Below are 57,671 nucleotides of genomic sequence, written 5' to 3' on the forward strand. Positions count from 1 at the left end.
GGGCTGTTCCCCGGCGCGCCGCCGCGCCTCGCCGCTTCGGCTGCTTCGGCCGCTTCGGCCGCTTCGGCCGCTTCCCTGGTCCGCCTGCGGTGGCTCCTCCTGTCGCCGCCCGTCGGTCTGCCGCTGCCCGCCGCCCGTCACGTCCCGTCCCTGTCCGCCCGTCATGTCCCGTCCCTGCTCGCCGCTCACACGGGGTCGGCCTCGCGGACCGGCTCGCGCGCGGTGTCGGTGGGTGCGGCCTGCGCCGTCCACCGCTGTTCCTGGCGTGTGAAGAGGTATCCGGCCGACATGAGGACGACCGCCGCCATCGCCACGAGCAGCACCTTGAAGTTGACCACAGCGATGAGTCCGGCGCCGCAGGCCATGGCCAGCATCTGCGGCAGGGTCATCATGAGGTTGAACCCGGAGTAGACCCGGCCGACGAGTTCGGGCGCGGTGTGGCGCAGGCCGACCGTGGTCAGGCCGACCGCGATCCAGGGCATGCTCGCGCCGCACAGCACCATCCCGGCGGCCACGGCGGCGACCGCCGGAACGGTCTGCAGCAGCGCACCGGCGGCGAAGGCCGCCATGCCGAGGGCGACCAGCATGCCCTCGCCGATGCGCCGCCCGATGCGGGCCGCCGTGAGCCCGGCCGCGATGGCGCCCGCGCCCTGCCCGGCGAGCAGCACGCCGAGGAAGGACGGGGCCCGTCCGAGGCCGTCGTCGACGACGGCGAGTCCGACCGTCTCGGCCAGGCCCATGGCGACCATCGTGAGCGCGCACGCGATGGTGAGCTGGCGCAGGACGACCGTCCGCGCGAGGTGTCGTACGCCTTCGCTGATCTCCCGGAGCCAGCTGTCGCCGCTGCGCTCCGGTGCGCTCTCCCGGTGCCGGACCGCCGTCAGGAAGCCGACGGCGGCCAGCATCAGCGCGATGTTGACGGCCACCACGGCGTGCGCGCCGAGTGCCGCGTACAGCCCGGCCCCCGCGATCGGGGAGATCAGGCGCAGGCCCTGCTTGACCGTCTGCGTCAGCGCGTTGGCGTCGGCGAGCTGGTCCTCCGGCACGAGCACGCGCAGGAAGGCCGCCTGTGCCGGGTCCACGAAGCTGAACGAGAGGCCGTAGAGCAGCATCACCACGTAGATGAGCCAGATCTGCCCGCTGTCCTGGACCAGGAGCAGCGACGCCACCACGGCGGCCGTACCGAGGTACAGGCCCATGAGGAGCGGGCGCCTGCGGTGCCGGTCGGCGGTCATGCCGCCGACCGGTGCGCAGAGCGTCCCCACGATCACCAGGAAGAAGGTGAACGCGGCGGCGGAGTTGCTGCCGGTCAGCTCCTTGACCCAGATGCCCGCCACGAGCCAGAGCATCGTGTCGCCGAGGATCGCGCAGAGCTGTCCCAGGATGAACCATCGGACAGTGCGGTCGGCCAGGAGCCGTCCCATGCGGTGTGCTTCCTTTCTGAAGGGTTACGCGGCTGAGGGGTCACGCGCCGCCGTCGAGGGCCTGGGCGAGGCCCTCGGTGAGGCCTTCTGCGAGGACCGGGCCGAGCGCGGCGGCCCCCTCGGGTCCGAGCAGGTCGGCGTGGCGGCAGTCGACGCGGTGCTCCGCGATCGCGCCCGCCACGTACGGCTGCCAGGCCTCCCGTGCCGTGACCGCGTCGGTCGGACGCCCGCGCGTGGCGGTGACGAACAGGACGTCGCAGTCGACGCTGCCGGGCGTGTGGTCGCGGATCAGACGGCTGCTGTGCACGGCCGTGTCGAGGACGGCCGCCACGGTGCCCTCGTCCAGGTGGAGCCGCTCGGCCTGCTCGGCGCGCAGCAGCGCGAGGACGTCGCCGCGGTCCGCGCCGCGCTCGACGAGCTCACGCACCGCGCTCCCGGCACCCGGAAGGAGGGCGGCGAGCACTTCCTCCTCGGCCTCCGCGTCGAGGACGGCCGGGTCCTTGACCGCGTCGTCGGCCGGATAGGAGTCGAGCAGCGCGAGGAATGCGACCCGCTCGCCGTCCTTCTCCAGGAGCCGCGCCATGGCGTGCGCGACGGTGCCGCCCAGCGACCAGCCGAGCAGGTGGTACGGGCCTTCCGGCTGCACGGCCCGTACGCGGGCGACATAGTCCTCGGCCATCTCCTCGATGGAGGCGGGCCGCGCGCCCGGCTCCGTGATGCCGCGCGCCTGCAGGCCGTACACCGGACGCTCCGCGCCCACGTGCCCGAGCAGAGCCGCGTAGTTCCAGCTCAGACCGAGGACGGGGTGCACGCAGAAGAGCGGTGCCGCGCTGCCGGTGGTGCGCAGGGGCAGGAGCACGTCGAGCGCGTTGTCGGCGGCTCCTTCGCCGAGCCGCGCGCCGATCCCGGCGGCGGTCGGGGTCTCGAACAGCGCCCGCAGGCCGAGTTCGGTGCCGAACGTCTCCCGGACCGCGCCCATCAGGCGTACGGCGAGCAGCGAGTGCCCGCCGAGCGCGAAGAAGTCGTCGTCGGGACCGACGTCCGGCACGCCGAGCGCGTCGGCGAACAGCGAGCAGAGCACCAGCTCCTGCGGAGTGCCCGGGGCGCGCCCCGCCCCCGCACGCCCGGCCGGCAGCACGGGCGCGGGCAGGGCCCGCTTGTCCAGCTTCCCGTTGGATGTGGTCGGCAGGGCGTCGAGGGCCACGAAGGCCGAGGGCACCATGTAGTCGGGCAGCAGCCCCAGGGCGTACGCGCGCAGCCCGGCCGCGTCCGCCGTGTCCGCCGCGTCGGGCGTCGCCGGTACGACGTACGCCACCAGTCGCTTGTCCCCCGGCCGGTCCTCACGGACGACGACGGCCGCCTGCCGCACGGTCTCGTGCCGCAGCAGTACGGCTTCGATCTCGCCGGGTTCGATGCGGAAGCCGCGCAGCTTGACCTGGTCGTCGGCGCGGCCCACGAACACCAGCTGGCCGTCGGCGCCCCAACGCACCAAGTCGCCGGTGCGGTACATGCGCTCGCCTGAGGCGTACGGGTCGGCCACGAAACGCTCCGCCGTCAGACCAGGCCGCTTGAGATAGCCGCGCGCCAACGCCTCACCCGAGACATACAGCTCACCCACAACACCTTGCGGGACCACACGCAGGTGCGCGTCCAGGACATACAGGCGCGTGTTCCACACCGGACGGCCGATCGGAACCGTGCCACCCGTGACCCCGGTACCAGGACCGAAGGTGACCTGGATAGTGGTCTCCGTCGGCCCGTACAAGTTGACCGGCTGCACACCCCACACATCCACGGCGGACGCGGCCAGCGAGGACCGCAACGGCTCACCACCGGCGAACACCCGCCGCAACGACATGACTTCAGCCGCCTGCGGCACCTCAAGGACGGCCGCGAGCAGGGTGGGCACGAACTGCGCCACCGTCACCGCCCGCTCCCGCATGAAAGCGACCAGCCGCTCCGGCTCCTTGGCCACACCGTCAGAGGCCACGACTACCGCAGCCCCCGACACCAGCGGCAGCCACGACTCCCACACCGCCGCGTCAAACCCCGGCGACGTACGAGCCAGCACCCGATCCCCAGACCTGACCCCGAACTCGGCCCGCATCCACACCATGTGATTCACCGCGCCACGCTGGGTCACCACCACACCCTTGGGCCGACCCGTCGACCCAGACGTGTAGATGACATACGCGCCGTCCTCACCCGAAACCGCAGGCAAATCCGTAGGCGCGGGCTCTCCGGAGCCCAGGGCAACGCGAGGGTGGACCGACGGGACAACACCCGCCGACTCCTCCACCACAACCACCGCGACCGGCCGCGCCTCATCAAGCACCGCAGCAATGCGCTCCGCAGGCAGACCCACGTCCAACGGCAACCACGCCGCACCCGACAGCGCCACACCCACCTGCGCCACCACCCAGCCCACCGAGCGCGGCACCACCACACCCACAACCGAGCCAGCGCCAGCACCACACGTCACAAGCCGCGAAGCCAAAGCACCCGCCTCGGCCCACAACTCGGCGTACGACAACGTGGACTCACCATCCACCACAGCCACCGCATCCGGCCGCGCCGCAACCCGCTCCCGCAGCAGCGACACCAGCGTCGCCTCCTCCGGGACCTCGGTCGCGTTCCCCGCGCCCCACGCGGCCAGTTGGCCGCGCTCGTGCTCCGTGAGCAGGTCCACGGCGCTCATACGGGCCTCGGGGTCCGCCACGGCGACGGCCAGGAAGCGGCCGAACGAGGCCGCGAGGAACCGCGCCGTGTCGGCGTCGAAGAGGTCGGCGGAGTATTCGAGCTCGCCGTCCAGGTCCTGCCCCAGCGTGAGGGACAGGTCGAACTTAGCGGCCGTGGCGGCGACGGGTTCGGGGCGGGCGGTGAGGCCGTCGAGTTCGGTGTCCGGCACCTCCGTGTTCTGGAGGGTGAGCATGACCTGGAAGAGCGGGTGCCGGGCCATGGACCGTACCGGGTTGAGAGCCTCCACGAGGCGCTCGAAGGGCAGGTCCTGGTGGGCGTACGCGCTCAGGTCGCTGTCCCTGACCCGCTCAAGCAAGGTGTGGAACGTGGGGTCGCCCGACACGTCGGTGCGCAGCACCAGCGTGTTCACGAAGAAGCCCACCAGGTCGTGGGTTGCTTCGTCGGTGCGCCCGGCGACGGGCGTGCCGATCGGGATGTCGTCGCCGCCGCCGAGGGCCGTCAGCCAGCCGGCGAGGGCGGCCTGGAGCACCATGAAGACGCTGGTGTGCGTCTGCCGGGCCAGGTCGGTCACGCGCTCGCGCACGTCGGCGTCGACGTGCAGCGGCACGCTGCCGCCCCGGCCCGTGGACTGCGCGGGCCGCGGCCGGTCGGCCGGCAGGGTGAGCTCTTCCGGCAGGCCGGCCAGTGCCTCGGTCCAGTAGGCGAGTTGGCGGGCGGCCAGGCTGTCGGGGTCGTGCTCGTCGCCGAGCAGCTCGCGCTGCCACAGGGTGTAGTCGGCGTACTGCACGGGCAGTTCGGCCCACTCGGGGGCCGCGCCCGCACGACGGGCCGCGTACGCCGTGGTGAGGTCGCGGACGAGCGGGGCCGTGGACCAGCCGTCGGTGACGATGTGGTGCAGGACGAGGAGCAGGACGTGCTCGTCGTCCGCCAGCCGGAACACGGTGGCGCGCAGCGGCGGCCGCTCGGTGATGTCGAAGGTGTCCGCGGCCGCACGGGCCAGCTCCGCACGCAGCGCGTCCTCGTCGGGTACGCCCGCGAGATCGCGTACGTCCATGAGGTGGCGTACGTCCGTGAGGTGCACCTCGAGCTCGATCGCGTCCGCCGCCCGCACGACCTGGTGCGGCTCGCCCCCGGACTCGGGGAAGACGGTGCGCAGGCTCTCGTGCCGGGCCACGACGTCGGCGAGCGCCGTGCGGAGCGCGTCGACGTCGAGGGCGCCGGTCAGGCGCAGCGCCATCGGCACGTTGTAGGTGGGCGTGGGTCCGGTGAAGGCCTCCAGGAACCACAGGCGCTGCTGGGCGAAGGAGAGCGGGAGGCGCTCGGGGCGTGCGGCGGGGAGCAGGGCGGGGCGCCCCGTCTCGTGCCGCTCGTCCAGGGCCGTGGCGAGCGCGGCGACGGTGGGCGCTTCGAAGAGCGTCCGCAGCGGCATCTCCGTACCGAGGACGGTGCGGATCCGGCTCGCGAGGCGCGTGGCGAGCAGCGAGTGGCCGCCGAGCGCGAAGAAGCTGTCGTCGATGCCGACGCCCGGTACGCCGAGGACCTCGGCGAACAGGCCGCACAGGATCTCCTCGCGGGGGGTGCGCGGGGCGCGCCCGGCCTCGGTGGGCGCGAACTCCGGCTCGGGCAGGGCCTTGCGGTTGACCTTGCCGTTGGGCATCAGCGGCAGGGCGTCGAGCGCCATGAACGCGGACGGCACCATGTAGTCGGGCAGGCTCGCGGCGAGGCGTTCGCGCAGGGCGGCGACGCGGTCGCGGGTGCCGACGGCGTAGGCGACGAGGCGCTTGTCGCCCGCTTCGTCCTGGTGCAGGCGTACGACGGCCTTGCCGATGCCGGGCTCCGCCTCGATGGCGGCCTCGATCTCGCCGAGTTCGATGCGGAAGCCGCGCAGCTTGACCTGGTCGTCGGCGCGCCCGAGGAAGACGAGCTGCCCGTCGGCGCCCCAGCGCACCAGGTCGCCGGTGCGGTACATCCGCTCGCCCGTCGCGAACGGGTCGGCCACGAAGCGCTCGGCCGTCAGACCCGGGCGCTTGAGGTAGCCGCGCGCCAACCCCGTCCCCGATACGTAGAGTTCGCCGACGACGCCCGGCGGGACCAGGCGCAGGCCGTGGTCGAGGACGTAGACGCGCTTGTTCCAGATGGGGCGGCCGATGGGCGGGATCGTGGGGTCGGCGATCGGGTCGCTCATCGACGCGCACACCGTGGCCTCGGTCGGGCCGTACGAGTTGATCATGCGGCGGTCGCGGTACCAGCGCCGCACCAGTGCGGGCGAGCTGGCCTCGCCGCCGACGATCAGGGTGCCGCCTTCGGGCAGTGATCCGTCGGGCATGACGGCGAGTCCGGCGGGCGGCAGGTCGATGTGGGTGATGCCCTGCTCCGCGACGAGCTCGACGAGCGGGTCGCCCGGCATCATGCGCTCTAGCGGGGCGATGACCACGCGGGCGCCGCTGAGCAGCGCGGACCACACCTCGGAGACATGACTGTCGAAGCTGAGCGAGGAGAACTGCAGGACACGGCTCTCCGGCTTGGTCGCGTACCACTCGACCTTGGACCAGCCGAGGCTGGGCAGGCCCGCGTGCGGCACGACGACGCCCTTGGGGCGGCCCGTGGAGCCCGAGGTGTAGATCAGGTACGCCGGGTGGTGGGCGCGCAGCGGCGCGGTCCGTTCGGTGTCGTCCGGGTCCGTGCCGGCGTACTCGGCGAGTTCCGCGCGCAGGGCGGGCTCGTCGAGGACGACCGTGGTCCGCCCGTCGAGCGGCAGCCGTCCGGCCACCTCGGACACGGTGACGACGAGCGCCGGGTCGGCGTCGTCGAGCATGTACGCGATGCGGTCGGCCGGGTACTCGGGGTCGACCGGCAGATAGGCGGCGCCGGACTTCAGGACGGCGAGCAGCGTCACGAGCATCCGCTCGCTGCGCGGCATCGCCATGGCCACGAAGCGCTCCGGGCCCGCGCCGCGCGCCACGAGGAGCCGGGCGAGCCGGTTCACTTCGGCGTTCAGCGTCGCGTACGACAGCTCCGTGCCCTCGTAGGCCACGGCCACGGAGTCCGGGGAGCGGCGCACCTGCTCCTGGAAGAGCTCGTGGATGAGCCCGTCGGGGATGTCCCTGCGGGTGTCGTTCCACTGGTTCAGGAGCAGGTCGCGCTCCGCGGCAGTGGTGAGGTCGTGGTGCGCGACGCGCTCGTCGGGTGCGGCGCACACGGCCGTCAGAAAGGCGGCGAGCCGGTCCGCGAACGCCTGGGCCGTCGCGCGGTCGTACAGGTCGGCGGAGTAGTCGACACAGCCGGTGATGCCGCCGGGCGCGCCGTCGGCGAAGGTCTCCCCCACGTCCACGGAGAGGTCGAACTTGGCGCCGCCGCGCGGCAGTTGCTCGGGCGCGACGCGCAGGCCCGGCAGGTCCACCGTCGGCAGGTCGGTGTTCTGGAAGGCGAGCATGACCTGGAACAGCGGGTGGCGGCCCAGGGAGCGGACGGGGTTGAGGACCTCCACCAGGCGCTCGAACGGCACGTCCTGGTGCGCGAACGCGGCCAGGTCCGACTCCCGCACACGACCGATCAGTTCACGGAAGGTGGGGTCGCCGGACACGTCGGTGCGCAGCACCAGCGTGTTCACGAAGAACCCGACCGCGTCCTCCAACGCCTCGTCCGTGCGGCCCGCCACCGGGGAGCCGATCGGCACGTCGTCCCCCGCCCCGAGGCGGGCGAGGAGCGCGGCGAGCGCCGCCTGCAGAATCATGAAGACGCTGGCGCCGCTGTCCTGGGCGAGCTCCGCGAGGCGGGCGTGCACGTCGGCGGGGAGCGCGAAGGGCACGCTGCCGCCCCGGTCGCTGCCCACGACCGGGCGCACGCGGTCGCCAGGCAGGGTCACTTCCTCCGGGAGGCCCGCGAGGGCGGCTTCCCAGTACGCGATCTGCCGCGCGAGGACGCTCTCGGCGTCGCTCTCGTCGCCGAGCAGCTCGCGCTGCCACAGCGCGTAGTCCACGTACTGCACCGGCAGCGGCTGCCACGCCGGAACCTGACCCTCGGCACGCGCCGCGTACGCCACCGACACATCCCGCGCCAGCGGCGCGAGCGACCAGCCGTCGCCCGCCACATGGTGCAGCACCAGGAGCAGCACATGGCTGTCCTCCGCGAGCGAGAACAGCACGACCCGCAGCGGCAGCTCCGCCGCGAGGTCGAAGCCTTCCTGGACGGCGGCGCGCAGCGCGTCCGCGAGGCGGTCCTCGGCGAGGTCCGTGAGGGTGAGCGGCACGGTCGCGGCCGTGGTGGCGCGCACCACCTGCTCCGGTTCGCCGTCCCGCTCGGGGAAGACGGTGCGCAGGCTCTCGTGCCGTGCCAGGACGTCGGCGAGCGCGGCGCGCAGGGCCTCGCGGTCGAGGCGGCCGGTCAGGCGCAGGGCGAGGGGCATGTTGTACGCGCCGCTGCCCGGCTCCAGACGGTTGAGGAACCACAGGCGGCGCTGGGCGTACGAGAGCGGGAGCCGCTCGGGCCGTGCGGCCGGGAGCAGGGCGGGGCGCCCCGTCTCGGGCCGCTCGTCCAGGGCCGTGGCGAGCGCGGCCACGGTCGGGGCCTCGAAGAGCGCCCGCAGCGGCATCTCGACGCCGACGGCGGTACGGACGCGGCTGGCGAGCCGGGTCGCGAGCAGCGAGTGCCCGCCCAGGGCGAAGAAGTTGTTGTCCACGCCGACGCGCCGCTCGTCCAGGCCGAGTACGTCCGCGAACAGGGCGCGCAGCACTTCCTCGCGCGGCGTCGCGGGCGCGCGGCCCGCCTCGGTAGGCGCGAACTCGGGTGCGGGGAGGGCCTTGCGGTCGACCTTGCCGTTGGACAGCAGGGGGAAGGCGTCGAGGGCCACGAAGAGCGACGGCAGCATGTACTCGGGCAGCGTCCGGGCCAGGGCCGCGCGTAGGTCGGCCGTGGGGTCCGTCGCGCCGACGACGTAGGCGACGAGGTGCTGCTCGCCCGCGGGTGTCGCCTGCGGAGCCACGACGGCGCGGGACACGCCGTCCAGGGCTTCGATGGCGGCTTCGATCTCGCCGGGTTCGATGCGGAAGCCGCGCAGCTTGACCTGGTCGTCGGCGCGGCCGACGAACACCAGCTGACCGTCGGCACCCCAACGCACCAGGTCACCGGTGCGGTACATCCGCTCACCCATCGCGAACGGGTCGGCCACGAAGCGCTCCGCCGTCAGACCCGGGCGCTGGAGGTAGCCGCGCGCCAACGCCTCACCGGAGACATACAGTTCGCCCACAACGCCCTGCGGGACCAGACGCAGGTGCGCGTCCAGGACGTACAGACGCGTGTTCCACACCGGACGGCCGATCGGAACCGTGCCGCCGTCCACGCCCGTGCCGGTGCCGAAGGTGACCTGAATGGTCGTCTCCGTCGGCCCGTACAAGTTGACCGGCTGCACACCCCACACGTCCACGGTGGACCCGGCCAGCGAGGACCGCAACGGCTCACCACCGGCGAACACCCGCCGCAGCGAAGTGACTTCACGAGCCTGCGGCACCTCAAGAACAGCAGCCAGCAGCGTCGGTACGAACTGCGCCACCGTCACCGCCCGCTCCCGCATGAAAGCGACCAGCCGCTCCGGCTCCTTGGCCACCTCGTCAGAGGCCACGCACACCGTGGCACCCGACACCAGCGGCAGCCACGACTCCCACACCGCCGCGTCAAAGCCCGGCGACGTACGAGCCAGCACACGGTCCCCGGCCCCGACCCCGAACTCGGCCCGCATCCACACCATGTGATTCACCGCGCCGCGCTGGGTCACCACCACACCCTTGGGCCGACCCGTCGACCCCGACGTGTAGATCACATATGCGCCGTCCTCACCCGACACGGCGGGAAGCTCGACACTGCCCGCACGCTCGTGGTCCAGAGCGACGTGGACGAGACCCGGCGGCACCATCCCCGCCGTCTCCTCCACCACAACCACCGCGACCGGCCGCGCCTCATCAAGCACCGATGCGATGCGCTCCGCAGGCAGACCCGCGTCCAACGGCAACCACGCCGCACCCGACAGCGCCACACCCACCTGCGCCACCACCCAGTCGACCGAGCGCGGCACCACCACACCCACGACCGAGCCAGCGCCAGCGCCGGACACCGCAAGCCGCGAGGCCAAAGCACCCGCCTCGGCCCACAACTCGGCGTACGACAGCGTGGACTCACCATCCACCACAGCCACCGCATCCGGCCGCGCCGCAACCTGCTCCTGCAGCAGCGACACCAGCGTCGCCTCCTCCGGGACAGCGACCTGGTTGCCCTGGCCTGCGGTGAGCAGGCCTGCGCGTTCGCCGTCCGTGAGGAGTTCGAACGCGCCGAGGCGGCGGTCCGCGTTCTGGGCGGCGGCCGTGAGGAAGGAGGTGAGCCGGTCGGCGATGCCCTGTGCCGTTGCCCGGTCGAAGAGGTCGGTGGCGAAGTCGACGGTGCCTTCCATGCCCGCGACGGCGCCGTTCTCGTCGTACCGCTCGCGCAGGTTGACCATGAGGTCGAACTTCGCGGCGACGGGTGCGCCCGGCCCCTCCTCGACGCGCAGGCCGGGGAGGTCCACGACGGGGAGTTCGGTGTTCTGGAAGGCCAGCATGACCTGGAACAGCGGATGGCGGCCCAGAGAGCGCACCGGGTTCAGGACCTCCACCAGGCGCTCGAACGGCACGTCCTGGTGCGCGAACGCCGCCAGGTCCGACTCCCGCACACGACCGACCAGTTCACGGAAGGTCGGGTCGCCCGACACATCGGTGCGCAGCACCAGCGTGTTCACGAAGAAGCCCACCGCGTCCTCCAAGGCCTCGTCCGCACGGCCCGCCACCGGGGAGCCGATCGGCACGTCGTGCCCGGCGCCCAGGCGCGAGAGCAGGCCCGCAAGGGCCGCCCGCACCACCATGAAGACACTCGCCCCGCTGGCGCGCGCGAGGTCCACGAGGTGCGCGTGCGCCTCGGCGTTCACGGTGAAGGGCACGGTGTCGGCGCGGTAGCTGGGGCGCGGGGGGCGGGGGCGGTCGACGGGGAGCGGGAGCTCCTCCGGGATGCCCGCCAACGCGTCGCGCCAGTGGGCGACTTGGCGTGCGAGGACGCTGTCGGGGTCACTCTCGTCGCCGAGGAGTTCCTGCTGCCACAGGGCGTAGTCCGCGTACTGCACCGGCAGCGGCTCCCAGCCGGGCGCCCGGCCCTCGGCGCGGGCCGCGTACGCCACCGACACGTCCCGCGCCAGCGGGGCGAGGGACCAGCCATCGCCCGCCACATGGTGCAGGACAAGGACCAGGACGTGGCTGTCCGGTCCTGTGGCGCACAGGCGGGCGTACACGGGCAGGTCGGCGGCGAGGTCGAAGCGGTGCCGTGCGGCCTCGGCGAGCTCCGCCGCCAGGTCGTCCTCGGCGCACTCGCGTACGTCGAAGGGCACGGTCGCGCGGTCCAGGGGCAGGACGACCTGGTGCGGTTCGCCGTCGGTCTCGGCGAAGACGGTGCGCAGGCTCTCGTGGCGTTCGACGACGTCGGCGAGGGCCGCGCGCAGTGCCGCACGGTCCAGGCGGCCCGTCAGACGCAGCGCGAGCGGCATGTTGTAGGCGTCGCCGCCCGGCTCCAGGCGGTCGAGGAACCACAGGCGGCGCTGGCCGACCGAGAGCGGGAGGCGCTCGGGGCGCGGGGTGACGGCGCGCACGGCGGGACGGGACCCGGTGGCGCCGTGGCGCACGACGGCGGCGAGGCCCGCGACGGTCGGGGTGTCGAAGACGGCGCGCAGCGGCAGCTCGACGTCGAGGGCGGAGCGGACGCGGGCGATCAGGCGGGTGGCGAGCAGCGAGTGGCCGCCGAGCGCGAAGAAGTCGTCGTCGGCGCCGACCGAGGTGGCGCCGAGGAGCTCGGCGAAGATGGCGCAGAGGGCTTCTTCGGTGGCGTTCGCCGGGGCCCGGCCGGTGCTCGCCGAGGTGAACTCGGGGGCGGGCAGCGCCTTGCGGTCGAGCTTGCCGCTCGGGGTCAGGGGCACGGCGTCGAGGGCGATGACGGCGGACGGGACCATGTAGTCGGGGAGTGCCGTGGCCGCGTGGGCGCGCAGCGCGGCCTCGTCGCCGGGGGCGTCGCCGTGCACGTACGCGACGAGGAGCTGGTCGCCCGCGGCGCGCTCGTGGACGACGACGGTCGCCCAGGAGACGCCGGGTGCGGCGGCGAGCACGGCCGCGATCTCGTCGAGTTCGACGCGCAGGCCGCGCAGCTTGACCTGGTGGTCGGCGCGGCCGATGAAGACGAGCCGGCTGTGGCGGTCCCAGCGGACGAGGTCTCCGGTGCGGTACATGCGGGCGCCGGTAGCGAACGGGCTGGCGACGAAGCGCTCGGCGGTCAGGGCGGGCCGTCCTGCGTAGCCGCGGGCGAGCTGGTCGCCGGCGAGGTACAGCTCCCCGGTGACGCCGGGCGGTACGGGGCGCAGGGCGCGGTCGAGGACGTACACCTGGGTGTTCCACACGGGGCGGCCGATGGGGACGGTGCCGCCGGTGTCCTCGGGGGACGCGGGGTGGGAGGTGACGTCGACGGCGGCCTCGGTGGGGCCGTACAGGTTGTGAAGGTCGGCGCCGAGGGTGTCGCGGAAGCGGGCGGCCAGGTCGGTGGGCAGGGCCTCGCCGCTGCACACCACGTGGCGCAGGCTCGTGCAGGCGGCGCTGGTCGGCTCGTCGACGAAGGCGTGCAGCATGGACGGCACGAAGTGGGTCAGGGTGACGCCGTGGCGCTGGATGGTCGCGGCGATCCTGGCCGGGTCGCGGTGCGCGCCGGGCTCGGCCATGACGAGGGCCGCGCCGGACAGCAGCGGCAGGAAGAACTCCCACACGGACACGTCGAAGCTGGACGGCGTCTTCTGCAGCACGCGGTCGGCGGCGTGCACGCCGTACTCGGCGCGCATCCACAGGAGCCGGTTGACGATCGCGTCGTGCGGGACGGCGACGCCCTTGGGGCGGCCCGTGGAGCCCGACGTGTAGATCATGTACGCGGCGTTGCGGGGCCGCAGGGCGGTGGTGCGCTCGGCGTCGGTCAGGTCGTGGGCGGCGTGCCGCTCGAGGAGGGCGCGCAGGGCGGGGTCGTCGAGGGCCAGGGGTGCGGGCGCCTGAGGCAGCTGGGCCGCCAGGTCGCCGCTGGTGAGGACGGCGACGGGGGCCGCGTCGGCCAGCATGTACGCGATGCGGTCGGCCGGGTAGTCCGGGTCGACGGGCACGTAGGCCGCGCCGGACTTGAGGACGGCGAGGAGGGCGACCATCAGCTCGACGGAGCGGGGCACGGCGAGCGCGACGGTCGTCTCGGGTCCTGCGCCCAGGCCGACGAGGTGGCGGGCCAGCTGGTTGGCCCGCGCGGAGAGCTCACGGTAGGTGAGGGTCGTTCCGCCGAAGACGAGGGCGGGGGCGTCGGGGGTGCGGGCGGCCTGCTCCTCGATGACGGACACCAGGGTGGTGGCGGGGACCTCGCTTGCGGTGTCGTTCACGTCGGCGAGGACGCGGCGGTCCGCCGGTGTGGCGATGTCGTGCTCGGCGAGCGGCAGGTCCGGCGCGGCGCACACCGCGGCCAGGAAGGCGGCGAGCCGGTCGGCGAACGCCTGGACCGTCTCGTGGTCGTACAGGTCGGCGGAGTAGTCGACGCAGCCCGTGATGCCGCCGGGCGCGCCCGCGGCGTAGCTCTCCCCCACTTCGATGTGCAGGTCGAACTTGGCTCCCGTGCGCGGCAGTTGCTCGGGTGCGACGCGCAGGCCCGGCAGGTCCACGACGGGCAGCTCGGTGTTCTGGAAGGCCAGCATGACCTGGAAGAGGGGGTGGCGGCCCCTGGACCGGGCCGGGTTCAGCGCCTCGACCAGGCGCTCGAACGGTACGTCCTGGTGGGCGAAGGCGGCGAGGTCGGAGGCGCGGACGCGGCCGAGGAGTTCGCGGAAGGTGGGGTCGCCGGACACGTCGGTGCGCAGCACCAGCGTGTTCACGAAGAAGCCGACGACGTCCTCGAGGTCCTCCTCCGTGCGGCCCGCCATGGGGGAGCCGATCGGCACGTCCTCGCCCGCGCCGAGCCGGGCGAGGAGCGCGGCCAGGGCCGCCTGCACCGCCATGAAGACGCTCGCCCCGCTTGCCCGCGCGAGGTCAGCGAGGCGCGCGTGCACGGCGGCGTCCACGGCGAAGGGGACGCTGCCGGAGCGTTCGCTGCTCACGGCGGGGCGCGTCCGGTCGCCCGGCAGGCCCACCTCGTCCGGCAGCTCGGCGAGGGCGTCGCGCCAGAAGGCGGTCTGACGCGCCATCAGGCTGTCGGGGTCGGCGTCGTCGCCGAGGAGCTCCTGCTGCCACAGGGCGTAGTCCGCGTACTGCACGGGCAGCGGCTCCCAGCCGGGCGCCCGGCCCTCGGCGCGGGCCGCGTACGCCACCGACACGTCCCGGGCCAGCGGTGCGAGGGACCAGCCGTCACCCGCGACGTGGTGCAGGACCAGGAGCAGGACATGGCTGTCCGGTCCTGTCGCGTGGAGCACGACCCGCAGGGGCAGGTCGGTGGCCAGGTCGAAGCGGTGACCGGCCTCGGCGGTCAGCGCCGCCTGCAGCTCCTCCTCGGAGCAGGACCGTTCGACGATGTCGAGCCGCACCTTGTCCATGCGCAGGATGCGCTGGCGCGGCTCGCCGTCGCGCTCGGGCAGGACGGTGCGCAGGCTCTCGTGGCGTTCGACGACGTCGGTGAGGGCGGCCTTGAGCGCCGCGCGGTCGAGGCGGCCCGTCAGGCGCAGCGCCAGCGGCATGTTGTAGAGCGCCGTGCCGTCCTGGAGGCGGTTGAGGAACCAGAGGCGGCGCTGGGCGTACGAGAGCGGGATCATTCGTCCTCCTCGGGACGGCGCATGCGGCGCAGGACCGGACGGCTGGAGCGGCCCTGCTCCGTGGTGGTGCTTGCTGCGGTGGCGGCGGCCTGCGCGAGGCGGGCGACCGTGGGGTGTTCGAACAGGGCGCCGAGCGGCAGGTCCACGCCGAGGGCGGCGCGGATGCGGCTGATCACGCGGGTGGCGAGCAGGGAGTGGCCGCCGAGGACGAAGAAGTCGTCGTCGACGCCGACCCGCTCCAGGCCGAGGACCTCGGCGACGATGCCCGCCAGGGTCTCCTCGCGGTGGTCGCGCGGGGCCCGGTAGGCGGTGTGCTCGTCCGCGCGGACGTCGGGCGCGGGCAGCGCGGCCCGGTCGAGCTTGCCGCTCGGGGTGAGCGGCAGCGCGTCCAGGGTGATCAGGTGCGCGGGCACCATGTAGCCGGGCAGGGCGCGTGCGGCGTGCTCGCGCAGGGCGCCGGCGAGTCCGGCGTCCGGGGTGCCCTCGGGGACCACGTACGCGATCAGGCGCAGGTCTCCGGCGGGGCCCTCGGCGGCGGTGGCGACGCAGTGGGCCACGGCGGGGTGCGCGGCCAGGACGGACTCGACCTCGCCGAGTTCGATGCGGAAGCCGCGGATCTTGACCTGCTGGTCGGAGCGGCCGAGGTAGGCGAGCTGTCCGTCGCCGGTCCAGCGGACCAGGTCGCCGGTGCGGTACAGGCGCGCGCCGGGCGTGAACGGGCTGGCCACGAAGCGTTCCGCGGTCAGCGCGGGGCGGCGCAGATAGCCGCGGGCGAGTCCGGTGCCCGCGAGGTACAGCTCGCCCGCGACGCCCGGCGGGACCGGGCGCAGGTGCGCGTCGAGGACGTACACCTGGGTGTTGCGGACCGGCCGTCCGATCAGCGGTGCCTGGGTGGTGTCCGCGTCGGCGTGCCAGGCAGTGGCGTAGACGGTGGCCTCGGTGGGCCCGTAGATGTTGGCGATCCGGCAGCCGGGGACGGCGGCGCGGATGTCGGCCATGGCCTGCGCGGACAGCGCCTCGCCCGCCAGGACGACGGTGTCGGCGGTGACCTTGCCCGCGGCGCCGCTGAGGACGCCCGCGAACGCCGAGGGCACACCGCTGAGCAACGTGCCGTCCCAGCGGGGCCGTTCGCCGAGGGCGAGCAGGTCCCGGACGATCTCGACGCGGCCGCCGCAGGCCAGGGGCCCGAACAGCTCGAAGACGGAGACGTCGAAGTTGAGGGACGTGGCGCACAGCGTCCTCGCGAGCCGCTGCGGGCCGAACTCCTCGACCGCCCACAGCGCGAGGTTCACGGCGTTCTCGTGCGGCACCACCACACCCTTGGGCGTGCCGGTCGAGCCGGAGGTGTAGATGGCGTACGCGGGGTGGCCGGGGCGCAGCGGGGCGCGGCGTTCGGCGTCGGTGAGCGGCGTGGCCGGGCGCGCGGCGACGGCTGCGGCCGTGTGCGGGTCGTCGAGGACCAGGCGCGGCACCTCGGCGGTGGCGATCCGGGTGTCCGCCGTGGTGATGACGAGTGCCGGGCGGGCGTCGCCCAGGATGTGGGCGATCCGTTCGGCGGGGTAGGCCGGGTCCACCGGGACGTACGCGGCGCCCGCCTTGAGCACGGCGAGGACGGCGACCAGGGTCGCGGCGGTGCGGGGCAGCGCGAGGGCGACGAAGTCCTCGGGGCCCGCGCCCTGTTCGACGAGGTGGCGGGCGAGCCGGTTGGCCCGCTCGTCCAGCTCCCGGTAGGTCAGGGTGGTGTCCGCCGCGAGGACCGCTTCGGCGTCCGGGGTGCGGACCGCCTGCGCCTCCACGAGGGCGTGCAGTGTGGCGGGCGGGTTCGCGCGGGCCGTGGCGTTCCAGCCCTCGACGATCAGGGTGTGCTGGTCGGGCGCGAGCACGGGGGCCTGGCCGAGCGGGCGGTCGGGGGCGGCCGCGGCCGCTTCGAGGAGGCGCGCGAACGACGCGACGAGGCCTTCGACGGTGGCGGCGTCGAACAGGTCCGTGGCGTACTCCACCTCGCCCTCGATGCCCAGGGCGGCGCCGTCGTCGGCGTACCGCTCGGTGAGGCTGAAGGCCAGGTCGAACTTGGCGGACGCGGCACCGGCCGGCTCGATGGCCGCGTCGAGCCCCGCGAGGCCGACGTCGGCCGCCGTGGTGTTCTGGAACGTCAGCATCGTCTGGAACAGCGGGTGCCGGGCCATGGAGCGGGCCGGGTTGAGCTGCTCCACCAGGTGCTCGAACGGCACGTCCTGGTGCGCGAACGCCGCCAGGTCGGCGTCGCGGACCCGGCCGAGCAGGTCACGGAAGGTGGGGTCGCCCGACACGTCGGTGCGCAGCACCAGCGTGTTGACGAAGAAGCCGACGAGGTCGTCGAGCGCGACGTCGGTGCGCCCGGCCACGGACGTGCCGAGCACGATGTCGGTGCCCGCGCCCCACCGCGACAGGAGCGCGGCGAGCCCGGCCTGGACGGCCATGAAGGGGCTTGCGCCGCCGTCGCGGGCGAGCCGCACCAGGGCGGCGTGGGTGTCGGGGCCGAACCGCACGGGCACGGTCGCGCCCCGGTGGCTCGCGGTGCGGGGGCGCGGCCGGTCGTAGGGGAGCTGGAGTTCGTCGGGGGCGCCGGCCAGCTCGGCGCGCCAGAACGCGGTCTGGCGTGCGGCCAGGCTGTCCGGGTCCGCTTCGTCGCCGAGCAGTTCGCGCTGCCACAGGGTGTAGTCGGCGTACTGCACGGGCAGCGGCTGCCAGGCCGGGGATCCGCCCCGGGCGCGGGCCGCGTACGCGAGGGAGATGTCCCGGGCGAGCGGGCGCATGGACCAGCCGTCTGCGGCGATGTGGTGCACGACGAGCAGCAGGACGTGCTCGTCGGCGCCGATGCCGAACAGATGGGCGCGCAGCGGGAGTTCGCCGGTGAGGTCGAACTTGCGGGCGATGGCGGCGGCCAGCTCGTCGTCGAGGCGGGCGGCCGGGCAGTCGCGGACCTCCGGCGCCACGGGGCCCGCGGGGCGCACCAGTTGGTGCGGTTCGCCGTCGGTCTCGGGGAAGACGGTGCGCAGGCTCTCGTGCCGCGCCACGACGTCGGTGAGCGCCGCCTCCAGCGCCGCCCGGTCGAGGGCGCCGCGCACGCGCACGGCGAGCGGCATGTGATAGGCGGTGGAGCCGTCCTCGAGGCGGTTGAGGAACCACAGGCGGCGCTGGGCGTACGACAGGGGTACGGCCGCGGGCCGGTCCGTGGCGGTGAGTGGCGGCCTCGCGTCCCCGTCCGTGCCGTCGATGCGGGCCGCGAGCGCCGCCACGGTGGGCTGCTCGAACAGGTCCTTGATCTGCACCTCGGCGCCGAGCTCGGCGCGGATGCGGCTGGTGAGCCGGGTGGCGAGCAGGGAGTGCCCGCCGAGGTCGAGGAAGCTGTCGTCGATGCCGACCCGCTCCACACCGAGCACGTCGGCGAAGAGCGCGCACAGCGCGGACTCGCGCTCGGTGCGGGGCGCGCGGCTGCTCGCGGCGGCCTCGAAGCCGGGGCGCGGCAGCGCCTTGCGGTCGAGCTTGCCGCTGGGTGTCAGCGGCCAGCTTTCGAGGGTGAGGAACGCCGCGGGCACCATGTGGGCGGGGAGCTCTGCGGCGAGGTGCGCGCGCAGGTCCTCAGCGGCGGTGGCGCCATCGGCGGGCAGGTCGTCGCCGACGGGCAGTACGTACGCCACGAGCCTGCCGTCCACGACGGCCACGGCCGCCTGTCCGACGGTCGGGTGCGCGCTCAGCGCGGCCTCGATCTCGCCGAGTTCGACGCGCTGGCCGCGGATCTTGACCTGGTGGTCGGAGCGCCCGGCGTAGCGCACGCTGCCCTCGGCGTCCCACGACCCGAGGTCGCCGGTGCGGTACATGCGGGTGCCGGGCGGGCCGTAGGGGTCGGCCACGAAGCGCTCGGCGGTCAGGCCGCGCCGGTCGAGGTAGCCGCGGGCGAGCTGGGCGCCCGCCAGGTAGAGCTCGCCGGTGACGCCCGGGGGCACGGGGCGCAGGGCCGCGTCCAGGACGCGGATCTGCGTGTTCCACACGGGGCGGCCGATCGGCACGGTGCGCGGCACGTCCTGCTGCGGGCAGGTCCAGTGGGTGACGTCGACGGCGGCTTCGGTCGGCCCGTACAGGTTGTGCAGCGGGGCGCCGGAGATCTGCCGGAAGTCCTCGACGAGGTCGGCGGGCAGGGCCTCGCCGCTGCTGAAGACGCGGCGCAGGCCCGTGCGGCCCCGGGCGGCGGGCTCGTCGGTGAAGGCACGCAGCATCGACGGCACGAAGTGCACGGTGGTGACGCCGGTGTCCTGGATCAGACGGGCGAGCAGCGCCGGTTCGCGGTGCGCTCCGGGCGGCGCGACGACGATGGCGGCGCCGCTGATCAGCGGCCAGAAGAACTCCCACACCGACACGTCGAAGCTCGACGGGGTCTTCTGGAGCACCCGGTCGGTGGCGTCGAGGCCGTACTGGTGCTGCATCCACACCAGGCGGTTGACGATCGCGGCGTGCTCCACGACCACGCCCTTGGGGCGGCCGGTGGAACCGGAGGTGTAGATGACGTACGCGGGAGTGCGGCCGGTGGGCCGGTCCGCGTCCGGGTCGGTGTCCGGGCAGGACCCTACGCGCGCCAGGGCGTCGTCGCTGTCGAGGGCCAACGCCGGTGTGCCGGCGGGCAGTCGGGGTGCGAGCGCGGTGCTCGTCAGGACCAGCTCCGGCGCGGCGTCGGTGAGGATCTGCTCGGTGCGCGAGGCGGGGTAGTCCGGGTCGAGCGGCACATAGGCCGCGCCGGTCTTGACGACGGCGAGCAGCGCGAGGACGAGTTCGGGCGAGCGCTCCAGGGCGACGCCGATCTTCGCCTCCGGGCGGGCTCCGCGCTCGCGCAGGTGGTGGGCGAGCTGGTTGGCGCGCGCGTTGAGTTCGGCGTACGTCCAGGTGGTGCCGTCGTGGTGGAGGGCGGGCGCGTCGGGGGTGCGGGCGGCCTGCTCCTCGACGAGGGCGGGCAGGGTGGTGTCGGGCACCGGGTGCGCGGTCGCGTTCCACTCGGTCAGGACCTGGGCGCGCTCGTCGGGGGCGAGCAGGTCGAGGCGGGCGAGCGGGGCGTCCCAGGTCCCGGCGTCGGCGAGGGCGCCGAGGAGGCGGTGCAGGCGCAGGCCGATGCGTTCGGCCTCCTCGCGGCCGAGCACGTCGGGGCGGTGGTCGAGGGCGATGCGCAGCTGCCCGCCGCTGTGGTGGCCGGGCAGCACGACGAGGCGCAGCGGGTAGTGCGCGCCGTCGCGGACGGTGACGTCGGTGATGCCGAGTCCGCCGCCGGGCAGCCGCAGCGCCGCCATGTCCACCGGGTAGTTCTCGAAGACCAGGCAGGTGTCGAACAGGGCGCCGAGCCCGGTCGCGGTGTGCAGGTCGGTGAGGGCGACGTGGTGGTGCGGGGTGAGCGCCGACTGCTCGGCCTGCACGGCACCGAACAGCTCCGCGGCGCTCGCGCCCGGCGTCGGGCGCACCCGGACCGGCACGGTGTTGATGAGCAGGCCGACGACGTCCTCGGCGCCCGGCAGGTCGGCGGGACGGCCGGAGACGGTGGCGCCGAAGAGCACGTCGTCGCGGCCGGTGAGCGCGCCGAGCAGGATGCCCCAGGCACCCTGGACCAGCGTGTTCAGGGTCAGGCCCCGGCCGCGCGCGGCGGCGAGGAGGCGCTGGGTGAGCTCGGCGGAGAAGTCGACGTCGACCCGCTCGGGCCGCTGCGGCAGGGCGGCGCCCGTGGGCGCGGCGATGAGGGTGGGTTCGTCGACTCCGGCGAGCGCGTCCGTCCAGGCGCGCAGCGTCTCGTCGTGGTCCTGGCGGGCGAGCCAGCCGAGGTGGTCGCGGAAGGGCCGCACCGCGGGGAGCGCGCCCGCGCCCTGGGTGTACAGCGTGAACAGCTCGCTCATCAGGAGCGAGGTGGACCAGCCGTCGAGGACCACGTGGTGGTTCATGAGGACGAGGACGTGCCGGTCGGCGGCGAGCCGCAGCAGTCCGAAGCGGACGAGCCGGGGCGTGGCCACGTCGAAGCGCTCGGCCAGGTCCTCGGCGAGGATCGCGTCGAGCCGGGCGCGCCGGTCCGCCGCGTCCAGGTCGCCGAGGTCCGTCTCCCGCCAGTCCAGGGGCACGTCGCGGGCCACGACCTGCGTCCAGGCGCCGTCGCCGCCGCGCTGCCGGAACGCGCTGCGCAGCGCCGGGTGGCGGCGCACCAGCTCGTGCGCGGCGCCGCGCAGCGCCGCGGCGTCCAGGGGCCCGGTGAGCTCGAAGGCGAACTGCGCGGTGTACACGTCGGCGGCCGACGTGTCGTACAGGGCGTGGAAGAGGAGCCCTTCCTGGAAGGGCGCGACGGGCAGGATGTCCTCGACGCCGCCGTACGCGGGCGTGAACTCCGCCTCCAGGGCGTCGATGTCGGCCTGTGCCAGGGCGATGAGGTCCAGGTCGGACGGTGTGTGCCCGCCCGCGCCCGGTGTCTGCGCATGGCGTACGAGGGCCGCGACGGCCCGCTGCCAGGTGTCCGCGAGCTCCTCGATCTCCTCGGCGTCGAAGAGGCCGCCGGGCCAGCGCCAGACCACGCTCAGCTCGTCGCCGTCGCCCGTCTCCTGGGCGATGACCTCGATCTCCAGGGCGTGGACGAGCGGCATCCGCGGGTCGGCGCCGCCGTGGAAGCCGTCGGCGTCGACGGTCCAGGCGTCGACAGCGTCGGCGGTGGCGACGGCCGGGGCCAGGCCGGACGTACGGCCGAGGTAGTTGAAGCCGATCTGCGGGTGCTGCCGGGCGCCGAGCACGGCGGCGGTGTCGGCGTTGAGGTACCGCAGCAGTCCGTATCCCAGTCCGTGGTGCGGCAGGCCGCGCAGGTGCTCCTTGACGTTCTTGATCAGGTCGCCCGCGGCCGCTCCCCCGGCCCAGGCGCCGTCGAGGTCGCCGGGCGCGTCGAGGCGGACCGGGTACAGGGAGGTGAACCAGCCGACGGTGCCCGTCAGATCGATGCCGGGATCCCCGAAGGACTCCGTCTCGCGGCCGTGCCCCTCGACGTCGACGCGGACCGGCCCCGCGTCACGGCCGGTGGCGCGCCGCCAGTCGGTGACGGCGAGCGTAAGGCCCGCGAGGAGCACGTCGGTGGTGCCCGCGTGGAAGGCGGCGGGCACGGTGGTGAGGAGGGGGCCCGTCAGGTCGGCAGGCAGGGTGCGGGTCAGGCGGGCCTCGGTGGCCACGGTGTCGCGGGCCGGGTCCAGGGGGAGGCGGCCCAGCGGCTGCTCGTCCTCGCCGAGGACGTCCTGCCACAGGGCGAGTTCGGCAGTGTGCTCCGGCGCGTGGGCGCGGCGTGCGGCCTGCTCGGCCCACTCCTTGAGCGGGGTGGTCAGCGGCGCGGGGTCCGGGGCCGCGCCGCGCACCTCGGCCTCGTAGGCGGCGGCGAGTTCGGGCACCAGGATGCGCCAGGAGACGCCGTCGACGCACAGGTGGTGCAGGACGAGGACGAGGCGGCCCGGCGCGTCCAGGCCGCGGTCGCACCACACCGCTTCGACGAGTGCGCCGTCGCGGGGCGCGAGGCGGCGCGCGGCGCGCTCGCGCTCCGCGTCGACGAGCGCGCGCAGGGCGTCGTCGCCGTCGGCGTGCGTGGCGTCGACGCGCGTGACGCACTCCTTGGCGGACACCGTGCCGCGCGGGGCGACGGCCAGCTGCCAGGCCCCGTCCGCGTCGGTGAGCTGCAGGCGCAGTGCGTCGTGCCGGTCGAGGAGGTGCTGCACGGCGCGGACCAGGGCCTGTTCGTCGAGGCCCGCCGGGACTCCGAGGACGGTCGCCTGGTGGAACGCGTCGACGGGGCCGCCGCGTTCGCGCAGCCACTCGACGATGGGCGTGGCGGGCACGGGCCCGGTGCCCGCGTCCGGGTCGCGCTCGACCGCGGCCGCCTCTTCGGTGCCGCAGACGCGGGCGAGGGCGGCGACGGTACGGTGCGTGAACACGTCGCGGGGCGTGAACACCAGGCCCGCGCGGCGCGCCCGGCTGGCGAGCTGGATCGCCATGATGCTGTCGCCGCCGAGCTCGAAGAAGCCCTCGTCGGCGCCGACGGACTCGACGCCGAGCACCTGCGCGTACAGCGCGCAGAGCGCCTCCTCGGCCGGGGTCGCCGGGGCCCGCCCGGTCTCGACGGCGGCCGTGAAAACGGGCTCGGGCAGGGCCCTGCGGTCGACCTTGCCGTTGTGGGTGAGCGGCAGCGTGTCCAGGGTGACGAAGGCGGCAGGCACCATGTACGAGGGCAGGTCGCGGGCCGCGTGCGCGCGCAGGTCGTCGACGTCGAAGGCGGCGGCCTCCCCGCAGGTCTCCCCGCCGGCCTCCCCGCGGGTCTCCTCGCCCGCCTCCGCCCCGGCTTCCTCGGCGACGACGTAGGCGACGATGCGCTTGTCGCCGCGCGGGCCCGTGCGGATGTCCACGGCGGCGTGGGCGACGCGCGGGTGCGCGGCGAGCACGGACTCGATCTCGCCCGGTTCGATGCGGAAGCCCCGGATCTTCACCTGGTCGTCGGCGCGGCCCACGAACTCCAGGTCCCCGTCGGCGTTCCACCGCACCAGGTCGCCGGTGCGGTACATGCGCGTACCGTCGGCGGCGAAGGGGTCGGCGACGAAGCGCTCGGCGGTCTTGCCCGCCTGCCGGACGTAGCCGCGCGCGAGGCCGATGCCTCCGGCGTACAGCTCACCGACGCGGCCCGGCGGCACGGGCCTGAGGCCCTCGTCGAGGACGTACGTGCGCATGCCCTGGAAGGGGCGGCCGATGGGCATGGGGTCGGGCACCTCGGCGTGCGGAGGCAGCCGGTGGTACGTGATGAAGGTGGTGGCCTCGGTCGGTCCGTAGCCGTCGACGACGGTGACGTCCGGGCAGGCCTCGCGGACGCGGCGCACGGTCGCCGCGGGCACGACGTCGCCGCCCGCCCACAGCTGGTCGAGTCCCTTGAGGCAGCCGGGGTCCTCCTCGGCGACGAGCCGGAGCAGACCGGCCGTCAGCCACAGCGAGGTGACGCGGTGGCGGGCGAGGGCGGCGCCCAGGGTGGGGATGTCCAGTTCGCCGGGGGGCGCGACGACGATTTCACCGCCGCCCAGGAGCGGCACCCACAGCTCGTACGTCGCGAGGTCGAAGGCGGCCGGCGAGTGCATGAGCACCCGCTGCTGCGCGCCGCCGCGCCAGACGCTGTCGAAGGCGAGCCCGAGGATGTCCTCGTGCGTGATGGCGACGCCCTTCGCGGCGCCGGTCGAGCCCGAGGTGTACATCACGTACGCCAGCTGCGCGGGGCGGCAGACGACGGCGGGTTCGTCGACGGGCTGCCCGGCGCGGGTGGCGGGGTCGTCGACGACGACGGCGGGCACACCGAGCTCGCGGGCCCGCTCGACGGTCGTGCGGTCGCACAGCACCAGGGGCGCGCCGGTGTCCCGCGTCATGGTGCGCAGGCGCTGGTCGGGGTGGCGCAGGTCCACGGGGACGTAGCAGCCGCCCGCCTTGATGATGGCGAGCGTGGACACGACGAGGTCGACGGTGCGCTCCTGGAGCACGACGACGGGGGTCTCGTCGCGGACGCCGAGCGCGATGAGGCGGTGCGCCAACTGGTTGGCGCGCTCGTCGAGTTCGCGGTAGGTCAGGCGCTCGTCGTCGCCAGTGACGGCGGTCGCGTCGGGGGTGCGCTGGACCTGTGCGGTGAAGCGCTCGGTGAGGGTGGTGGCCGTCGGGTCCTCGCGGTGCGGGGTGCTGGCGCCGCCGGTCAGGACGTGGCGGCGCTCGGCGGGCGTGAGCAGTTCGGTGCGGCCGACCGTGGCGGTCGGGTCGGCGGCGGCCGCGCACAGGAAGGAGAGCAGGCGCTGCTGGTGTCCGGTGGCCTCGTCGGCCGTGTACGAGGCGGCGTTGGCCTCGACTTCGAGGATGATGCCGTCGCCGCCGTGGTCCTGCACGACGACGGAGAGGTCCTCGGCGGGCCCGGCGAGGTAGGTCTGGGTGCCGACGGCGTCGCCGAAGGGCAGTCCGCCGCTGAACGGCAGGATGTTGACCTGCGTCGTGAACAGGGCGTCGGTGGTGCCGAGGTCGGCGCGCATCTCCTGGAGGAGGTAGCGCTGGTGGCGCAGCGCGCGCTTGGTCTCGGCGGACGCCTGCCGCACGAGGTCGGTCCAGGGGGCGCCGGGGTCGACCTCCAGGCGCAGCGGCACGACGTTGGAGACCATGCCGGGCGTGGCGCGCAGGGCGGCGTTGGTGCGCGCGGTCACGGGCAGGCCGATGACGACGTCCCGCTCCCCCGTCATACGGTGCTGGTAGCCGGCGGTGGTGGCGATGACCAGGGCGGGCATGGCGCTGCGGGCGGCGCGCGCGGCCTGCCGCACGGCGTCCGCGTCCGCGGTGCCGATGCGTCCGACGCGGCGCGTCGCGCTGCCCGCGGGTGCCACGGGGCGGCCGGAGAGCGCGCTGGGCGCGGGCCGGTCGCGCAGCCGCTCCGCCCAGTAGGCGCGGTCCTCTTCGTACGCCGCTGAGGCGCGGTAGTCCGCGTCCTGCGCGAGGAGCTCGGACAGCGTGCCGAAGGTGCGGTCCTTCGGCTCCTCGGCGCGGGCCAGTGCCGTGTAGATCTCGGCCGCGCGGCCGCTGATGACGGCGCCGGAGTAGCCGTCCGTGACGAGGTGGTTCCCCTGGAGGTAGAGCAGGTGCCACTCCGGGGAGAGCCGGAGTACGGCGACCGTGAACAGCGGCCCTGCGACCAGGTCGACCGGGCGCTCCACGGACTCGCGCATCCACCGCTCGGCGGCCTCGCGCGGCAGCAGTTCGCCGCTGAGGTCGACGTAGGGGAGCTCCCAGTCGTCGGGGCGCTCGCGCCGGATCTGCACGGCGGTGGCGCCGCTCTCCTGGAACCGGATGCCGAGCGCCTCGGTCTCCGCGATCGCCTGCCGTGCGGCCCTCAGGAGCAGCGGGGGCGTCAACGGCCCGCGGATATCGGTGTACTGGGCGATGTTGTACGCGCTGCTCACCGAATCCAGCTGCTGCGCGAGCCACACGCCGCGCTGTGCGCGCGAAAGCGGCGAACGGTCCAGGCCAAGCATGACTAGCTCTCCCCGTAATTCCCTTGAAGCCCACTCGTCCATATGTGGACCCATTTGCTGTGCAGACGCGGCTACGCGTACGCCTCATAGGGCGCGCACATGAAAACCCGACTAATCATTGAACAATTGATTAATCGCCGGTGACGGCGACGCGGGCGGTGGCGCGACCGGCCACCGCCGCACCGCGCTCAGGAACCCGCGGATTCCATCTCCCGGGCTAGGCCGAGCGGGCGCATGTCGGCCCAGTTCGCCTCGACGTAGGCGAGACAGGCCTGGCGGCTGTCCGGCCCCAGCCGCGGCTCCCAGCCCGCGGGGACCTCGATCACCGCAGGCCAGAGCGAGTACTGGCCCTCGTCGTTGACCAGGACCCGGTACTGGGCGTCATCGTCTTCGAATGGATTGCTCACACTGCACCTCTCGGCATGCACAGAGAGGGATGCGGGCGGGGACATGCCTGCCCAAACACACAGCAAGCCGCGCCTGAACAGACAGCAGGCAGCGGTCATTTACTTCATGCCAGAGCGGCAGACTCCCCCGTAAGCAGGCCGTGGCACACGATGGCGACGGCTCCGCGCATCCCCCAACTTCTGTTACTCAAGCGCCAGTTGAAGGCCGGTCAACCAGCCTTCACTTCCCCCGTTCTCGGCGGCAGTGATCACACTACGTGGGCTGGGAAATAAGTTCAACCGTGACCGCCATCACGAAACACCGCCTACACAAAGGCCAGTTACCGCGGCGGAAAAGCTTGTACAGGAAAGGTTAAATCTGGGGAATGGCAATTGACCGTTCGCGGGAGGCTGCGGTAACAGCTCGCCGCGCGGGCCGTGGCCGGACGCCACACCGCCACCGCACCGGGTCCCACCTGCGGGGACGCGCCGCCGCACCCCGGGCCGCCCACCCGGCGGCCGGACCCACGCCGGCACCCGTCCCCCTGGGGAATAGCCGGGCGTGCGACACGGTTGCGATGCCATATGAAGTTAGGCATATCGACATTCGTCACGGACGAAGGCATCCGCCCCGACGCTCTGGGCCGCGCGCTCGAAGAACGAGGTTTTGACTCCTTGTTCCTGGCCGAGCACTCACACATCCCCAAGGGGTCAACAGCCCCCGACGGAAGCGCACTTGAGCGGGCGTACTACCGCTCGCTCGACCCCTTCCTCGCCCTCACTGCCGCCGCCGCGGCCACCCGGACCCTGCTCCTGGGCACCGGCGTCGCCCTGCTGGTCCAGCGCGACGTCATCCACACCGCCAAGGAGGTCGCCACCCTCGACCTGCTCTCCGGCGGCCGTACGGTCCTCGCCGTGGGAGCGGGATGGAATCGGGAGGAAATGCGCAACCACGGCACCGACCCCCGCACACGAGGCCGCCTCCTGGACGAGCAGCTGGCCGCCCTGAAGCTGATCTGGACCCGGGACACGGCCGAATTCCACGGCGAGCACGTCGACTTCGGCCCGCTGCACATGTGGCCGAAGCCGGTGCAGGACCCGCACCCGCCGCTCTACATCGGCGGCCACAGCCCCGCGGCCCTGGCCCGGATGGCGGCGCACGGCGACGGCTGGTTCCCGATCGTCGTCACGCCCGCGGAGGTGCGACGGGTGCGCAAGTCGCTCGCCGAACAGGGCCGGACCGGCGTCGTCATCAACGTCCCGGCCAGGCAGGACCGACGGGACCTCATGGACGCGTACGCCGAGGCCGGGGCGGACCGCGCGACGTTCCACCTGGACGCGATGCCCGAGCCCGCCACCCTCAGGAAGCTCGACGAACTCGCCGCCCTGGTCGACGACTACGACACCTGAGGGCGCGGTGACCGGCTCGCGTACCGTGCCGGTGGCCGGTGCGCCGCCCTGCCCGGTCAGGGCGGGCATGCGGCGCACCGGGCCTCAGGCCCTGCGGCGGTGGAAGCGGTCCGCGATGCGGTCGACGGCCCAGGCGGCGCGGAGCGTCGGCGCGCTGAAGACCGGCATGGGGGCGAAGCGCGGCCGCGCACGCCACACGGCGGTCAGGTCGTCGTGCGCCTGGCCACCGGCGAGCCGGTCGGCGAGCAGCGTGCCGAGATAGGGCGACTGGGCGAGGCCGTGGCCGTTGCAGCCGATGGCGTAGAAGACGTTCCGCGCCGCCTCTCCGGCGACCGGCAGCAGCGACGGCGTCATCGCGACCCATCCGCCCCACGCCCGCTGCGGCGCGACGTCGCTGAGCGTCGGGAAGCGCTCGTGGAAGCCGCGCACGAGGTCCGCCACGACCGCGCCATCCGGCTCACGGGCTCCCAATGCCCCTCGTGCCGTGCGCAGTTGGCGGGTGCCGAACATGATCGTGCCGCGTGACGTGGGCCGGTAGTTCTCCAGGATCGTGTGCGGGGTGACGATGCCGATGCGCCGCGTCCAGCCGGTCGCCGCCAGGCGTTCGGGCTCGACCGGCTCGGTCTCCACCAGGCTGGTCCAGATCGGCGTGACCATCCGCCTCGGGGCGAACGGGAGGTCGCGGGAGTAGGCGTTGGTCGCGAGAACCACCCGCTCCGCGCGCACGCGGCCTCCGCTCACCGTGACGACGGCCCCCGAGGCGTGCGGCTCGATCGCGCGCGCGGCCGTGTGCTCGTACACCCGCACGCTCGATCGAAGCAGCGCGTCACGGAGGCCGAGCGCGAACTTCCCGGGGTTGAGGAGCCCGCCGGCGCGCTCGAAGACGCCGCCGAGGAACGACTGCGGCAGCCCGAAGTCGCGCCCCTCGACGAACTCGGCGTCCGCCCCCGCGTATTGGAGGATCTCGGCGTTCCGGCGGATGCGCCGGAGCTGTCCGGGGGAAACGGCGGCGATGACGTTGCCCGTCGGCTCGTACTCGCAGTCGATGCCGATCCGCTCGATCAGCTCCTCGGTGAAACGGGCCGCGTTGTCCGCGTAGCGGATCAGGGCCGGCAGGCGGCGCGCGTACAGCGCGCTGAGGAGTTCGGGATCGCCTGCCAGGGCGTTCGACAGGTGCCCGGCGTTGCGTGAGCTGCCGCCCCAGCCGCAGTGCCCGGACTCCAGCAGGACGACGTCGGCGCCCCGCTCGGCAAGGCGCAGCGCCGCCGCCATGCCGGCGTAACCGCCCCCGACGACGGCGACGTCGCACGTGACCTCGCCCTCCAGCATCGGCGTGACATCGGTGGGCCGGTCGACCCAGCCGGTGAACGCCGAGTACGTCACGCCGACGGCGGTCTTTCCCAAGGGCATGACTTCTCCCAGAGTTACAACTCGAACTCGAATCGGGTTCGAATTTAGCCTTGGGGCTGAGCAGTGTCAATGCCCCACCGTCGACCGACAATTACTCTCTGTAATGCATTCAGGGCGTGCGGTAGCCAGGACGTGAGGGGATGCGGATGGGCGGTGATCCCGCGTACACGGAGGCGCGGCCCCGGCTCCTCGGCCGGGCGCCTACGTCAGGCGTGCCGCTTCGGCCCCGGCGCGGCGTAAGTCTCGAGGTAGGCGGTCACGAGGCGCTTGGCCTCGGCGATCGTGGCGTCGTCACCGGCCGGGCTGCGTCGGAACGCCGCGTCGAAGAGCCGGTTGCCGACCTCGAAGGCGAGCTGCAGGGCGAGGCGGGGAGTGTCGGCGGTGATGAGATTCCGCTCGACGAGGGCGCGCGAGAGCTTCTCGGCCTGCGCCTCGTCGAACGCGCGGACCAGTTCGTCGAGCGCTTCCTGGCGTCCCGGGAACCACAGTTCGACGCAGCTCGGGTGCTGGCGGAAGTAGGCGAACGCGGGGTCGATGACGGCGTCGACGGCGTCGCGCAGCGTGCGCAGCTCCGGGTCGTCCAGGGCCGCGCCGATGAGGACGTCCAGCTCGCGCGCCTGGCGTCGCAGCAGCTCGGCTTCGACCTGATGGCGGTCGGAGAAGTAGTGGTACACGGAGGCGGTCGGGATGCCCGCCCGCTGGCCGATCGCCTTGAGCGTGGCGGCCTGGTAGCCGTGCTCGGCGAGCAGCGCCTCCGCGGCGTCGAGAAGGGCCTGCCTGCGCTGCACCCCGCGGCGCTGCACCCCCGCCGTACGAGTGTGCGTCTGAGCTGCGGGCTTTTCCTCGAACACGATTCGGGATCGTATCAGCCACCTCGGACACCGGCGGGGGACCTTCTGCCGCGTGCGAGGGGTGGGGCGATCGGGTGGGGCGATCAGGGTGATGGCGGCGGCGCGCCAGTCGGTCAACCCGTCAGGACGGGGTCCCCGGCCGCCGACGAGGACGACTCGGCAGTCATCGACAATTCGTACATAATGTGACATATGGAACACATAGGTGAAGGGCGCCCCCCGCACCGGGGCGGCGCAGGTAACCCTCTGGAGCGGCTGGGCACGGTCGCGTGGCAGGCCCTGATGCTGATGGGCCTCGCCGCGATCGCGATCGGCGTGGTCGCGTTGGTCTGGCCCGGCCGGACCCTGCTGGTCCTTGGCGTGCTGTTCGGCATCTACTTGCTGATCAGCGGCGTGATGGAGATCGTGGCCGCGTTCGGCGCCTTCGTCAGCGCCGGGATGCGCGCCCTGCTCATCGTCTCCGGCGCGCTGTCGATCATGCTGGGTGTGCTCTGCTTCCGGAACTCGCTGCACAACTCGGTGCTGCTGCTGAGCCTGTGGATCGGCATCGGCTTCCTGATGTACGGCATCGCCACTGTGGTGACCGCCGCCGAGATGCACAGCGGCTGGGGCGTGTTCCTGGGCCTGCTGACAGCCGTCGGCGGCATCATCGTCATCTCCTGGCCCATCGGCTCCATCGTCACCCTGGCGGTCTTCACCGGCATCTGGCTGATCGCGGTCGGCCTGGCGGAAGTGATCCACGCGTTCAGCCTGCGAAGCCTGGTGCGCTCGGCCGGCGGCCACGGGCGGCACGCAACCGCTGTCGCGTGACTGCCAACACGCAGAGCGGGTCCAGCACGGGGCACCAGACCGTGTTCCGGGAACTGTTCACCCGGTGGAGGTGGGCACGAACTTCACCGACCGGAAATGAACGGAATCACCCGCCTCTTCATCGGGCACGAGGACGGTCTTGGTGCCGGTGCAGTTGTCATCCGAGTAGAGCTCAGCACTGGACTCGGTGCCGACGTTCTTCGCGGAGTACGCATACGTGTCTTCTACGCCCTGGACTTCCGGAATGGCGATGCATTCGTGAAGGGGTTGTTCCACCAGGCTGGCCTGCGGATCGGTCGGCTCTCCGCTGCCGGTGTAGCGGTAGTTGATCCCGCCCGCGGGATCCGCGTGCGCGGTGGTGGAAACCGAGGTGACCAGGAGAAGAGCACTCGCGACGGCGAGCAGCGCGGGGCGCAGGCGCATGGAGATTCCTTTCGGCGGGCGGAAACGAACTGGGCGGTACGCCCATGGTGCCGATACTCGAACGGGAAATGCGCCGACGCCCGCTGTTCGTGGCTTTACTCCACCCCGGCGAGTGAACTACTGGCCGCAGTACGGCCTTGCTGCGGTACGGCCTGGGCGCTTGGCCCAGGCAGCCCTCCGGTGGCCGGCGGCGAGGTCGTGCCACAGCGAGCCGGCAACGACAGCCAGTTCATGGTCACTCCTTGGTGGCGTGACCGGCAGTCCTCTTATCCGGTTACCAGCCCGAAGTGACCGGACTCCTACGCTCCGGTCACCTGCTTCGGCTCTGCCTTTCCCCTATCTGAAGTGAGGACACGTCATGACGGAACGCATCCGCGTCCGCCTCGCCGCTGCCCTGGGCACCCTCGCCCTGGCCGCCGGAGGAGCGGTCGTCGCCGCCCCGGCCGCCCACGCCACCCCGACCGACTGCGGCAACTACCTCGCGGACTCCAAGCCGGCCCGCAACACCTCCGTCGGAGACCTCTCGTGCGCGGTCGGCGGACTCGGCGTCCCGAAGCCGGTCGCCGGCACGTTGTGCAACACCCTGCTCACCAAGGCCGCCGTCGTCTCCGCGGCAAGGTCCGACAGCGCCTGCATGCTGGCCGGCGACTGACCCCAGCGGGGAGGCGCTGTGAGCGCACCGCCGCTCACAGCGCCGCACGGCCCGATCAGGGCAGGCGCTCTACCGCTCGGCCTCCTTGGCTGCCGCGGTTCTGGCAGTGGCCCCGCCGGTCGCGGCGCTTCCGGTCCAGGACCGGGATCATGCCCCACTCCGGGGGGCGCTCCCCCACCCCATCTGAGAGGTGGGACGTCCGCGGGCCGATCAGCCGCGCCGCGCGAAGTAGACGGTCGCGAGGGTGTACGTCACGCCGCCCAACCCGGCCAACACGTCCCAGGGGTGGCCGCTGTTGCCGCGGACCAGCTCGGTCACGAAGCCGGCCAGGAGCACCGCCACGAGAACGTGCAGCGTGAACGCGGACGCGCGCTGATTGATGGCGCGGCGGCGCTCGTCCGTGCTCTGGCCGCGCAGCAGCGCGACGGGCTCCGACCGGCGCGACGCCCTGACCAGGATCAGCACATACGTGGCCATGACGACCAAGCCGCCCGCGGCCACTCCGGGTTCGTGCCGGGCCAGGAAGACCGCGACGAAGACGGCACCCATGGCAAGGCCCACGGCCGGGACGGCCCAGCGCTGGGTGCGGGTGGTCTCCGGGTTGTGGTCAATCGACATGAAAGATCTCCTCCACCGTCTTGCTGAAGTACCGGGCCGTACGGATCGCCAGGGGCAGCGACGGGTCGTAGCGAGACTGCTCGATGGCGTTGATCGTCTGCCGGGAGACGCCGAGGGCACGCCCCAACTCCTGCTGGGAGAGCCCCATGGCGACACGCAGCTGACGTACGTCGTTCCGCATACATGGAAAGTAGGCTTTACGTCCGAAGGGTGTCAAGCGACCTTTACATCGCGCGCGGCGACCGGCCCGCCGCGGGACCGGCGGGTCCGCACGCGCACTCATCGATCGTTGACCCGCTGTTGATCACCTGGTGCCAGCTTTGTCCGTGACGCCCCCGGCGTCGCATCCGTACGCCCCATGTCCGTACACGACGTACGCCGCATGCCCGTACACGAGAGACAAGGAACCACCAGGTGTCACAGCAGCAGCCCGGCCGACGCACCGCGCTCAAGGCCGCGGGGGCCGGTGCCCTCGCCGTCGCCGCCGGTGCGGTCGCCGCCGACCCGGCGTCCGCCCAGGACAGCGCCGCCCCCTCCCCCGCGCCCCGGGGCGACCGCGGCCTGGCCGCACAGCTGCGCCGCGCGCTGCCCGACGACCAGGTGCTCGTCCGCGGGGACGCGGCCTACGACGCGGAGCGCGCCGCGTTCCACCGGGTCGTCGACCACCACCCGGCGGCGATCGTCGTGCCGCGCCGCGCCAAGGACATCGCCGCCGCCGTGCGTGTCGCCTCCTGCCATCGAGTGCCGATCGCCGTCCAGGCCACCGGCCACGGCATCTCCCGCTCGGCGCACGGCGGGCTGCTCATCAACACCCGCCGGATGAAGACCATCCGCATCGACGCCGCCCGGCGCACCGCTGTCGTGGGCCCCGGCGTGGTCTTCGCCGAGCTCATCGAGGCGGCGGCCGCCCACGGCCTGGCGCCCGCCGGTGGTTCGGCGTCGGACGTCAGCGTCGCCGGGTACACGAGCGGCGGCGGCCTTCCGGTGATCGGGCGCACGGTCGGCTTCGCTGCCGACCACGTCACCCGCGTCGACCTGGTCGACGCCAAGGGGCGCCGGCGCAGGCTCACGCCGCACCACGACACCGACCTGTTCTGGGCGGTGCGGGGCGGCAAGTCCAACTTCGGCGTGATCACCGAGATCGAGACGGCGCTGTTCCCGCTCACCCGGCTGTACGGCGGCACCATGCTGTTCGTCGGCGGCGTGCCCGAACTGCTCAGGGCGTACCAGAAGTTCACCCGCGACCTCACCGAGCGGATGACGACGTCCCTGGTGATCGTCAATGTTCCGGCCGACAGCCCGGCCTTCCCCGAGCCGCTGCGCGGCAAGACCCTCGCCAAGCTGCGCGTCGCGTTCACCGGTGACGCGGCGGAGGGCGAGAAGCTGCTGCGCCCGCTGCGCGCCCTCGGCCCCGCCCAGGACGGCGTGGCCGACATGCCGTACACCGACATCGCGAAGATCTACGCCGACCCGGCGGGCCCGATCCGCACGCGCGAGCGCGCCGGCACGCTGCGAGCGCTTGACGACCCGACGCTGCGGCGCCTGCTGCAGGCCGCGGGCCCCGACGCCGAACGGCCCCCGATGGCCGTGGAGATCCGTCACCTCGGGGGTGCGCTCGCGCGCCCCCCGAAGCACCCGAACGCGGTCGGGCCGCGGGATGCCGCGTTCACTCTGTTCGTCGCGGACATGGCGCCGAATCCGGCCCAGGACGCCGCGCTGGAGGCCGGGCAGCAGCGGGTCTTCGACATCCTCGGCCCCTCCCTGACCGGGCACGCGCTGCCCAACTTCCTCACCGACCACGACAGCACGGCCACGCGGGTGCGCCGCGCCTACCGGCCGCGGGACTACGACCGCCTCGCCACGCTGAAGCGCCGCTACGACCGGCACAACCTGTTCCGCGTCAACCACAACATCCCGCCCGCGGCCTGACCGGCCGCGCTCAAGTCCGGCCCCGGCGACCTGCCGGGGCCGGACGTCCGCACACCCGCAGCGGTGCGCGGCCGACCGGGCCCGTCAGTAGCCGATCGTGAAGCGCCGCTGGACGAAGCGCGGCAGCTCCGTCTCGTCAAGGAGGGCTACGGCGGCGTCCTCCACCGAGATGCGGCTGCGCCCGTCGGCGTCGACGACCGGCTGGTCGCCGCCGATCCGGAACCGACCCGTGCGCTCGCCGGGGGCGATGTCCTCGGCGGGGCTGAAGTAGGTCCACAGCCGGTTGGACGTGCGCAGGACGTTCAGGGCGTCCCGGTGGCCGCGCACCGCCGCCGCGTACGCGCGGGGCAGGCCGATCTCGTCGAGGCTTGCGTGCATCAGCTCGTCGGAGTCGGCGCGCACGAGGCCGGGTTCGAGCTCCAGGCTGCCCGCGCCGCCGATCACGATGAGCCGGGTCCGGGGGTGGCTCTCCAGCGCCTTCAGGAGCGCGCGGGCGGCCGTCGCGTAGACCGTGGGGTCGGCGATGGAGCGCTCCAGCGTGTCAGCCATGTCCTTGGCCGCGTTGCCGGGCTGGAATCCGCTGATGAGCACGTCGAGTCCGGGCAGGACGGCGGCGACGCTCTCGGCGTCGAGGACGTCGACGCTCCGCCAGGTGATGCGCTCCCGGTCCTCGGTGATCCGTGCGGCGTCGCGGGTGAACGCCGTGACGTGGTGCCCCCGTTCGAGTGCCTCCGTGACGACGCGACGGCCGATGGTGCCGGTGGCTCCGATGACTCCGATGTGCATGGCGCTCCCCTTCGTCGTGACACCGCACGACCCTCGTCGTGACGGCGTGCGAAAACTATACGGCGTGAAGTTTAGATACGGCAATCAACATGGGCACGCTGTACAGTGACCCCATGACCAAGGCGACTGCGGGCGGCACGAGAGGCCGCCGCGAGCGGCTGCGGGCCGAGACGACGGCGGAGATCAAGAAGGTCGCGCTCGACCTGATGGCGTCGGGCGGGCCCGACGCCATCACGCTTCGCGCCATCGCCCGCGAGATGGGCATGACCGCCAACGCCATCTACGGCTACTTCGCCACCCGCGACGACCTGGTCACCACGCTCGTCAGCGACGTCTACACGGCACTCGCCGACGCCGTGGACACCGCGTGGAGCGCGACGACCGTCGAGGCCCCGGCCGCCCGCATCCAGGCGTGGGCGCACGCCTTCCGCGACTGGTCCCTGGCCAACCCCGAGGGCTTCCGCCTCATCTACGGCGACCCCGTCCCCGGCTACCGCGCCCCCGACGGCGGCGCCGCCCCGGACGCCGCCCACCGGGTCTGCACCGGCCTCGCCGGGCTCGCGGCCGCCGCCTGGCCGGACGCCGAACACCTCTACGTGGACGGCGACTTCGCCTGGTCCGACTTCGACCCCGGCCTGCTCGCCAAGGTCCGCCCGGCCTTCCCCGACCTCCCCCCGGCCGCCGTCGCCCTCGCCCTGCGCATCTGGGGCCATCTCCACGGCCTGGTGTCACTGGAGGTCTACGGCCACCTGCGCACCCAGACCGTGAGCCCGGACAAGCTCTTCCGCGCCGAACTTGCCGCGCTCATCCGGTCGTTGGGGCTCACGCCGACCGCCTGAGGGCCCGGACCCGCCGCGGTCACAGGGCCGCGCGGAACTCCCCCGGCGTCCGCCCCGTCCGCCGCAGGAAGAACTTGCCGAAGTTCGCCGCCTCGCTGAAGCCCAGGCGGCGGCCGACGGCGGCCGCGCTCAGGTCGGTGTGGACGAGCAGCCGCTTGGCCTCCAGGACCACCCGGTCGTCGATGAGGGCCTTCGCGGGCCGCCCCGCCGCGGTCAGACAGACCCGGGTGAGGGTCTTGGGCGTGGTGGCGAGCCGGGTGGCGTACGCGGCCACGGAGCGCTCAGCGGCGAAGTCACGTTCCAGCGCGGCCCGGAAGCGCGTGAACAGCTCGCCGGGGCCGGTCGGCGCGGGCTCTCCCTCCGGCTCGGGCAGCAGCGCGATCCGCAGCAGGAGCGCGGCCAGGGTGTGGCGCAGCAGGTCGGTGGTGAGGGCACCCGGGTCCACCGCGTGGGCCGGGTCCGCCGCCTGGGTCGAGTCCGCCGCGTGGGCGTCGTGGGCTGCGGCAAGGAGACCGGTGAGCCGGGTCAGGTGTGCCCGGTCCCGCCCTTGCGTCTGCCAGTGCGCGGGGGCGAAGGGGTCGTCGAGCAGCGGCTGCACGCGCAGGGGCGGCGGGAAGTCGGGCGTGAACAGGACGAGCCGGGCCTCCAGCTCCGGCGCGCGGGCGTAGGCGTGCACCTGGCCCGGGCGGATCCACAGCAGCGTCCCGGGGCGGCAGTCGTGCCCGATGAAGTCGATCATGTGGGTGCCGTGGCCGTGCGTGACCAGGACGAGCAGATGGAAGTCGAGGCGCTGCGGCCCGCCTCCGCCGGGTCCCGGGGCGTGCGCGCGGGCGTCGGCGAGCGTCCGCACGTCGATGCCGAGGGCGGGGCAGTGCGGGTTGCGGTAGCCGATGTCGCTGATCGGCGCCGCCGCGGGGTGTCCGTTTTTGACCATGACTGCGTCCGAACGTACCTCGTGCTCCGGGTGGGCGCCCAGGGAGTGTGGAGGGGTGGGAGGAACGGGCCGCGGTCGGTGACACCCCGGCCGGACAGCGGGTTCCGCCGCCCCCGCCCTCCCCGCCGTACGCCGTCGTACGACCGGCCCTGCTGCTCCCCGCCGCGTCCACGGAGACCGAAATGACCACGACCACCGCCCCCTCGCCGCCCCCGGCGGCCCCCGCGCCCTCCGCCGTACGCGGTCGCGTCCTGCTCGCGGTCCTCGCGGCCGCCCCGGCCGTCGTCCTGCGCCTCAGCGGCGCCGAGGTCGGGGCGGTCACCGGCATGCTGGTCTTCGGGCTCGGCGTCCTTGCCGCCGCCGTGCTGCTCATGTGGGCCGCGGAGACCGCGCACGCCGACATCGCGGGGGCGCTCGCCCTGGCGCTGCTCGCGTTCATCGCCGTCCTGCCGGAGTACGCCGTGGACCTGTACTTCGCCTACACCGGCGGCTCGGACCCGGCCAGCGCGGCGTACGCGTCGGCGAACATGACCGGCGCCAACCGGCTCCTGATCGGCGTGGGCTGGCCGCTCGTCGCCCTGGCGGGCTATCTGGCCGCCCGGCGGGCCCGGGGCCGTGCCGCCGTGCCGCTCCCCACGGACACCACGCTCGCCGCGCACCGCCGCGTCGACATCGGGTTCCTGGCCGTGGCGGCGGTGTTCGCCTTCGTGCTGCCGCTGACACGGCAGATCGCCTGGTACGTGCCGCTCCTGATCATCCCTTGGTACGGCTTCTACCTGTGGCGCGTGGCGCGGTCGGGCCCCGACGAGGACGAGGAGTTCACCGGCGTGCCCGCGCGGCTGGCCCGACTCCCGCGACGGCGGCGCCGGTTGACGACCGTGGCGCTGTTCGCGGGCGCGGCGGCGGTCGTCTTCGCCGCGGCCGAGCCGTTCGCCACCTCGCTGATCTCCGCGGGCAGTTCGCTCGGCGTGGACCGGTTCCTGCTGGTGCAGTGGGTCGCCCCGCTCGCCACCGAGGCGCCCGAGCTGATCGTCGCGGTCGTCTTCGCCTGGCGGCTTCGGGCCGACGACGGTCTCGGCGCCCTGCTCTCCAGCAAGATCAACCAGTGGACGCTGCTCGTGGGCCTGCTGCCCGTCGCGTATCTCGCCGGAGGCGGCGGCTTCGGGATGCCGCTGGTGGAGCGGCAGGTGGACGAGGTGGCGCTGACCGCCGCGCAGACCGTGCTCGCCGTCGTGATCCTGCTGGACCTGCGCTTCCGCCTGTGGGAGGCGGCCGGTCTCTTCGGCCTGTTCGTGGCCCAGTTCCTGCTGCCCGCCGAGAGCGCGCGGATCGTCCTGACGTACGTCTATCTGGCCCTGGCCGCCGGGCTGCTCGTGCCGAGGCTGCGGCACGTCGGGCCGTCGCTGCGGGCGATCGGGAAGGGGTGAACACCTCCGCACCCTCCTCGATACGGGCCGGAGGCGGCCCCGGCGGGCCGCCTCCGGTCACGGTCGTGCGGACCGACGGGGTCAGGGTCGTGCGGACCGACAGGGTCAGGGCGTCGGCGCGGGCGCCGCCGGGCAGGTGGTGTCGCGCGTGGGCAGCTTGCCGGTGAGCAGGTAGCGGCTGCCGTGCTTGTCGACGCAGGAGTTGCCGTCGAACAGGAACTGGCCGTGGTTGCCGCCGCCCGCGACGACCAGGCGCGAGTCCTTCAGGGCCGCGTGCATCCGGCGCGCGCCGGGCAGCGGCGTCGCCGCGTCGTCCTTGGCCTGGAGCAGCAGCGGCGGCGGCACCTTCACGGAGCCGATCTTCACCGGGGTGGTGGGCTTGGCCTTCCAGAACGCGCACGGGGCGCTGTACCAGGTGTTCAGCCAGCCGAAGAGGGGCGCCTTGCGGGCCGATGCGCGCGTGTCCGTGCGCCAGGTCTTCCAGTCCCGGGGCCAGGGGTCGTCCACACACGTGTAGGCGAGCATGGCCGGGTTGACGGCGCCGTCGGCGAGCTGGTCGGTGGCCGAGAGCAGCGTGCCCGCGTCGCCGCGCCGGTAGTCGGAGACCGCCCGCGCGAGGTCGCCCCACATCAGGTCGGTGTACATACCGGAGGCCAGCAGGTCGTCGAGCTCGGCGCTCCCGGCCCGGCCGCCGGCCGGGTGCGCGGCCAGCTTCTTGCGGGTCGCCTCCCAGGTGGCGGCCACCTTCGCGCGGCTGCTGCCCAGGTGGTAGGTGCGGTCGTGCTTGGCGGTCCAGGCGAAGAACTGCTCGGCCCGGTGCTGCATCGCCGTGTTCTGCTGGAACTGGGACGTGTAGCTGCTCGCCGTCGGGTCCATGACGCTGTCGAGGACCATGCGGCCGGTGTGCTTCGGGAAGAGGGTCGCGTACGTGGCGCCCAGGCGCGTGCCGTACGAGTAGCCGAGGTAGTCGAGCTTCGTCCGGCCGAGCGCGGCCCGGATGCGGTCCATGTCCCGGGCGGCGTTCTCGGTGGTCATGTGCGGCAGCAGGTCGCGGGAGTGCTCCTGGCACTGTGCGGCGACCTTGCGGGCCACGGCCAGCCGCTTCTTCTCCTGGTCCGCGTTCGCGGGGGTGTAGGGCAGGGCGGGGTGCTTGCTGAGCTTGCTCGTGTCGCCGCAGGAGACCGGGGTGCTGGCGCCGACGCCGCGCGGGTCGAAGCTGACGACGTTGTACTTCTGCGCGACCTTCTCGGGCAGCGAGGCCCACACCGACTTGGCGACGGCGATGCCGGACTCACCCGGTCCGCCGGGGTTGACCACGAGGGTGCGCGGGGCGTCGCCCGAACCCGCGACGGACAGCGTCAGCTTGATCTGACGGCCGTTCGGCTTCTTGTAGTCCAGCGGCACCTTCAGCGTGGAGCAGTAGGTGCCGCGCGGCGCGTCCGTACCGGCGGGGCAGGTGCCCCAGCGCGGCCCGGCCGCCGGGGCCGACGCGTGCGCCGCCGCGGGCATCCCCACGGCGAGCAGGCTCAGGGCTCCGACGACGGCAGCGGTGCCGCCGACGATGCGCTTCGGTCTCATGTGCTGTCTTCCCGTCAACTCGATGACTCTCAGCAGGGAAGACGGCCGAACCAAACGTCAGGTTTCGCCCCACGGACCACAGTCGAATGCCCGGCAGGAAGGCAGGCACGAGCCCTGACGACCACGGAGTTGCGGTGCTCCGTGGTCGCCAGGGGACCCGTGCCCGCGCTGCCGTCATGGCTGACCGGACCGCACCGGGGTCACCTCGTCGGCCTCGTCCTGGCCGGATCGCCGACGCATCCCGGTGGTTCGGAAACCGACAACCGCTGGCTCAGAATCCGATGGCCTCGCGGAGCAGGAGGACGGTGCCGCGTCCCGGGGCGTATTCCGCGTTGAGGATGAGCAGGCGGTTGACGGCGCTGTCCCAGCCGTAGGCTTCCTGCGTGCGGGCGGTTTCCAGCGGGAGCAGTGCTCCTCGACACGGCGCAGCGCGGCGGGCAGGTCGGGCACCACCTTCTGCGCCCCGACGATCCAGATCGCACGCGCGGCGCCACCCGCATTGCCGGGCAGCTGGCTTCCGCTGCCCGACGCGATCACGAGGGAGCCGGTCTCGGTGACCGCGTGGACGCTGCCCACGATGACGTCGGGGCTGGCGGTCAGTCGGCGGATCTCGTTCATCTGGGTGGCGCGGTCCATGGCCATGACGCGGGGCTTGATGGCGTCGTACCGCCCGCTGTCGTTGAGGTCCTCGGCGATGCCGGACAGGCGGAGAGTCTCGCTGGACCCGGTGAACACGCTGGCGCCGTCCGCGATCAGATCCTTCACGCGGGTGCGCGCCTCGGCGACGTCGTCGAGGATCTCCACGGTGAAGCCGTGCGCGGTCAGCGCGGCGGCCGCCCGCTCCAGGCGCTCCGCGGGCACCGGGGCGGTGAACGGCGTGGTCGGCATGGAGGTAGTCATGATGGCTCTGCTTCCTGTTCGCTGGGCGATGTGTTCGCCTCATCAGTTCGACAAGACAGCCCTCCAGAACGTCAGGCGGCGCCCGGCCTCACATTCCGGGAGGCTGTCTTGTCGAACTGATGAGGGCAGATGCGACCGAGGGAGCTGTCGGCACCATGACCACCCGATCCGAGCCGGGACAGGGACGGCCCGATCCGGGCCTGGACGCGATCATGAGCGAGCGGCGCCAGCTGATCAATCTCGCGTACCGGCTCCTTGGTTCCCTCGCCGAGGCCGAGGACGCCGTCCAGGAGACGTACACCCGCTGGTACGCCATGACCCGGCAGCAGCAGGACGCCATCGAGTCGCCCGGCGCCTGGCTGACGACGGTCGCGAGCCGCGTCTGCCTGAACCTGCTCGGCTCGGCACGGGCCCGGCGGGAGACCTACGTGGGCGAGTGGATCCCCGAGCCGCTGCCCGAGCGCACGGAGTGGATCAGCGGGCGGCCGGGCGGCGGCAGCGTCGACCCGGCCGACCGGGTCACCCTGGACGAGTCGGTCAACCTGGCCTTCCTGGTCGTGCTCGAATCGATGACCCCGGCCGAGCGCGTCGCCTTCATCCTCCACGACGTCTTCTGCCACTCCTTCGCCGAAGTGGCCGAGATCGTCGGCCGGAGCCCGGGGGCATGCCGTCAGCTGGCCTCGTCGGCCCGCCGCCGCATCCGGGACTCGCAGCCCTCCGCGACCCCGTCGGCCCAGCGCGCGGGCGTCGTCAGGGACTTCAAGCAGGCGTGGGAAGCCCGGGACATCGACGCTCTCATCGGGCTGCTCGACCCCGACGCCACGGCGATCGCCGACGGCGGCGGCCTCGCCACGACGTTCCTGCACCCCATCGAAGGCGGCGAGCAGGTCGCGCACGCCTGGGCCGAGATCGCCCGCAGGAAGCCCGACAACATGACGTTCCAGGAGCGCATGGTCAACGGCCAGCCCGGCCTGGTGGCCGAGCAGGACGGCGTCACCGTGACGGTGTTCGCGTTCGACGTCGCGGGCGACCGGATCAAGCAGATCTGGGTGGTGCGCAACCCCGAGAAGCTCCGCCACTGGTCGACCGGATGAGGCGCGCTTCCGGCTGAGGCGCGCTTCCGTACGCAACCGACGCCGCGGGGCCCTCAGTCGGTGGTCGACCGGGGGCGGTGCCGGTCGACGATCCCCTCGACGATGCTCAGCAGCCGGTCCCCCGCCTGGTCGATGCTGCCGTTCTGCGTGCTGACCTGCGCGCCTTCGAGTACGAAGGTGATCTCGGCGGCGGCCTGCTCGGGGTCGGGCAGGCCCGCATCGGCGCACATGCCGACCAGTCTGCGGGTCTGGCGGGCCTTGTGCTGCTCGATCACTTGGCGCCCGGGATGGGAGCGGTCGGGCAGCTCGGCGATGGAGTTGATGAACGGGCAGCCCCGGTGTGAGATCGCGGGCAGCCCCTCGGCGATGAAGCGGGCCAGGCCCAGGATCTGCTCCCGCGGTCGGCCGGGGTGTGCGGCCTCGGCCCGGTCGAAGGCCGCCTGGTAGTCGGCGGCGACGATCCGCAGCCACTCCGCGACCAGGGCATCCTTGGTCTCGAAGTGCCGGTAGATTGCCATCTTGGTGGTCTCGGCCCGCTCGGCGATCGCCTGGACGCCCACCCGCCGGATCCCCTCGCTCTGGAAGAGCTCCTCCGCCGCGTCGAGGATGCGCTCGCGGGGCGGCAGCTTCGCCACTCTGCTCGGCCTGCTGGTGGTCGATGTCATGACTGCTCCGTGGCGTCCGGTCAGTTGGGCTCTTCAACTCCCTGCTATGGTACCCGTCCGTCCCGGACGATACCGATCGGTATCGTCCGGGACTGAAAGGTATCGTTCGCACTGCTGGGAGTGACAGTGAGAGTGACCGAGTACGCGAGCTTCGACGCGGTCGGACTCGCCGAACTGGTGGCCAGGGGCGAGGTGACCCCCGCCGAACTGGAAGCAGCCGCACGCGAGGCCGCGCGGGCAGTCGATCCGCAGATCAACGCCATCGTGGAGACATGGCCGACCGACGACGAGCCCCGCCCCGGCAGCACACCGCTGGCCGGGGTCCCGTTCCTCATCAAGGACGTCGGCGTCACCATGGCCGGGAGGCGGACGGAGCTGGGCAGCAGGCTCGCGGCCGGCAACGTCGCGGGCGCCGACTCCTTCCTGATGGCGCGCTTCCGCCGCGCCGGCCTCGTGACGTTCGGGCGTACCGCGACACCGGAGATGGCCTACGGCATCGCGACGGAACCCGTGCTGTACGGCCCGACCCGCAACCCGTGGGACCCGGAGCGGAGCGCGGGCGGATCCAGCGGCGGCGCGGGCGCGGCGGTCGCCGCCGGGGTGGTGCCGATCGCCCACGCCACCGACGCCGCGGGCTCCCTCCGCATCCCCGCCGCCCACAACGGCCTCTTCGGGCTCAAGCCCACCCGTGGCCGGGTCTCCATGGGCCCCGACGTCGACGAGATCTTCAACGGCCTGGCCGTGCACGGCAGCGTCAGCCGCACCGTTCGCGACAGTGCGGCACTGCTCGACCGGATCCGCGGCCCGGAACCGGGTGACCCCTACTCCGCCCAGGAGCCGCCCCGGCCCTACGCGGAGGAAGTCACCCGCCACCCGGGCGCGCTGCGCATCGGTGTCCTCCCCCAGGCATGGGGCGGACGCCGCACCACCGCACCCGTGGCCGAGGCCCTGTCCCGTACCGTGCGCCTGCTCGAATCCCTCGGGCACCGGGTGGAGGAGGTCACGGTGGACCTGGGGGTGGACTGGGAGGAGTTCGTCCTGGCCAACGCCCGTCTGATGACGGTGAATCTCGCGGCCTGGGTCGACGGGCTCGCCACCACCCTCGGCCGGCCCGTCGACCCCTCGACCCTGGAGCCGGTGACCCTGGCCGGCTACCACTACGGGCAGCGGGTCGGCGGCGCCCAGTTCGTCACCGCTCTCGGGGCCCGGAACCGGGTCGCCCGCAGCCTGGCCCGGTACTTCGACACCCACGACCTGCTGCTCACGCCGACCTTGCCGGAGCTTCCCCCGCTCCTGGGCACCTACGCCGAGGGCGCGGAGGCGCTGGACGGCCTCGGCTGGATCGACCGCCTCAACGACCGCTCGCCGTTCACCATGCCGTTCAATGTGGCGGGCACGCCCGCCATGTCCGTGCCCGTGACGGCCGACGCCGGGACGGGGCTTCCGATCGGCATGCAGTTCGCCGCCGGGTACGGGCTCGAAGGCCGCCTCTTCCGCCTCGCCGGGCAACTCGAACAGGCGAGCCCGTGGTCGGGCCGCACCCCCATGGTGTGGGCGGGGAACCACACCCCGCGTGACCCCGGTCAGGCCGGCGCCGGGGGATCGATCTCGCCGCCGACTCCGGAGCGACCGGCCGGCACGCCGACCAGCTGAACACCCACGTACTCACGGACGGTTTCGTCGAAGGCGTCGACCACCGCGTCCGTGATGGCGCGGATCAGCTGCCCCGGGGCGTCATCGATGCCCGGCAGGCGCAGCGCGGCCTCGCGTACGTGGAGCGAGACGACGGGGGCGTGCACGACGCCCGGCACGCCCCCGACACCCCAGCGCTGCCTCGGGATGCCGAAGATCTCGACGACGGCCATGGACCGCGCCCGCTCGCCGTAGACCTGGACCAGCGCCTCCGTGAGCGACGCGACCAGGCGGCCCTCGGCCTTCCCGTCGAGCTTCTCCTCGTGAACACGTACCTGAAAGTGCGGCATCGGACCCTCTTTCGATGGACTGCGCGCCTACTCTTGCCCTGGAGACGGCTTTGCTTTGCAAGCAAAGTAGCTTTAACACCAAAGCTAAATTTGGGAGGGTGCGGTGTCAAGGGAGGGTGCGGTGTCGAGCAAGAAGCCCCGGCCCGAGAAGGCGGGCGAGGGCGAAGCCCCCGGGGTCGATGACGCGGTCCGGGGACTGCTGCTGCTCATGCCTCGCATGGTCGGCGTGGCCAAGCGGATTCCGGTGCCCGAGGAGCTCCGGTCCCTCGAGCTGGCCCCTCGGCATCTGTCCCTGCTGTCGTACCTGCTCTTCGACGGGCCCATGACCGTCAACGACCTGGCAGCCAGGCTCGAGGTCGCACCGACGACGGTCAGCCTGATGGTCGGCGAGCTGCACCGCAAAGGAATCCTGGAACGGGACGAGGACCCGGCAGACCGGCGTCGGCGCATCGTGCGCATCGCCGACGACAAGCAGCCGGCGATCGAGGGCTGGCTGGCGCGCGGCGCCGCGGCCTGGCGGAAGGCCCTCGCGCCCCTCTCCCCCGACCAGCGGCGGCTGTTCGTCGACACGCTGCGCGCGTACGAGGCCGCCATGGTCGAGAGCCTGACCTGACGTCGGCGGAGCCGGGAGGGGGGCGGCACTTGCCGGATCTCGGGCCGGGTCCGGGCCGCCGCTTCCTGAGCCGCTACCTCGTAGGCCGCTACCGCCCGGGCCGCTACTTCTTGGGCTCCCGGAAGCGGCCGAACGCCTTCGTGAAGGCCCTCAGCGGCGAGCCCTCCCCCTTCGCCGACCTCGGCGTGGCCGACCCTGCGCCACCGTCGCCGCCGGTCGCCTCGGCGAGGGCGACCTGCGCCGCCTCGGCCGCCTCCCGGTACAGGTCACGGGACTTCGTCATGGCGTCGAGCGCCTCCGCGTACTTGGTGACCATGTCCTGGGCGTGGGCCAGCTCCTCGTCCGGCGTGAGCAGGTGCCAGCCCTGGCGCAGGCGTATCAGGGCGCGCTCGGCCTCGGCCGGCAGCGGGCGCGGCAGCGCGGCGAACTCCTCGATCCTGTCGATGAGTTCGATCGGCTCCGAGCCGTCCAGGAAGACGCTGCGCACCGAGAAGCGCTCCGCGTCGTACTCCGGTGTCTGCGGCTCCGTGGGCAGGATGACGGCGCCGCCGCGCGGCATCCGCACGTTCAGCACGCGCTTCATCGCGAAGTCGGCGATCTGCGCCTGCTCCGGTGCGCCCCGGTGCTCGACCACCCGGTGCCGCAGGCTCGACGGCAGGAACACCGAGAGCGGCCGCTGGCCCGTCGCGTCCGGCGTCATCGCCTCGTGCACCACGACGTGGATGAACCAGCTCTGCCGGGTGCAGTCCCGCAGCCGGTGGCGCAGCTCGTCGTCGTCCTTCGGCAGGGGGTTCGTCGTGCGCAGGCGCACGTCCGGCACCGTGTCGAGGTCCCAGGCGACCTGGTCGCTGTCGGGCCAGAACATGGTGGCGGGCGAGGGCCACTCCACGTCCCACGCCCGCTCCGCCTCGGCAGCGAGGACCCAGGTGACGCCCTCGCCCTGCTTGCGGCGGGACTCGGGGTCGTACAGGGTCAGCTGCGCGCGCACCGTGACGTCGTCGGCCACGCGCCAGCGGGCCTCGAAGAGGCGGCGGGCCGACGGACCGGGGTCGGCGGACTCGTCCCGCGGGTGCAGGACGGTGGGGCGGGCCGCCTCGGCGGGGTCGAGGTCCAGGAAGTCGTCGAGCACCCCGGCCGCCTTGAGGGCGATCAGGTTGCGCCGGACGTCCTGCTCGGGCTCGGGCCCGAGGTGGCGTCCGCGCCCGAGCCACGCGGTGTCGGGGGCGGTGGTCGAGGAGGTCGTGTTCTTGGCCATGGAGTCGTTCTGTGGGCGATCGGGACCCCACCAGTATGAGCCGTGAACCTGTCAATGGAAGCGGGCGCGCCCGCGGCGGAGCTGCGAAAAAGCGGTGGAGCCGCGCCGCTGCCCGCCGTTACGGTGCTGCCGCACGTTGTCGCCTGGTCAAGGGAGGGCCGTTGTACACCAAGTGAGACACCCCGAGCGCTGATTCGTCGCGCGTCGCCGTCGTGCGCCGCGCTCTTTTCGCTGCGGTCTTTCTCACTGAACTGGTGTACACCTGTGCTCAACACCTGGGTGGTCGTTCCCACCTGCCTTCCTCTCGTAGTCCGCCGTTGTCACGCGTGCTCGTCCGAGCGCTTCCGGGCGAGCGGCAAGTTTCGCGTCAACGCGCACCACAAGCTCCTCGACATCTGGCTCCTCGTGCTCTGCACCGCTTGCGGGCAGACCGCGAAGCTCACGGTCCTGGAGCGGGTCCAGGTGCGCTCCCTGCGCCCCGACTTCCTCGACCGTCTGCACGACAACGACCTCGGCCTGACAGCCGAACTGCTCCAGGACCCGGGCGTGCGGCGCCGCAGTCGCATCGCCCTCGACTGGGCCGGAGCCTGGCGCCTCGACACCCAGGGATCCGATCACGGAGCGGATCGCGGAGACGGTGAAGCCATCGACGTCTCCGTCCGCTTCGCGGCACACATCCCTGTCCGGCCCGTCCGGCTGATCGCGGAAGGGTTCGGTCTGCCGCGGGCCGAGGTCGAGCGGCTGATCACCGAAGGGAAGCTCGTCTCGGCGGTCCGGCTGAGCGGCAAGGTGTCCGGCGACTTCACCTTCACGCTCAAGCTCTGACACGTCCGCCTCGTCCGTCGTCCTCGTCCGTCGTCCAAGGGATCGGGCCCGTCCGGCACAACCTGCCGGACGGGCTTGTCCCGGCCTCGGGGGAATCGACGGGGTTCACCGGATCCGTGCCTCGTCGGCGGTCTACTGTGACGGACACGCCGCGCTGCACGCCGCGGTCACATGAGGAGGTAGTCCTGTGTCATCGCCCTGTGACCCCCAGCACGCTCCCGCCGGTGATGTGAGCGCGGCACTCATGATGATCGACTCCCGGCTCAAGGCCATCTACGACGGCAAGACCCAGACCGACCCCGAACAGCAGGCGCTGATCGACCAGTTCGCCGCATCGCTGGGCCCCCAAGGCGTCGACGACATGCTCGACGGCGCGTGCACCCTCATCTACATGTTCATGCAGTGGCTGCGCATGGCCTACGAGGACCACAACGAGGACGTCATCGCGATCGTGGTGCCCAACCTCGTGGCCACGATGCGCATGATGCCCAAGAGCATCCCCCGCGAGGCCATTCCCACCATGGCCGGTCTGCTCATCGCCGCGGGCACCGGCCTGAGCCCCAGCCTGTGGCGCAAGCAGTTCGGCTACTGGCTCACCGACGAGATGACTCCCCTGGAAGCGACCGCCTTCCTGCTCGCGGAGCACATCAACCGCCTCACCGACGACCGCGACTTCGCCACCCGCATGATCACGAAGGCGCTGTCCGCGGCAGCCGAGGACTGACGTGCGTTCCCGCTGGGCCCATCACCCCGACAATTGGCTCGCGGCCCGAGGCGTCCGTCCGTAGCCTGCGATCATGCGCATCCCGGTTCAGGACCTCACCGCCGCCGACCACGAACTCATCGACTTCGCCCGGGCCATCGTCGACGCGAACACCGACGGGGAGGACGGAGTCCACACCATGGGCGCCGCCGTCCGCGCCGTCGACGGCACGATGCACGGCGGCATCAACCTCTACCACTTCACCGGCGGCCCGTGCGCGGAGCTCGTCGCCCTGGGCAACGCCCGCGCCTCCGGGGCCCGCGAACTGTCCACCATCGTCGCGGTGGGCAATCTGGGCCGCGGCGTCATCGGACCGTGCGGCAGGGACCGGCAGGTGCTCTTCGACTACCACCCGGACATTCGCGTGCTCCTCCCCACGGCACAAGGTGTCGGAAGCGTCCACATCAAGGACCTGGTGCCGTTCGCCACGGCGTGGAGCCCGGATTCCGGATCCGCGGCGTTCCCAGATGCGCACGAGCCCCCGGAGGGCCCGTCGGACCAGGCCTGACGATCTGAGAGGATCCCCAGGACCGTACACACGCGGACCCTCTACGAACGCAGGGATGGGACCCATGATCGTTCTGGTGCTGAGCGCCTTCCTGGTACTCGCCGTGGGCGGCTGCGCCTGCGTGGTGTGGGCCCAGCGGGGCGGACCCCGTTGGACCCGCGCCGTGGCGTCCGCGACGCTCACGGCGGGCGAGCTGGTCCGCCGCTCCCAGAAGAACCAGCGCCGCAGCAGCCAGGGGCAGACCCTCGACTCCGGCGACTGACACCTCGCGTGAAGGAGCATGACCGTTCATGATCACTGAGAACGACGCCCGGACCGTCGAGCGCGTCCTCGACTGGGCCCGTCGGCAGCCGGACCTGCAGGCCGTGCTGCGTACGGGGTCACGGGCACGCCGCGACGGCACCGTGGACGTCTTCTCCGACCATGACATCGAGCTCTACACCACCGACGTCGCCCGGTACGAGGACGACGGTGCCTGGGTCGGGCAACTGGGCCCGGTGGTGGTCCAGGTGGGCCTCGACGGCCCGTGGGAGAACCCGGCCCGCCTGGTGTTCTTCGAGGGCGGTGTGAAGGTCGACTTCCAGGTGGTGCCGGTGGCCCGCCTGGCGAAGATGGCCGCCGAGGGCCTCGACGACCTGCACGAGCGCGGCTACGAGGTGCTGTGGGACCGCGAGGGCGCGGCGGCCGCGCTGCCGGAGCCCACGGGCAGGGTGTCGGCCGAGCTGCCCGACGCCGAGGAGTTCGCGGAGCTGTGCGCCGAGTTCTGGTTCGAGGTCGCGCACCTGCCGCGCTATCTGGCCCGCGGCGAGCTGTGGGTGGCCAAGTCCCGGGACGCGACCACGAAGGAACTCCTCGAGTGCATGATCGAGTGGCACGCCCTGACGCTGCGGGGCGCCGACCACGACGTCTGGTACGGCGGCACGCGCATGCGTAACTGGGCGGCCCCTGGAGTGTGGGAGAGCCTGCCGGAGACCTTCGGCGCCTTCACCGCGGACGACGCCCTGCGCGCCGCCCGCGCGACGGCCGACCTCTTCGCCCGCCTGGCCCGCGAGGTGGCGCAGGCCCACGGCTTCCCGTATCCGGAGAAGGCCGAGCGTGCCATCCGCCCGACCCTGGACGAGGTTCCGGAGCTCTGAGCGGAGTCCCGGCGACACCGGCCGGGCCGCGCGGGATGTCCCTGTGACCCCCTCCTCTGCCCGGCTCACAGCGCCGGTACGGGCGTGGCCCTGATCCAGGCCACGCCCGTGAAGCTCTTGGCGGCGATGTGGATCTCCGCACGGCGGAATCCGGTGGCGGTCAGACCGCTGTAGCCCTGGGCGACCAGGTCCTGGTAGAGCGCGTCGGAGAACGCGGTGACCAGGTGGGTCGACGGGGTGTCGGCGAGGGTGCGGCGCACGGGGTCGGAGTCCAGGACGCGAAACAGGGCGACCACGGCGGAGCCCGCGAATCCGCCCTGCGCGTCGTGGACGATTCCCTGGTGCAGGCCAGCCCGCATCCGGATGTGCCGCGCCTGCGAGGCCACGGCGTTCGCCTCCGCAAGGGCCAGCGCCAAGCCGTCCAGGAGCGCTGGTACGACTCGGGTTTCGTCGATGCCCGACTCGAACACCAGGAGATAGCCGTCGCCTTGCGCCTGGCGGCCGCAGCGGTGCCAGTCGACGCCGGCTCGCGCGCAGGCCGCACGGAGCGTGCGCAGCAGGACGCGCTGGAGATGGATCATGCCGGTGTTCTCGCGGGCGCTGTACTTCTCGATGTCCACGGCGAAGCACAGGCGCCGCAGGCCCGGGGGCAGTTCGTCGTCGCCGACCGCGGGAAGGTCCTCGTACGCGGCGAGTGCCCAGGCGCCGGGTAACACCGCCTCCTGGTGGGCGACCGGTGCGGCGGCGGGCCAGAGGTCGGCGGCCACGAGCCGGAAGGGTGTCTCGTCCAAAGTCGCCGCTTCCCTGCGCCTGAACGCCCCGCCGAGGACCGGTTGGGCCGTGACCGTGGTCAGGCTCAGCGTGCCGGACAGCTCGGTCGCGGCTGCCGGGAGCCGCACCACGGCTTGGGCCCAGCGCCCGTCGGGGCGCAGCGCCCCGTGCCTCCCCGGCGCCCGGAAGATCCACTGGAGCCGGTCCTTGCCGAGGCCGAATACGGCGACGTCCGCCCCGTCGACCGTGGTGCTGCCGGGAGCCGGGTGCAGGGTCACGGCGTGCGGGCCGCCGTCGAGCAGCACGGTGAGCGTCGCCTCTCGGTAGTCGCGGCCGCCCGGCAGCGCTTCCAGGTCGAAGGGGAAGCACAGCAGGACGTCGCGGGGCGCGCGGCCCCCGTCGCCGGGACCGGATGCAGCCGTGGTGGCGTCGCCGGTCACTCGGGGCAGGGCGTAGCCGAGGGGGCGTCCCAGCGATGCTCCCGCGACGCGCTCGCGTACGGGAGTGCCTCCTTTGGCTGTCGCGGTGTCCCGGGCGTACAGGTCGACGGTGGCCAGTACGTCGTCGTACGCGTCGCTCCGGCCCATTTCCTGGTCCCCCTTGCTGATCGTGCCTGGTCGGTACTCGGCGTCGGTGCTCAGACGTCGTCCGCGTCGGACAGCCGGGCGGCCTCGTGCAGGTCCGTCCGGGAGAGGACGGTCAGTCTGCTGTAGCCGATCCGGATGACGCCGTGCTCGGCCAGTTCACCGAGTACGTGATGGACGCGGCGCTCCCTGGCTCCGACCAGTCCGGCGATCTCCGCCTGGGTCAGCCGTGGTCCGATCAGGACGCCGCCTGCCTGCGGTCGGCCGTAGTCCTCGACGAGATCGAGGAGGACCCGGGCCACCCGCGTGGCGACCGGGCAGCTGCCGAAGTCGCCGCGGCGCCGGACCGACCAGCGGTTCTTACGCACCAGCATGCGGCTCACCGCGAGGGCCGCGGCGGGGTACCGGTCCAGGCAGCCGAGGAACGCCTGTTGCCCGATGCGCCGGGCGGTCACCGCTCCGGCGGCGGTGACGGTGGCCGACCGGGGCCCGTTGTCGAGCGCGGCGAACTCCCCCACGAGTTCCCCGCCGACCCGGACGGCGAGCAGGGCCGTGTCGCCCTTCTCCGACAGGGCCGTGACCTTCGTGACGCCGGTCAACAGGAGCAGGACGAACGTCTCCCGGCGGCCCTCGGCGAGCAGTGTCTCGCCGGGGGCGTACGCGCGGGGCGTCCCCAGGGAGAGCAGGACCTTCGCGGCCTCCCCGGCACCGGCGAGCTCCGCGAGGAACGTGCCGTGCGGCCAACGCTCCCGGGGGTTGGCGTCTGGGGTGTGCGTCTCCGGCATGCGGAACCTTCCCGGCCTTACCGGTGCCTCGCGGCAGTCGTGACGTACCGCATCGTAGTGCCCTGTTCATGGCTCATTCCTGTTGTTCCGCGGGGAGTTCGAGCATTCCGAACCGTCGTGGAGGCGGTGCGCACCGGACTGCTCGCCACCGCGGCCTCGGAGCGGCACCCTCATGTGCCGCTCCCTCCGGGGTACGGCCATGCGGTGGCATGCACGGTGTGGACGCTGTAGTGGAACTCGCCGGCCCCTTCCATCTCCTGGTCCCGGAACGCCTCCCACACTTCCTGCAGCAAGGGGATCAGGGCGGGATCGGTGGCTTCCGTGCTCCGTCGCACGTCGGTGAGGGCGTTCAGGTCCATGGAGCGGTCCCCGATGACGAGGTGCACGGTCTCGGGCCGCGGACCGTGGCGCGGGACGTCCCGGGGCCAGGTGATCTTGATGGGCTTCGTCGTGCACGTGGTGCGGTGGGGCGCGCCCCGGGGTTCGAGGCGGTATCCACCGGGCCGGTCGTTGGTCACCAGGGCGGTGCGGCCGCTCAGACCGACGCCGAGCACCCAGAAGTACAGCGCGTCGTCGGAGTGGTTCGTCACGGTGACGCGGTAGCGGTCGCGTTCGTGCAGTCGCTCACCGCGTGGCTCCAGGGGACGCCAGGTGCCGCTGTGGGCCGGGGTCTGGATCTCGAAGCGGACCTCCGTCTCCGCGCTCAGCAGGGCTTCGCCCTCGGGTGTGCCGAGGGCGCGCACGCGCTCCCCGCGCGCCAGGACCTCCAGCAGCTCGACGAGACCGGAAGCATCCGCTCCGGTGGTCTTCAGCGGCTCACGCAGGGGGAGGCCGTCAGCGTTCAGCACGGTGGCGGTGCCGTCGTCGAGGCGGACGGTGGCGAAGGCCGCCCGGTCGTGGGTCTCGGCGAGCCGAGGACAGTCGCCGAGGTGTCGGCGCAGCGCGTCGGCCAGGGCTCCGCCGCCCTCGATGCGCACCAGACGGCGGTCGTGGATCCGCAGGGGCAGTGCGTACGAGCCCGGCGGCAGCTCCGCCGTGAACAGCCCGTCGGGCAGGGGTGCCGCGCCGGTCGCCGGATCGGCCTCGGGCCGCGCCTCCAGCACGGCGTCGCCCGCCTCCAGCGCGTCCACGATGACCGGCACCGTCACGTCGCCACCGCCGCCCGGCTCCGGGTCCGCGGCCGCCAGGTCCGTGGCCTCGTGCCAGGGGGCGTCGCAGGGGAACACCATGCGCAGGGTGTCCTCCCGGTCCAGGCCGAACAGCGCACCGCCGGGGACGATGAACCTGCCGTCCCTGCGGACCAGCGGCAGTCGTTCCGGCTGCGACCGTTCCTCCAGGGAGAACGGCAGCCGTCCTGCGGGCCCGCCCGCGTCGGGCCGCTGCTGCGCCTGCCGCTGCTTGACCCGGTCCCGTACGCGGCCGATCAGCGCCGACCAGGGCACGTGGTGTGCGGCGGGCGAACGGAGCGCGTCGGCCAGGGCGGCGGTGAACACTCCTTGGCGCCCCCTGCCCGGGTGGACCTCCGCCTCGAACGCCGGGCCGTGCTGCTGGCTGGCCGTGAGCCTGACGACGTTCGGGACCAGCGGCGCGTTCTCGCGGGCGAGGGCCTTGTTCCGGGCGAACCCGTCGTCGTGTGCGACCTGGTCCGGGGGCGCCGATTTCACCAGCCACCGGTCCGATGCGGGGGCGTCGCCGCGTACCGCCCCGTCGGCGTGGCAGGAGTCGAGTACGCATGTGACGTTGGGGGTGAGGCGGGCGAGCACACGGGACACGACGGTCAGTTCGGCGGCCAGGTAGCCGCGGAAGTCGTGGGGCGTGCTCTGTTCGATGTCGACAGGCACCAGATATTGCAGGTCTCCGTGCAGGGACCCGTGCCCCGAGAAGTACACGACGACTCCGTCTCCGCGCCGGGTGTCGCGGCACAGCCGGTCCAGCGCCCGGGTGATGCCCGCGTAGGTCGCCTCCCCATGGGTGTGGGCGCGGATGTCGGTGAAGCCGTGGTCGGCCAACGTCCGGTGCATGACCTCGACGTCCGTGTGCACTCCCGTCAGGTTGAACGTCTGGGCGCCGATGAGGACCGCGCGCAGTGTCATGTCACATCCCTACGTGGATGAAGGGCGCCCAGTGGGACGGGTGCCGGTGGTCCTGGTCCGTGACTCCCAGCTGCTCGCTGTCCCTCATCCCGGGGTGGGGCCAGTGCCGGGAGCGGTGCGCGGGTCCGGGTCGTACTCCGGCTCGGTCGCACAGGGTGCGGAACTCCTCGTCCCGTTCGGCGCCCGGCAGGTCCCGGACGGCGAGCTGGGCCTCCCTCAGTGCCGTGCCGACGCGCACGGCCGGGTCGGCGGCGAGCCGGCGGTAGGTGCGAGTGATCACAAGGCAGCCGGTGCTGTCGTGGACCGGCCAGAGCGAGACGAGGGTGTGCCGCGCCCCGGTGATCAGCGCGGCCCGGGTCAGGCCGAGGACGTCGCCGCCCGCGGTGGCCCTCCCGCGTCCGGTGTCGCAGGCGGACAAGGTGAGCAGCTGCGGTGCGTGCGCGGTGTCGAGCAGGTCCGCGAGACCGAAGTGGTCGTCCCCGGCGAGCTGGAGTCGGCTGCGGTGCGGGGCGAGGTCGTCCACGAGCCCGTGCGTGGCGAGATGGATCAGGCCGCAGCCGCGCGCCGCTTCGAGGACCGCTTTCCGGCTCGCCCCGGTTCCGGTCAGGAGCCGGTGGCGGGGCAGCAGTCCGGCGATCTCGACGGTTTCCGCCGCGGTGCCGGGCAGGGCCGCCAGGCCGTGGCGTGTGCTGCTCGCGGGCGCGCCGACGAGCAGCGTGTCGAGCCGTGACCAGGGCTGTTCCGGGGTCTTTCGGCTCAGCCGGGGGACCAGGGAGGCGGCGGGGAGGTACGAGACCTCATGGACGGCGCCGAAGAGGTCCCCGTTCCAGGGCAGGGCGTGGAAGGGCAGCAGGGCGAGCCCGGCGGGCGGGACCACGACGACGTGGTGTCGGTCGCGCAGCAGTTTGCGGAAGGGCTCAAGGAGCAGCGCGGCCAGCTCCGGCCCGTCGGCTTCGCCGTCGCCGGCCCGGCCGGAGCACCAGGCGTGGAAGCGGCGGGATCCCGCGACCGTGCCGCGCGACCACCGGACGCGGTCCTGAGCCCGCAGCGTGTCCCGGGTCATGGCCCATCCGACGAAGTCGTCGTCGTGGAGGTGGTAAGTGAGCAGGACGGTGTCCGGGGGCAGGGCGGCGGCCACGGCTGCGGCATCCGGCGGCTCGGTGGCGCGCGACGCGATGAAGGCACGGGGTACGAGGCCGCGTACCGCCGACTCGGCCGCGTCCAGGTCTCGTTCCGCCTCCTCGATGCGTCGTTTTCGCTCGGGCGCCGGTGCGGTGACCGTCCCTCGGCGCACGGCTGCCGCCTCGGTTTCGAACTGCGCGGACCAGCGGATCTCGGCGGCCAGCCAGGTGCGGACGGCGGCGTGTGCCGCCGGGTCCGCGCCCGCGCGGTCAAGAGCGCGCACCGCGTCGAGAAAGCCGGCCCGGGAGCGCTCCGCCTGGTCGAAGGATGCGGCGGCCGCGTCGGTTCCGCCGCCTTTCAGCAAGGACAGCACGGCGGCGTGGTAGAGGCCGGCCACGACCGCGTCGTCGGCGGACGAGGCGCGCAGGGCGTCGCGCGCAAGGCGGACACGGCGCTCTTCGTACGCCGCGAGCCCTCGCCGGGCATGACTCGCGGCCTTGTCGTAGGCGCGCCGTTCCAGCTCCACGTCGGCGTGGAGCGCGGGCAGTTCCCACGGCTGCGCGGGTCCGGGGCCTGCCACGCCGATGCGCCGCATGTGGGGCGCGGCCCGCTCGGGCTCGCCCACGGTCAGCCACAGGGCGGCGGCCTGGATCGCGGAGAGGTGCTCCTCGATCGCCGCGACCTCGGCCCTGGCGGCGTCCCCGTCGCGCAGGTCGACGTGTGCGGAGCAGCGTACGAGCCCCGCGAACAGCGGGTCCGTGATCCGCTCGGCCTCCCGCAGGGTCTGGCGTGCGTGGAGGTCGGCCTCCTCTTCGAAACCCGCCGAGCGGGCGCGCCGGGAGCGGTACCACGTTTCCTGGGCGCGGGAGGTGAGGAGGTCGCGCGCGAGCATGCCGAGCACGTCGCGCACTGCGTCCGCGACGGCCGCCTTCAGCGCTGCCGCAGCCGCGTCGGTCACGGCGGCGTCGGTTGTGTCTGTCGTGCCGGTTGTGTCTGACGTGCCGGTTGCGTCGGTTGCGTCGGTTGCGTCGAGGAAGCGCTTCCCGATGTCGATCGCCCGTTGGGTGGAGGAGCGTGTGGCGGCGATCAGATCCGGGTCCTGGAGGGCGAACGCCTCGTCGTGCAGGGCCTTGGCGCACTGGATGACGCCGAGGCAGTCGGACTGCTCCAAGGGCCGTCCCCGGCGGGTCAGGCGGTCGATGCGGTCGAGGTACTCCTGCTGCCGCATGCCGGTGTACACGAAGGCGGCGAGGCGGTGGCTGGCGTGCCGGTAGGTGTCCGCCGCAGCTCGTGCCGTCAGCTGTGCGGGGCGGCCCGCGGGCTCACCGGTGAGCCGGTTCGCAAGGAGCGCGGCACGATGGCTCTTCGGGATCTCGCCCTGGGCGCTCCACTGCCTCGCCCGGCCCTCCACCACGTGCCGAAGACCCCGGAGCCACGACGCGCTTCCCTCCGTCGCCGCCCAGGTCAGCACCTGTTCGGCGGCCTCGTGCTCGCCCTGTCCGGGCTGCTCCGCCTCGATCAGGTCGAGCGCTTGGTGGACGCGCAGGAGCGCCGTGCACGCGCCGTCACCGGCGGCACCCGCCAAGTCGAGGGCCTGGCTGAGGAGTTCGTGGCAGCGCGCACGCTCCCCTGCGAGTCGGTGCGTGTGTGCGAGCCGCAGCAGCGCCGCGGCCTGGCCGCGCGACGAGCCCGCCGCGCGATACGACGCCGCGGCTCGCTCGTAGTGCTCGGCCGCCGCCGGAACATCCCACGCCTGCGCGGCCGGTGGGATGGTGCACTGTTCCGCCGCTCCGGCGGTGCCCAGCCGCCAGTCGCCCTCGAGGAGCGCGGTGAACCCCTCGGCGGCAGGGTCCCCGGTGCGCTGCGCCTTGGCCCGGCGCAGCAGGGACATCGCTTCCGCCCGCTTGTCGACCCGGGCACGGAGGTCGGCCGCGAGCAACAGGTGGTACGCGCGAGCCCCCGCGTGGCCGGGGTCCGCGAGCGCCTCCTCCAGCTCGTCGAACCACTCCAGCGGCTGCAGCACGTCGTCCGCCAGCTCCCGCTCGGTCCACGGGGCACGCGCCCCGTGCCGGAGGGTGTCGTCCCGTGCGGCGATCGCGCTCATGCACTGGGCGAGTGTCGCGCGGGCGGAGAGCAACTCGACGCCGACCTGCCCGGCGAGGGCCGCGCAGAGCCGGACGTTCCTGTCGGTGATCGACGCGATGGCGGCGGTCATCCCGGAACTGGCGTCCATCAACTCCCGGAGGGCTTCCTGCCGCACGGCGACTGCCATCGCTCCGGGGTGCCAGTTGTGTTCCATGGCCGTGGCCGCGCCCCGCAGCGCCTTGTCCAGCGGCGCGTGGCCCAGCGGCGCCGGTGCGCGGCGCTCCAGGAGGGACAGGGCCCGTTTGGGCTCGCCCGCCGCGAGCGCCGCCGCGGGCGCGAGCCATCCGCCCCACATGATGTCCCGGGAGCCTGTGGTCCGGGAGCGGGGGCCTGTGGTCCGGGAGCGGGAGCCGGTCCTCCCGGAGAGGTAC

General features: G+C 73.1%; 34 protein-coding genes (1 of these 34 running past the window's edge). 14 read left to right on the forward strand and 20 right to left on the reverse strand.

Going from position 1 to position 57,671, the window contains the following annotated elements:
* Positions 1 to 185: 185 nt before the first annotated feature.
* The 4 genes from ACFWZ5_RS12270 to ACFWZ5_RS12285 form a co-directional block, all read right to left on the reverse strand.
* Positions 186 to 1,424, reverse strand: coding sequence for an MFS transporter (locus ACFWZ5_RS12270; RefSeq protein WP_384796003.1), 1,239 nt, complete (start codon positions 1,422 to 1,424; stop codon positions 186 to 188).
* Between the two features lie 40 nt (positions 1,425 to 1,464).
* A complete protein-coding gene (locus ACFWZ5_RS12275; RefSeq protein WP_384796005.1) occupies positions 1,465 to 14,943 on the reverse strand; it encodes an amino acid adenylation domain-containing protein in 13,479 nt (4,492 codons plus the stop codon).
* Positions 14,940 to 26,006 carry an amino acid adenylation domain-containing protein gene (locus ACFWZ5_RS12280; RefSeq protein WP_384796007.1) on the reverse strand — a complete coding sequence of 3,689 codons (11,067 nt, stop codon included), beginning with the start codon at positions 26,004 to 26,006 and terminating at the stop codon, positions 14,940 to 14,942. The genes ACFWZ5_RS12275 and ACFWZ5_RS12280 overlap by 4 nt, the downstream gene beginning before the upstream one ends.
* A 188-nt stretch (positions 26,007 to 26,194) precedes the next feature.
* Complete coding sequence (locus ACFWZ5_RS12285) at positions 26,195 to 26,413, reverse strand: MbtH family protein (RefSeq protein ID WP_384796009.1); 219 nt, start codon at positions 26,411 to 26,413, stop codon at positions 26,195 to 26,197.
* 564 nt (positions 26,414 to 26,977) lie between these two features.
* Here ACFWZ5_RS12285 and ACFWZ5_RS12290 point away from each other — a divergent pair.
* A complete protein-coding gene (locus tag ACFWZ5_RS12290) occupies positions 26,978 to 27,802 on the forward strand; it encodes an LLM class F420-dependent oxidoreductase (RefSeq protein WP_384796011.1) in 825 nt (274 codons plus the stop codon).
* Positions 27,803 to 27,886: 84 nt separating this feature from the next.
* Here ACFWZ5_RS12290 and ACFWZ5_RS12295 read toward each other — a convergent pair whose 3' ends face one another.
* Entirely contained in the window at positions 27,887 to 29,212 is a 1,326-nt protein-coding gene (locus ACFWZ5_RS12295) for an NAD(P)/FAD-dependent oxidoreductase (protein WP_384796013.1), read from the reverse strand.
* A 206-nt stretch (positions 29,213 to 29,418) separates the two neighbouring features.
* Positions 29,419 to 30,063 (reverse strand): TetR/AcrR family transcriptional regulator, encoded by a 645-nt coding sequence (locus tag ACFWZ5_RS12300; protein ID WP_384890686.1) that lies wholly within the window; start codon positions 30,061 to 30,063, stop codon positions 29,419 to 29,421.
* Positions 30,064 to 30,345: 282 nt separating this feature from the next.
* Between ACFWZ5_RS12300 and ACFWZ5_RS12305 the strand changes: the two genes are divergently transcribed.
* The gene (locus ACFWZ5_RS12305; protein WP_384890689.1) at positions 30,346 to 30,873 is read left to right on the forward strand and encodes an HdeD family acid-resistance protein; all 528 of its coding nucleotides are present in this window, start codon (positions 30,346 to 30,348) and stop codon (positions 30,871 to 30,873) included.
* Between the two features lie 57 nt (positions 30,874 to 30,930).
* Here the strand turns inward: ACFWZ5_RS12305 and ACFWZ5_RS12310 are convergent, their stop codons facing one another.
* On the reverse strand, positions 30,931 to 31,296 hold the full coding sequence (locus ACFWZ5_RS12310; RefSeq protein ID WP_384791546.1) for a hypothetical protein: 366 nt from the start codon (positions 31,294 to 31,296) through the stop codon (positions 30,931 to 30,933).
* Positions 31,297 to 31,654: 358 nt separating this feature from the next.
* On the opposite strand from ACFWZ5_RS12310, the gene ACFWZ5_RS12315 reads away from it, so the two are divergent.
* Entirely contained in the window at positions 31,655 to 31,948 is a 294-nt protein-coding gene (locus ACFWZ5_RS12315; RefSeq protein WP_384791543.1) for a hypothetical protein, read from the forward strand.
* A gap of 210 nt (positions 31,949 to 32,158) precedes the next feature.
* Here ACFWZ5_RS12315 and ACFWZ5_RS12320 read toward each other — a convergent pair whose 3' ends face one another.
* Both ACFWZ5_RS12320 and ACFWZ5_RS12325 read right to left on the reverse strand, forming a co-directional pair.
* The gene (locus tag ACFWZ5_RS12320; protein WP_384791540.1) at positions 32,159 to 32,566 is read right to left on the reverse strand and encodes a DUF2178 domain-containing protein; all 408 of its coding nucleotides are present in this window, start codon (positions 32,564 to 32,566) and stop codon (positions 32,159 to 32,161) included.
* Positions 32,556 to 32,747: a helix-turn-helix transcriptional regulator gene (locus ACFWZ5_RS12325; protein ID WP_384791537.1), complete on the reverse strand. Its 192-nt coding sequence runs from the start codon at positions 32,745 to 32,747 to the stop codon at positions 32,556 to 32,558. Before ACFWZ5_RS12325 ends, ACFWZ5_RS12320 begins: the two co-directional genes overlap by 11 nt.
* A 233-nt stretch (positions 32,748 to 32,980) precedes the next feature.
* On the opposite strand from ACFWZ5_RS12325, the gene ACFWZ5_RS12330 reads away from it, so the two are divergent.
* Positions 32,981 to 34,495, forward strand: coding sequence for an FAD-binding oxidoreductase (locus tag ACFWZ5_RS12330; protein WP_384791534.1), 1,515 nt, complete (start codon positions 32,981 to 32,983; stop codon positions 34,493 to 34,495).
* An 84-nt stretch (positions 34,496 to 34,579) separates the two neighbouring features.
* On the opposite strand, the gene ACFWZ5_RS12335 is transcribed toward ACFWZ5_RS12330, so the two are convergent.
* Positions 34,580 to 35,281: an NAD(P)-dependent oxidoreductase gene (locus ACFWZ5_RS12335; RefSeq protein ID WP_384791531.1), complete on the reverse strand. Its 702-nt coding sequence runs from the start codon at positions 35,279 to 35,281 to the stop codon at positions 34,580 to 34,582.
* A 113-nt stretch (positions 35,282 to 35,394) separates the two neighbouring features.
* Between ACFWZ5_RS12335 and ACFWZ5_RS12340 the strand changes: the two genes are divergently transcribed.
* Positions 35,395 to 36,120 (forward strand): TetR/AcrR family transcriptional regulator, encoded by a 726-nt coding sequence (locus ACFWZ5_RS12340; protein WP_384791527.1) that lies wholly within the window; start codon positions 35,395 to 35,397, stop codon positions 36,118 to 36,120.
* A 19-nt stretch (positions 36,121 to 36,139) separates the two neighbouring features.
* On the opposite strand, the gene ACFWZ5_RS12345 is transcribed toward ACFWZ5_RS12340, so the two are convergent.
* Complete coding sequence (locus ACFWZ5_RS12345) at positions 36,140 to 37,054, reverse strand: AraC family transcriptional regulator (RefSeq protein WP_384791523.1); 915 nt, start codon at positions 37,052 to 37,054, stop codon at positions 36,140 to 36,142.
* Between the two features lie 182 nt (positions 37,055 to 37,236).
* Here ACFWZ5_RS12345 and ACFWZ5_RS12350 point away from each other — a divergent pair, with 182 nt between their 5' ends.
* Positions 37,237 to 38,481: a hypothetical protein gene (locus ACFWZ5_RS12350; protein ID WP_384791520.1), complete on the forward strand. Its 1,245-nt coding sequence runs from the start codon at positions 37,237 to 37,239 to the stop codon at positions 38,479 to 38,481.
* 105 nt (positions 38,482 to 38,586) lie between these two features.
* On the opposite strand, the gene ACFWZ5_RS12355 is transcribed toward ACFWZ5_RS12350, so the two are convergent.
* Both ACFWZ5_RS12355 and ACFWZ5_RS12360 read right to left on the reverse strand, forming a co-directional pair.
* Entirely contained in the window at positions 38,587 to 40,059 is a 1,473-nt protein-coding gene (locus ACFWZ5_RS12355) for an alpha/beta hydrolase (protein WP_384791517.1), read from the reverse strand.
* Between the two features lie 174 nt (positions 40,060 to 40,233).
* Positions 40,234 to 40,959 (reverse strand): LUD domain-containing protein, encoded by a 726-nt coding sequence (locus tag ACFWZ5_RS12360; protein ID WP_384791514.1) that lies wholly within the window; start codon positions 40,957 to 40,959, stop codon positions 40,234 to 40,236.
* Positions 40,960 to 41,114: 155 nt separating this feature from the next.
* On the opposite strand from ACFWZ5_RS12360, the gene sigJ reads away from it, so the two are divergent.
* Positions 41,115 to 42,053, forward strand: a complete 939-nt coding sequence (sigJ, locus tag ACFWZ5_RS12365; RefSeq protein WP_384890692.1) for an RNA polymerase sigma factor SigJ — start codon at positions 41,115 to 41,117, stop codon at positions 42,051 to 42,053.
* Between the two features lie 53 nt (positions 42,054 to 42,106).
* Here sigJ and ACFWZ5_RS12370 read toward each other — a convergent pair whose 3' ends face one another.
* A complete protein-coding gene (locus ACFWZ5_RS12370; protein WP_384791507.1) occupies positions 42,107 to 42,718 on the reverse strand; it encodes a TetR/AcrR family transcriptional regulator in 612 nt (203 codons plus the stop codon).
* A gap of 126 nt (positions 42,719 to 42,844) precedes the next feature.
* Here ACFWZ5_RS12370 and ACFWZ5_RS12375 point away from each other — a divergent pair, with 126 nt between their 5' ends.
* Entirely contained in the window at positions 42,845 to 44,371 is a 1,527-nt protein-coding gene (locus tag ACFWZ5_RS12375; protein WP_384791504.1) for an amidase, read from the forward strand.
* Here ACFWZ5_RS12375 and ACFWZ5_RS12380 read toward each other — a convergent pair.
* Positions 44,302 to 44,700, reverse strand: coding sequence for a hypothetical protein (locus ACFWZ5_RS12380; protein WP_384791501.1), 399 nt, complete (start codon positions 44,698 to 44,700; stop codon positions 44,302 to 44,304). The two genes, ACFWZ5_RS12375 and ACFWZ5_RS12380, sit on opposite strands and share 70 nt — an antisense overlap.
* 208 nt (positions 44,701 to 44,908) lie before the next feature.
* Between ACFWZ5_RS12380 and ACFWZ5_RS12385 the strand changes: the two genes are divergently transcribed.
* Positions 44,909 to 45,313: a MarR family winged helix-turn-helix transcriptional regulator gene (locus tag ACFWZ5_RS12385; protein ID WP_384791555.1), complete on the forward strand. Its 405-nt coding sequence runs from the start codon at positions 44,909 to 44,911 to the stop codon at positions 45,311 to 45,313.
* A gap of 103 nt (positions 45,314 to 45,416) precedes the next feature.
* On the opposite strand, the gene ACFWZ5_RS12390 is transcribed toward ACFWZ5_RS12385, so the two are convergent.
* Positions 45,417 to 46,568 carry a hypothetical protein gene (locus ACFWZ5_RS12390; protein WP_384791498.1) on the reverse strand — a complete coding sequence of 384 codons (1,152 nt, stop codon included), beginning with the start codon at positions 46,566 to 46,568 and terminating at the stop codon, positions 45,417 to 45,419.
* A gap of 264 nt (positions 46,569 to 46,832) precedes the next feature.
* Here ACFWZ5_RS12390 and ACFWZ5_RS12395 point away from each other — a divergent pair, with 264 nt between their 5' ends.
* The 5 genes from ACFWZ5_RS12395 to ACFWZ5_RS12415 all read left to right on the forward strand — a co-directional run bounded on the left by ACFWZ5_RS12395 (position 46,833) and on the right by ACFWZ5_RS12415 (position 49,800).
* Complete coding sequence (locus ACFWZ5_RS12395; protein WP_384791495.1) at positions 46,833 to 47,393, forward strand: DUF1062 domain-containing protein; 561 nt, start codon at positions 46,833 to 46,835, stop codon at positions 47,391 to 47,393.
* A gap of 187 nt (positions 47,394 to 47,580) precedes the next feature.
* Entirely contained in the window at positions 47,581 to 48,117 is a 537-nt protein-coding gene (locus tag ACFWZ5_RS12400; protein WP_384791492.1) for a hypothetical protein, read from the forward strand.
* Between the two features lie 73 nt (positions 48,118 to 48,190).
* On the forward strand, positions 48,191 to 48,664 hold the full coding sequence (locus tag ACFWZ5_RS12405) for a cytidine deaminase family protein (RefSeq protein WP_384791489.1): 474 nt from the start codon (positions 48,191 to 48,193) through the stop codon (positions 48,662 to 48,664).
* Between the two features lie 64 nt (positions 48,665 to 48,728).
* Positions 48,729 to 48,926 carry a hypothetical protein gene (locus ACFWZ5_RS12410; RefSeq protein WP_384791486.1) on the forward strand — a complete coding sequence of 66 codons (198 nt, stop codon included), beginning with the start codon at positions 48,729 to 48,731 and terminating at the stop codon, positions 48,924 to 48,926.
* A gap of 28 nt (positions 48,927 to 48,954) precedes the next feature.
* On the forward strand, positions 48,955 to 49,800 hold the full coding sequence (locus ACFWZ5_RS12415) for an aminoglycoside 6-adenylyltransferase (protein WP_384791483.1): 846 nt from the start codon (positions 48,955 to 48,957) through the stop codon (positions 49,798 to 49,800).
* A gap of 65 nt (positions 49,801 to 49,865) precedes the next feature.
* On the opposite strand, the gene ACFWZ5_RS12420 is transcribed toward ACFWZ5_RS12415, so the two are convergent.
* The 4 genes from ACFWZ5_RS12420 to ACFWZ5_RS12435 form a co-directional block, all read right to left on the reverse strand.
* On the reverse strand, positions 49,866 to 51,158 hold the full coding sequence (locus ACFWZ5_RS12420) for a hypothetical protein (RefSeq protein WP_384791480.1): 1,293 nt from the start codon (positions 51,156 to 51,158) through the stop codon (positions 49,866 to 49,868).
* A gap of 50 nt (positions 51,159 to 51,208) precedes the next feature.
* Positions 51,209 to 51,940, reverse strand: coding sequence for a Crp/Fnr family transcriptional regulator (locus tag ACFWZ5_RS12425; protein WP_384791477.1), 732 nt, complete (start codon positions 51,938 to 51,940; stop codon positions 51,209 to 51,211).
* Between the two features lie 170 nt (positions 51,941 to 52,110).
* Complete coding sequence (locus ACFWZ5_RS12430; RefSeq protein WP_384791474.1) at positions 52,111 to 54,033, reverse strand: caspase domain-containing protein; 1,923 nt, start codon at positions 54,031 to 54,033, stop codon at positions 52,111 to 52,113.
* A 1-nt stretch (position 54,034) separates the two neighbouring features.
* Positions 54,035 to 57,671: the 3' portion of a CHAT domain-containing protein gene (locus tag ACFWZ5_RS12435; RefSeq protein WP_384791472.1), read on the reverse strand. Its footprint extends 104 nt past the window's final position; 3,637 of the gene's 3,741 nt are visible here — the last part of the coding sequence; the start codon falls outside the window, past its right edge; the stop codon is at positions 54,035 to 54,037.

This window comes from Streptomyces sp. NPDC059003 (assembly GCF_042740445.1).
Lineage (GTDB): Bacteria > Actinomycetota > Actinomycetes > Streptomycetales > Streptomycetaceae > Streptomyces.

Coding starts and splice junctions, on each gene's coding strand:
- ACFWZ5_RS12270 (WP_384796003.1), bottom strand. CDS start 1,424: ATGGGACGGCTCCTGGCCGACCGCACTGTCCGATGGTTCATCCTGGGA.
- ACFWZ5_RS12275 (WP_384796005.1), bottom strand. CDS start 14,943: ATGATCCCGCTCTCGTACGCCCAGCGCCGCCTCTGGTTCCTCAACCGC.
- ACFWZ5_RS12280 (WP_384796007.1), bottom strand. CDS start 26,006: ATGCTTGGCCTGGACCGTTCGCCGCTTTCGCGCGCACAGCGCGGCGTG.
- ACFWZ5_RS12290 (WP_384796011.1), top strand. CDS start 26,978: ATGAAGTTAGGCATATCGACATTCGTCACGGACGAAGGCATCCGCCCC.
- ACFWZ5_RS12295 (WP_384796013.1), bottom strand. CDS start 29,212: ATGCCCTTGGGAAAGACCGCCGTCGGCGTGACGTACTCGGCGTTCACC.
- ACFWZ5_RS12305 (WP_384890689.1), top strand. CDS start 30,346: ATGCTGATGGGCCTCGCCGCGATCGCGATCGGCGTGGTCGCGTTGGTC.
- ACFWZ5_RS12310 (WP_384791546.1), bottom strand. CDS start 31,296: ATGCGCCTGCGCCCCGCGCTGCTCGCCGTCGCGAGTGCTCTTCTCCTG.
- ACFWZ5_RS12315 (WP_384791543.1), top strand. CDS start 31,655: ATGACGGAACGCATCCGCGTCCGCCTCGCCGCTGCCCTGGGCACCCTC.
- ACFWZ5_RS12320 (WP_384791540.1), bottom strand. CDS start 32,566: ATGTCGATTGACCACAACCCGGAGACCACCCGCACCCAGCGCTGGGCC.
- ACFWZ5_RS12325 (WP_384791537.1), bottom strand. CDS start 32,747: ATGCGGAACGACGTACGTCAGCTGCGTGTCGCCATGGGGCTCTCCCAG.
- ACFWZ5_RS12335 (WP_384791531.1), bottom strand. CDS start 35,281: ATGCACATCGGAGTCATCGGAGCCACCGGCACCATCGGCCGTCGCGTC.
- ACFWZ5_RS12340 (WP_384791527.1), top strand. CDS start 35,395: ATGACCAAGGCGACTGCGGGCGGCACGAGAGGCCGCCGCGAGCGGCTG.
- ACFWZ5_RS12345 (WP_384791523.1), bottom strand. CDS start 37,054: ATGGTCAAAAACGGACACCCCGCGGCGGCGCCGATCAGCGACATCGGC.
- ACFWZ5_RS12350 (WP_384791520.1), top strand. CDS start 37,237: ATGACCACGACCACCGCCCCCTCGCCGCCCCCGGCGGCCCCCGCGCCC.
- ACFWZ5_RS12355 (WP_384791517.1), bottom strand. CDS start 40,059: ATGAGACCGAAGCGCATCGTCGGCGGCACCGCTGCCGTCGTCGGAGCC.
- ACFWZ5_RS12360 (WP_384791514.1), bottom strand. CDS start 40,959: ATGACTACCTCCATGCCGACCACGCCGTTCACCGCCCCGGTGCCCGCG.
- sigJ (WP_384890692.1), top strand. CDS start 41,115: ATGACCACCCGATCCGAGCCGGGACAGGGACGGCCCGATCCGGGCCTG.
- ACFWZ5_RS12370 (WP_384791507.1), bottom strand. CDS start 42,718: ATGACATCGACCACCAGCAGGCCGAGCAGAGTGGCGAAGCTGCCGCCC.
- ACFWZ5_RS12380 (WP_384791501.1), bottom strand. CDS start 44,700: ATGCCGCACTTTCAGGTACGTGTTCACGAGGAGAAGCTCGACGGGAAG.
- ACFWZ5_RS12385 (WP_384791555.1), top strand. CDS start 44,909: ATGCCTCGCATGGTCGGCGTGGCCAAGCGGATTCCGGTGCCCGAGGAG.
- ACFWZ5_RS12390 (WP_384791498.1), bottom strand. CDS start 46,568: ATGGCCAAGAACACGACCTCCTCGACCACCGCCCCCGACACCGCGTGG.
- ACFWZ5_RS12405 (WP_384791489.1), top strand. CDS start 48,191: ATGCGCATCCCGGTTCAGGACCTCACCGCCGCCGACCACGAACTCATC.
- ACFWZ5_RS12410 (WP_384791486.1), top strand. CDS start 48,729: ATGATCGTTCTGGTGCTGAGCGCCTTCCTGGTACTCGCCGTGGGCGGC.
- ACFWZ5_RS12415 (WP_384791483.1), top strand. CDS start 48,955: ATGATCACTGAGAACGACGCCCGGACCGTCGAGCGCGTCCTCGACTGG.
- ACFWZ5_RS12420 (WP_384791480.1), bottom strand. CDS start 51,158: ATGGGCCGGAGCGACGCGTACGACGACGTACTGGCCACCGTCGACCTG.
- ACFWZ5_RS12425 (WP_384791477.1), bottom strand. CDS start 51,940: ATGCCGGAGACGCACACCCCAGACGCCAACCCCCGGGAGCGTTGGCCG.
- ACFWZ5_RS12430 (WP_384791474.1), bottom strand. CDS start 54,033: ATGACACTGCGCGCGGTCCTCATCGGCGCCCAGACGTTCAACCTGACG.